Here is a 57,671-nt window from a genome sequence, read left to right as displayed (position 1 = left end):
GCGACATGCGCGCATTGTAGCGGCCACGGCCGGTCGATTACGCTGGGGGATCGACTGCGGCAACGATGCATGGAAGGGAAGCTGTGTTGAAGATTCTGCGCGGACTGGGCTGGGCCCTGGCAGGACTGCTGGTGCTGGCCATCGTGGTGTGGTGCGCCTCGCGCATGTGGCCGGTGCCGGAATCACGGCTGCAGGCCCAGCAGCGGTTGCAGGCCCGCCTGCCCGCTGATGGCCGCAACGGCTTTGCGCTGCTGTGGACACTCGCGTTCGACGATCTCGACCCGGACCAGCGCGATCAGGCGTTGGCCCGGGATGTACAGCGCTGGGAGGCGGATCCGCGCGGCAATGGCGGCGCCCGTCCGCAGCTGGCAGAAGACCACGTCGAGCTGCATTCACGGCCTTCGGCCAGCTGCGGACCGACCGCCAGTGACTGCCTCGGCCAGGTGCGTGCGGACCCGCAGCGCTTCGTCGATGCCCACGCTGGCCACCAGCAGCTGCATGCGCGCCTGGACCAGCTGGCCGATGCGGATCACTTCGTGTCGCCGTTCCGGCCAAAAGGGGAAGGCATCCTGGTGCCGATGCCGGCCTATGGTTTGGTGATCGACGCCACCAGCGCACGCGCGCTGGCGTATGTGCAGGGTGATATCGACGGTGCGCTGCGTGGCAGTTGCCGGGGGCTGCAGCTGGGCCGCCGGCTGGTGACGGGCGGCAGCTACCTGGTGGAGAGCATCATCGGTGCCAGCCTGGTGCAGGCCAATGCCCAGCTGCTGGCCGACATGCTGGTCGAACTGCCGGCCGACCAACCGCTGCCAGCGGAATGCGAGCAGGCGATGAAGCCGATGCGGGCCGCCGAACAGAGCCTGTGCCGTGCGATGCAGGGCGAGTATGCGATGAGCAGGGCTGCGATCGAAACCTCGGCGCAGGAGTTCGGTGGCGTGCTGGTACTCGATCGCAGCAGCACCCTGGCGCGAGTGGCGGGCAACCTGGGCTGGGCCTGTGGCGCGGCGGCGATGACCGCGCTGGAGGCGGATCGCCCGCTGCCGGTGCCGGCACCGCCGCAGCATGACTTCGGCTGCCTGTCGAACGTCATGGGGTGCGTGCTGGCCGATATCGCGGGCCCGGCCTATCCCGCCTATTCGTCACGGCCCCAGGATGCCGCCGCGATGGTGCGGCTGATCGGTGCGCAACGCTGGCTGCGACAGCAGGCCGAGGACCCTGTGGATGCGCTGAAGCGCTTGCCTGCCCAGTTCCGCTCGCAGGTGCGGACACCGCAGTTGTCGGCCGATGGCCGCCGCCTGCAGGTACCGCGGCGCTCAGCGCCGCGCAGCACCGACGAGAGCCCATGGTTGTCGGTATCGCTGGTGGCAGGGGACGCCCCGGCCGCCGCCGCGCGCGACTGAGCAGCGGCGGCCAGTGCGCGCTGTCCTCGTCATCCTCGCGGCTGCCTTCGCTCCGCGTCGCACCGCAGGTGCACGCGCATACGCGCGCATCGGAGCCTCCCTGCCAGGGCAGCAGAGGACAGCGCCCGCGCCGGATCAGCGCGCGTGTGGCTTCAACCGCAGATAGACCTGCTTGCGCACCTGGGCGACCACCTCGCCGCTTTCGTCGACGACGTCGTTGCTGAACCAGCGCAGCACCTTCTCGCCGCCCGCCGCTTCGGCACGCAGTTCGGACAGCAGCGCATCGTCGATGCGGAACGAGGTGCGCACCGTGCCCCGGCCAGGCTTGAGGAAATCGATCGCACCGGCCCGGTCCCACACGTAGTAGTCACGGCCGAGGATGTGCAGCAGGCCCAGCATCCAGAACGGGTCGGTCATCGCGAACAGGCTGCCGCCGAAATGCGTGCCGACGTAGTTGCGGTTCCACGGCCGCAGCCGTAGCTCGACGTCGATCTGCCGGTAATCGGGCGTGATGCGGGTGACATGGATGCCGGTGAACAGGAACGGTGGCCACAGGTTGATGCCGAAGCGGAACAGGCGGGCGTTCATGCGGGTCCGGGGCGCGAGGCGAGGTGCCCAGTCTAACCATTCGCATGCGTATGTTGCACCCCGGGCGTGTGTTCAACGGCGGCGTGCATGTCCTGCCTCATGGGCCGTCGATCATGTACCCGTCGCGGCCGTTGGCCTTGGCCTGATAAAGGGCGGTGTCGGCGCCTTCCACGAAATGGTGGGGCTGCAGTTCGCCGTCGGGCACGCGGGTGAATACGCCGATGGTGAGCGTGACGGTATCGTCGCTGCCATCGCCAGGCGCCGGCAATGCGCGCACGCAGGCAATCAGGTCCTCAATCACCTGGCGTGCGCCCTCGGCCGGTGTATCCGGCAGCACCAGCGCGAATTCGTCGCCACCGTAGCGTGCCGCCATGTCGCGCGGGCGGCGCGCATGGGCGCCGATCAGGCGGGCGACATCACGCAGCACGCGGTCGCCCACCTGGTGCCCGTGGCGATCGTTATGGCGCTTGAAGTGGTCGACGTCGATCAACGCCAGGCTCAATGGCTTGCCGCTGCGCCGTGCTGCATCGCATTCCTGCTGCAGCGACTGCTCGAAGCGGAGGCGGTTGCCCAGGCCGGTAAGGGCGTCGCGGTTGGCCTGGCGGTGCCAGGCCGAGATCCGCCACACCGCCCAGACCAGCAGTGCCAGCGTCACGCCCAGCATCGCGCTGGCCGGCGCCCACCACAGGTCGCTCGTGCGCAGCAGCAGCCAGCTCAGCAGGGCAGGCATCGGCAACGAACACAGCGCGACCAGCCAGGGCAGGCGCAGGCCGAGCAGGATCACGCACAGCGCCACCAGCACACCGCTGATGGCGTGCTGCCAGGCATGCGGTAGAACATCGATCTGCTTGTGCTGCAGCAGCATCGAGGTGATGTTGGCCTGGTACTCGCTGCCGCTCATCCAGAACTCGCGGGTGGTCGGGGTCAGCAGGCGGGGCGCGATGCCGCTGGCCGTCATGCCAACTACGATGCGGCGGCCATGCAGCATCGCCATGTCCACGTGGCCATCGAGAACGTCCGCATAGGACACCTGTGGCAGCCGCTCGGGGGGGCCGGCGTAGCGCACGCGAACGTAATCGTCGCGACGCCATTGATAGGGCGAGCCCAGTTCCGGGTCGGGATCGGGCAGGCCACGTACGGCACCGGCAGGTAGGTCGGCCAGTGCCAGGCCCAGTGCCGGCCAGTGCGGCTGGCCGATACCTGCGTGCAGATAGACGCCACGGGCGACGCCGTCGCCATCCACCTCGACATCGGTGTGGCCAATGGCGGCAGCACTGGCAGCGATCTGTGGGATCGGCAGCATTTCCTCGGCCATGCGGTCGCCGGCCGCCGGTGCGGCCAGCACCGGCAGCACCACCCGGCCATTGCGTCGGATGGCGGCCGCCAGTTCATCATCCTGTCGGCTGTCACGGCGATCCGGTTCGGACAGCATCAGGTCCAGCGCGACGCGTTCGGCGCCGGCATCGGTCAGGCGGTCAAGCAGGCGTGCATGCACCGAGCGTGGCCAGGGCCACTGGCCGATGCGCTGCAGGCTGCCTTCGTCGATGGCGACGATCAGCACGCTGGGATCGGGGTGGTACTCCCAGTTGCCGACCAGCGCATCATAGGCCGCCTCGTCCTGCCGCCACAGCCATTGTCCCTGGCTGGCCACGATGGTCAGCACGCCGGCCAGCAGGGCCAGCAGGATCCGCTTCGACCATGGCAGCGGCGAGCGCCTCACAACAACAACCAGAGCAGCAGGGCACCGCCACCCGCGCCGTAGCACAGGCGGCACGGCAGCGGGACCTGCTGGGCAGGCGAGAACGCGCTGGCGTGGCCGTCATCGTCGATGTACTGCACGCGTACATGCAGGGTGCCGCTCCACGGGCGCTTGAAGCTCACCTGCGGCTGATCCACGGTTTCGTCGACCAGCGGTGCCTTGAAGTCGCCGCGGCGATCCACCTGCACCCGGTAGCGTTGGCCTTCGCTGCCGGCCTGCCAGCGCAGCGTCAGCTCGCCGTGTGCGGCCTCGGGCGGTTGCAGTGCCGGGTCCACTGGTTCATTGCTCAGCTGCAGCGGCAACGCCTGGCCATAGCGGCCCTGTCGGCCTTCGCCATCGCGCGAAGCCACGCGCCAGTAGTACTGGCCGGGCGGCAGCGGTCGCGTCAGGCGCAGGTCGGTCGCATGGGTGGCCTGCTCCTGCAGGGGCTGCAGGAAGCTGGGCTCGGTGGCGATCTGCAGGACGCTGCTGCGCGCACCGGGGGCCTGGCTCCAGCGGAAACGCGGGCGGTCGCTGTTGATCGTCTGCCCATGCAGCGGCGATACGGTCAGCGGCGGCGGTGGCTGGTCACCGAGCTCGAAATCGGCGCTGGCATCCAGGCCTTCGACCCCCTGGGCGTCGACCGCGCGCAACAGGATGCGCAGCTGGCCAGGCGGCAGGTCGCCGATCGCCAGCCGGGTGTCGGCGGTGGTGGCGGCGAACAGGAGGATCTCCGGCGTTGCCGCCTGCACCACTTCCACCCGGTAATGATCGGCGCCATTGACCGGTTCCCAGGCAAGCAGGGTCGGCAGCGGCGCCAGGCGCAGCGCGTCATTGCGCAGCGCCGGCGCCGGCAGCAGTGCAGAGACCGCAGCGGGCGCCGCATCGGCACTGCTGCTGCGGGTGGCCTGGCCCGGCCGGACCAGGCGCTGGCCATGGGAGTTGCCGACCTGCACCTTGCCCTGCAGGACCTCGGTGGCACCGACGTGCCCGTCATCCCCGGCGCTGACCCGGAACACCGTGCCGCGCACGCTGCTGGTCGCGGTGGGCGCATCGATGATGTAACGCGAGGCGGGACCGCGCGCCGGCGTCACCCGGTTGCTGGCTCGCCCCTGCTGCAGACGCAGTCGGGTGTCGACCATGCCGGTGTGGCCGTAACGGCTCAGCTGATCCAGGCGCAGGCGCGAGTACTCGCGCAGCTGCAGGCGCGAGGCATCGGCGAATTCCAGGGTGATGCTGGAGTCGCCTTCGGTCTCCACGGTGTCACCGATATGCAGCTGTTCGCCGGCCTGGAGCGCGCGGGTCGCCGTGCCATCGGCGCCTGCCAGCGCGACCTTGCCGCGCACGGACAGCACCCGGGCCGGCGCCGGTTCGGTGCGCAGCCAGCTGATCGGGAAGCGCAGCAGCTGGCCCGGCGGCAACTGGTAAGGGTTGTCGATGCGGTTGTGCTGCTGCAGCTGCTGCCAGCGTACCGAGGGCTTCAGGTAGAGCCCGCCCAGATCCCACAGGGTATCGCCGGGCCGGACCCGATAGTTCCAGTCCTGGGCGCCGGCAATGGCGGGCATCAGGAAGAGGGCGCAGAGCAGAGCGCCCGTTAAATGCATGGCGAACGACAGAGAGCGGACGACGGTCACAGTTTGCAATCCCGGCAATGCGGGGGTGCAGCTGCAAGACCCCATGGCCCCGACCTCATCCCCCCGAACGGATCGTGGCGACCGCGTGGCCACCAGCGCGGGCATTATTGCCCGCGTTCAGTGCAGGAATTCTGAACGGAGCGGGTTCCCGTTCAGAACAGCAGCGACGCCATCCTGCGGCGGTACTGGCCGACCAGGTCCTCGTCGGAGATCACATTGAAGGCGTCGATCAGGGCCTTGCGCGGCAGGCCTTCCTCGAATCCGCGGTCGATCCGCAGCATTTCCAGGAACTGGGCCAGCGCGGCCTCGTCATGACCGCCGAGCAGCAGTTGCACGCCACGCAGGTGGCGGGCCTTGAGGTCCTTGCCGTCAGCGGCGATGCGTGCCTCCAGCACCTCGGCGGCCGGGGCATCTTTCAGCGCGGCGGCGAAGGCCAGGCGGGCGCGGGCACGCACGGCGCGGTCGTCGGTAGCCAGATTGGCGGGCAAGCCGTCGATCAGGGTGCGTGCCTCGTCCACGCCACCGATCTGCAGCAGGGCCAGGGCCAGGTCGAGCTTCAGTTCATCCTTGTCCGGCTCGGCGGCGATCTGCGCACGCAGCACATCGACCTGCGCCTGCGGATCCAGCGGGGCGTCATCTTCGGGGGCAGCATCGCCCACATCGGCCGGTACGATGCCGTGCTGGGCCAGGAACTCACGCAGCTGGCCTTCCGGAATGGCGCCGGGGAAGCCGTCCACCAGCTGGCCGCCCTTGACCAGGAACACGGTCGGCACCGAGCGGATCTGGAAGGCCGCAGCGATCTGCTGTTCCTTGTCGACATCGACCTTGGCCAGCTCGAACGCACCGTTGTACTCGGCAGCCAGCTTTTCCAGCATCGGGCCCAGGGTCTTGCACGGCCCGCACCAGGTGGCCCAGAAGTCGACCAGCACCGGCGTCTGCAGCGACTTCTGCAGGACTTCGGCCTCGAAGGTCGCAGTGGTGGCGTCGAATACGTAGGTCGTCTCGGTCATGGGGAAAGCATCGCTTGGCATCTGGAGACCGATTCTATGGTGACGATCGATGTCCGTCTCAACCCTGCCGTCACATCGCGCGCGACGGCCTCGGGGGCGTGGCACGCAGCACAGCCCGTGGATCACCCGCTTTCCGGAGCTGACCGGCGTGCTGGCCGAGGTGCGCCGGAAGCACCCGGCCTCGGCCGCGCGCTTGGCGCACTGCGTCACTGCCGCGACAATGCGCTGATCCATTCTTTTCCGGGTGACTGCGCGCAATGTCCATGGTCCGGCTTGATCGTTGGTTGGGACTGCTTGCTGCAGTCGTGTTCGTCCTGGCTGTGTCTGGCTTCGGTGCCGGCCTGGAGGGCTATGCACAGGCCCGCCACCCGGTGGCGCTGCTGGGGGCGCGGGGCGTACCGCATGCGCTGGCCTTCAATCTGCTTGGCTTCGTGCTGCCCGGCGTGCTCGCTGCGGTGGTGGCTGAGCGCCTGCGCCGCAGCCTGCCCGCCACTGCCGGCTGGGCACCGAGGGTCGGCAGCCAGATGCTGCTGCTGGCTGGCCTGGGCTTTGCCGCGATGGGCTTGCTGCCGCTGGACGTGGACGATCTGCATGGGCCCGCCAGCCAGCTGCATGCCAGTGCCTGGATGATCTGGGTGCTGGGCTTCGTCGCCGGAACCCTGTTGCTGGGCACGACACAGCTGCGTCAGGCGCATGGCCGCGCCCTGGGCGCCCTGGCCCTGGGCTGCGGCGTGCTGGCTGCGGTGGCCGCGTTTGCCCTGCAGGGCGTCCTGCCGGCGCCGCTGGCACAACGGCTGGCGTTCGCCTGCTGGGTGGCCTGGCTGGCCGCCGCACTGCCGCTGTCGCGCCAACGCTGAGACGGCTCCCGGGGCATCGCGGCGCCCACCCCCAAGCAGGCAGGATTGGAGACGTTTGCCGCACTGCGGTACGCTGTACCGCTTTGCCGCCGCATCCGCGTGTTCCATGACCAGCGCTGAAACCAACGCCTACGACCCGCAGCAGGTTGAATCCGCCGCCCAGCAGTACTGGGACGCCACCCGTGCCTTCGAGGTCGACGAGACCTCGGACAAGCCGAAGTACTACTGCCTGTCGATGCTTCCGTACCCGTCCGGTGCGCTGCATATGGGCCACGTGCGCAATTACACGATTGGCGACGTGATCAGCCGCTACAAGCGCATGACCGGCCACAACGTGCTGCAGCCGATGGGCTGGGACGCGTTCGGCCTGCCGGCGGAGAACGCCGCGATCAAGAACAAGACCGCGCCGGCAGCGTGGACCTACAAGAACATCGACCACATGCGCAGCCAGCTGAAATCGCTGGGCTATGCCATCGACTGGTCGCGCGAGTTCGCCACCTGCCGTCCGGACTATTACGTCCACGAGCAGCGCATGTTCACCCGCCTGATGCGCAAGGGCCTGGCCTATCGCCGCAACGCGGTGGTGAACTGGGACCCGGTCGACCAGACCGTGCTGGCCAACGAGCAGGTCATCGACGGCCGCGGCTGGCGCTCCGGTGCGCTGGTGGAGAAGCGTGAGATCCCGCAGTGGTTCCTGCGCATCACCGACTACGCCCAGGAACTGCTGGATGGCCTGGACGAGCTGGATGGCTGGCCGGAATCGGTCAAGACCATGCAACGCAACTGGATCGGCCGCTCGGAGGGCCTGGAAATCCAGTTCGACGTGCGCGACGTCGATGGTGGCGTGCTGGATCCGCTGCGCGTGTTCACCACCCGCCCGGACACGGTGATGGGCGTGACCTTCGTGTCGATCGCCGCCGAACACCCGCTGGCGCTGCACGCAGCGAAGAACAACCCGGAACTGGCCGCGATGCTGGCCGACCTGAAGCAGGGCGGTGTATCCGAGGCTGAACTGGAAACCCAGGAAAAGCGCGGCATGGATACCGGCCTGCGCGCGCTGCATCCTGTCACCGGCGAGCCGGTGCCGGTGTGGGTCGCCAACTTCGTGCTGATGGGCTACGGCACCGGCGCGGTGATGGCCGTTCCGGGCCATGACCAGCGCGACAACGAAGTGGCCAACAAGTACGGCCTGCCGATCAAGCAGGTGATCGCGCTGAAGGATGCGCGCACCGACGAAGAGCGCAACTGGGACGGTAGCCGCTGGCAGGACTGGTACAGCGACAAGAGCCGTGCGTTCGAGCTGGTGAACTCGGCCGAGTTCGACGGCCTGGATTTCCAGGGGGCCTTCGAAGCCCTGGCCGAACGTTTCGAGCGCAAGGCCCAGGGCCAGCGCCGCGTCAACTACCGCCTGCGCGACTGGGGCGTGAGCCGCCAGCGCTACTGGGGCTGCCCGATTCCGGTGATCTACTGCGACAAGTGCGGTGCGGTGCCGGTGCCGGAGGAGCAGCTGCCGGTGGTACTGCCGGAGGACGTGGCGTTCTCCGGGACCGGTTCGCCGATCAAGACCGACCCGGAATGGCGCAAGACCACCTGCCCGGAATGCGGTGGCGCCGCCGAGCGCGAGACCGACACCTTCGACACCTTCATGGAGTCGAGCTGGTACTACGCCCGCTACACCTCGCCCGGTGCCCGTGACGCTGTCGACAAGCGCGGCAACTACTGGCTGCCGGTCGATCAGTACATCGGTGGCATCGAGCACGCGATCCTGCACCTGATGTATTTCCGCTTCTACCACAAGCTGCTGCGCGACGCGCGGATGGTGGACAGCAACGAGCCGGCGCGCAACCTGCTGTGCCAGGGCATGGTGATCGCCGAGACCTACTACCGCCCGAATCCGGACGGTTCGAAGGACTGGATCAACCCGGCCGATGTGGAAGTGCAGCGTGACGAGCGCGGCCGCATCACCGGCGCCACCCTGATTGCCGACGGCCAGCCGGTGGTGGTCGGTGGCACCGAGAAGATGTCCAAGTCGAAGAACAACGGCGTGGACCCGCAGGCGATGGTCGGCAAGTACGGCGCCGACACCGTGCGCCTGTTCTCGATGTTCGCCGCGCCGCCGGAGCAGTCGCTGGAGTGGAACGAGGCCGGCGTGGACGGCATGGCGCGCTTCCTGCGCCGCCTGTGGGCCCAGGTGCAGAAGCATGCTGCCGACGGTGCCGCCCCGGCGCTGGACGTTGCAGCACTGGATGCCAACCAGAAGGCGCTGCGCCGCAAGACCCATGAAACCATCGGCAAGGTCGGTGACGACTACGGTCGCCGCCACAGCTTCAATACCGCCATCGCAGCGGTGATGGAGCTGATGAACGCGCTGGCCAGGTTCGAGGACGACAGCGAGCAGGGCCGCGCGGTGCGCCAGGAAGCGCTGCAGGCCGTCGTGCTGCTGCTGAACCCGATCACGCCGCATGCCAGCCACGCCCTCTGGCAGGTGCTGGGCCATGGCGAGACGCTGCTGGAAGACCAGCCGTTCCCGCAGGCCGACAGCAGTGCGCTGGTACGCGATGCCCTGACCCTGGCGGTGCAGGTCAACGGCAAGCTGCGCGGCACCATCGAGGTGGCGGCCGATGCCGCGCGCGAGCAGGTCGAGGCGCTGGCGCTGGCCGAGCCCAACGCGGCCAGGTTCATGGAAGGCCTGACGGTGCGCAAGATCATCATCGTCCCGGGCAAGATCGTGAACATCGTCGCCGCCTGATGTACCTCGCACCGGCCACCCGCGCGGTGGCCGATGCCTTTCCAGAAGCAGGGCCGGGTGCTTGATGGCCCTGCATTCACGCGGCTTCGGGCACGCTGTGTGTTGCCGTGATCGCCCGGCTCCGCCAGACTGTCTCCATGACCCGAATCCTGCTTGCCCTCGTTCTTGTCCTCGGCCTCGCCGGCTGCGGCTTCCATCTGCGCAACAAGCTGATGCTGCCGACCGACACCGCCCCGGTGAAGGTGGTATCCACCGCCCCGTACAGTGAACTGGTCAAGCTGCTCAATCGCAGCCTGCTGGCCTCTGGTGCCAGGCTGGCCGATGAGGACAGCAAGGAACCCAGTACCCAGCTGCAGGTGTTGTCCGAGCGCTGGGGTGACCTCCCGATCGCCATCGACTCGCAGGGTCGTGCGCAGGAGTACAGCCTGCGCTATGCGGTGATCTTCATCTTCCGCCGCGAGGATGGCAGCGAACTGGTGCCGCAGCAGGTGATCGAACTGTCGCGCGACTACGTGTCGCCGCCGACCGACGCCACCGGTACCACCACCGAACGCGAAATCCTGGCCACGGAGCTGCGCCGGGAAATGTCCGCCTCGATCATCCGACGTATCGACAGCGTGGTCCGCGCCGAGATCGAGAAGGGGGGCAGCCTGTCCGCGCCGAAGGCCAAGCCGATCGAGGGCGCGGTGCCGGCAGAGCCTGCCGCCGCCGTCAAGCACTGAGCGGCAGCGACGATGGAACTGCGTCCGGAGCAGCTGGCCAGCCAGGGCGCTGACACCGCGTTGGCGCCGGTGTACCTGATCGCAGGCCCGGAAACACTGCGCGTACTGGAAGCCGCAGATGCCATCCGCGCGCGTGCGCGCGCCTCGGGCATCGGCGAACGCGAAGTGTTCGATGCCGACGGGCGTGATTTCGACTGGAACCAGCTTGACGCCAGCTTCAATGCGCCAAGCCTGTTCAGCGCCCGCCGCCTGGTCGAGGTGCGCCTGCCCAGCGGCAAGCCGGGCAAGGAGGGCGCCGAGGTCATCACTCAGTTCTGCGCCAACCCGGCGCCGGACGTGGTGTTGATGATCACCGCCAATGAATGGAGCAAGGCCCACCAGGGCAAGTGGGCCGAGGCGGTCAGCCGCATCGGCGTGCTGTCGGTGGCATGGGCGATCAAGCCGCACGAACTGCCGGACTGGATCGAGCGCCGCCTGCGCGGCAAGGGCCTGCGTGCCGACCCGGCTGCCGTGCAGCGCCTGGCTGAGCGGGTGGAGGGCAATCTGCTGGCCGCCGCCCAGGAAATCGACAAGCTGGCGCTATTGGCCGACGGCCAGCCGTTGGATGTGGAACGGATGGAGTCGCTGGTGGCTGACGCTGCCCGCTACGACGTGTTCCGGTTGGTGGAGGCGACGTTCTCCGGCCAGCCGCCGGCGGTGCTGCGCATGCTGGCCGGCCTGCGCGGTGAAGGGGAGGCGGTGGCCGCATTGATGCCGATCGTGATCCGCGAACTGCTGGCGGGCGCAGGCCTGGCCCGCGTGCAGGCGCGTGGTGGCAACCTGGCCGCTGAAATGAAATCGCGCGGCATCTGGGAATCGCGGCAGGCGCCTTACAAGCGCGCGCTGCAGCGGCACCCGGAAGGCAAGCGCTGGGAGCGCTTCGTGGCCGAGGCGGGGCTGGTCGACCGCATTGCCAAGGGGCGCGCTGACGGCGACGCCTGGCTGGCGCTGGAACGCCTGCTGGTGGCCGTGGCCGAACCGCGTGCCGTGCGCCTGCTGGCGCGGGCCTGAGTGATGAGCCTGCGGATCTACTACGGGGGCACCTTCGATCCGGTGCACCTCGGGCACCTGGCGATCGCGCGTGCGGCCCGTGATGAACTGCAGGTCGCCGTGCGCATGCTGCCGGCCGCCGATCCGCCGCACCGCGCGGTGCCCGGCGCCACCGCTGAGCAGCGCTGCACGATGTTGTCGCTGGCCATCGGCGACGAGCCGGGGCTGCTGCTGGACCGTCGCGAACTGGATCGTGCCACCCGCTGCCCCGGTCGCCCGTCGTACACCGTCGACACCCTGCGCGAGCTGCGTGGCGAGCTGGGCCCGAGCCGGCCGCTGGCCTGGCTGGTGGGCGCCGACAGCCTGCTGGGGCTGTCCGGCTGGCACGAATGGGAGGCCCTGTTCGATCTGACCCACTTCGTGGTGGCCGAACGGCCGGGCAGTCCGTTGCAGGCGTCGATCGATGGCGAGCTGGGGCGTGCCCTGCAAGGGCGGTGGGCCGACAATGAGCAGGCCCTGTTCGCCAGCCCGGCCGGGCGCATCCTGCGCCTGCACCACCCACTACGCGGGGAATCGGCCAGCGCAGTGCGCTCGCAGATTGCCGCTGGCGGTCCCTGGCGCGCACTGCTGCCCCCGGCCGTGGCCGACTATGTCGCTGCACACGGGCTGTACCGCCCGGCCACGGCGTGAATGGCGCGGCCGCGCCATCCCCGTATAATCGCTCCCACGTTTATCGAGTCGATCCACTTTGAGCAACCAGACCCAGCCCCAGACCATCAAGGTCGATCTGCCCAGCCCGCCGCCGTCCGTGCCGGAACTGCTGGCCAGCGTCCGCCAAGCCACCGAAGACCTGAAGGCCAAGGACCTGGTCGAGATCGACGTGCGCGGCCGGTCCAGCGTTGCCGACTACATGATCGTCGTTTCGGGCACCTCGACCCGCCACGTCAAGTCGATTGCCGATGAAGTCGTGCGCTTCGCCAAGAACATCGACGTGATGCCGCTGGGTGTTGAAGGCGAGCGCGAAGCCGAATGGGTGCTGGTCGATCTGGGCGACGTGATCGTCCACGTGATGCTGCCGCGCGTGCGTGAGTTCTACGCGCTCGAGCGCCTGTGGACCGTCGGCGACCAGCCGCCGTCCAGCGACGACGAAGTGGCCTGAGCCGCACGTTGATGCATCCCTTCGACGGCGCCGATGGCGCCGTCGACGTTTTGGAGGACCATTGATGAAAGCCCGCCTGATCGCCACCGGTGAACGCGCGCCCAGCTGGGTCGCGCAGGGGTTCGCCGAATACCAGAAGCGGCTGTCGCATTGGCTGCCGTTCGAGCTGGTGGAAATCGAACCCGGCCTGCGCGGCAAGGGGCGCGATCCGCGCCGTGCCACCGAGGATGAAGGCAAGCGGGTCATCGCCGCGCTACCGAAGAACGCTTACGTGGTGGCACTGGACGTGCCGGGGCGGCAGTTGAGTTCCGAGCAGCTGGCGCAACGCCTGGAGCATTGGCGCGGGCAGGGCCGGGACCTGGCGTTCCTGATCGGTGGCCCGGAAGGGCATTCGCCAGAGGTCTCTGCGCTGGCCGACGAAAAGTGGTCGATCGGACCGCTGACGCTGCCGCACATGCTGGTGCGTCTGGTGGTGGCCGAGCAGCTGTATCGGGCTGCCGCAATGATTGCCAATCACCCCTACCATCGCGCGTGAAGAGTGGTTATACTAGTCGTCTGCCCGAATAGCTCAGCCGGTTAGAGCACTTGACTGTTAATCAGGGGGTCGTTGGTTCGAGTCCAACTTCGGGCGCCACCTTGAGAAACCTGCATCGCGAGATGCAGGTTTTTTTTTGCCGTGTTGTGGCGGCGAGCCCATGCTCGGCTGCATCCTCCAAGCCGGGCACGCGCTCGCCGCTACAGCGTGATCCGGCCCTTCCAGAACGCTACCAGCGTGGCGATTGCTACTGCCAGGATCGCGCCGAACAGCGCCCACTCCCAGCGCGTGAAAACCGGCTCGCCGCGCTGGCGCCGGGTCTGCGCAAACAGAATAACGCCGGGCACGTACAGCAGCACCGACAGCAGCAGGTTGTTCAGGCCGCCGGCATACACCAGCCACAGCGCGTAGGCGCTGGCCAGCAGCGCGACCACGAAATCGCGCCAGCGCACGCGTGGCTCACCCGCGTAGGACTGTCCGCGCCAGGCCAGTTGCACGCCGAACGCGGTGGACAGGAAGTAGGGCACCAGGCTCATCGATGCGGCCAGCAGCACCAGGCCGGTGTAGCTGCCCGCATTGAACAGCACCAGCAGCAGGAACAGCTGGATCAGCCCGTTGCTCAACCACAACGCATTGGCAGGCACGCCACGCGCATTCTCGCGTCCCAGGAAGGCGGGCATCGTGCCGTCGCCAGCGGCGGCATACAGCACTTCGGCACACAGCAGCACCCAGGCCAGCAGCGCGCCCAGCACCGAAATGATCGAACCGGCGATGATCACCGTCGCGCCCCATTCGCCGACGATGGCGCGCAGCACGTAGGCCATCGACGGGTTGGGCAGCCCGGCCAGTTCGGCCTGCGACAGCACGCCCATCGACAGCAGGCTGACCAGGACCAGCAGCAGCCAGACCCCCAGGAAACCTATCACCGTGGCACGGCCGACGTCGGCACGGCGCACGGCACGCCGCGAATAGATGCTGGCGCCTTCGATGCCGATGAACACCCACACGGTGACCAGCATCATGCCGCGCAGTTGCTGGCCGAGGTCGCCGAGCGCAGGCGTGCCGAAGAAGTCGGCGCGGAACACCTCCATGCGGAACGCACCGGCGGCCAGCACCAGGAACAGTGCGATGGGCAGCAGCTTGGCCACCGTCACCAGGCCGTTGACGATGGCTGCCGTGCGCAGGCCGCGCAGCACCAGCAGGTGGACGGTCCACAACAGTACGGACGAAGCGGCCACGGCGGCTGGCGTGTTGCCTTCGCCGAACACCGGCATGAAATGGCCCAGGCCGCTGAAGATCAGCACGAAGAAGCTGGCATTGCCCAGTACCGAAGCGACCCAGTAGCCCCACGCCGCGGAGAAGCCGATGTAGTTGCCGAAGCCTTCGCGTGCATATGCGTAGATGCCGGTGTCCAGGTCCGGACGGCGGTTGGCCAGGGCCTGGAACACGAAGGCCAGCATCAGCATGCCCGCACCGCTCAGCGCCCAGCCGATCATCGCGGCGGCCGGGCCGGCACTGCGGGCAACGTTCTGCGGCAATGAGAAGATGCCGGCGCCGACCATCGAGCCGACTACCAGTGCAGTCAACGCGGGCAGGCCGAGACGTTGGTTGGACGAGGGCATGCTTTGGTTCCCTTGCGGTCATCCCATCGGCCTTTCGGCCGGGGGTTGCAGCAGTTGCATTCGCGTCATCGATCTTATCCATCTCATCGAGTGCGATGGAAGGTTGGCATAGTGGGCTTCCCTTTATGAGCGCGCACCCCATGACCAAATCGCGGGCCTTTCTCACTCCCGATGGAACCGAGTACGTTACGGCGCAGGCCGTGGGCCACCGTCGCAACAGGGATTATGGTGGAGAACCCACGGGAGATCGCTATTTCTCAACGCATCGTGCAGGTCATCGTCGCCCAGTGAAGCACGTGATGAAGGGGCGGTCGTGGTACTTCGCATATATCGACGGCGTGAAGGGCGGAGCGGCAGCGGGAGGCGAATCGCTGCAGCATCTGTTGTTCAAGGAGGCTTTCAGTCGGCTGGACCATGTGCAGCTGGTTCTTTCGCTTCCTACCGGAAAAGGGCCTCGTCGCTGGCGTGAATCGAGAATCTCGATCTCCCGGGTGGAGCAGGAGTGGCAGGTGCCCGGAAGGGGGGATTATCGGGCAGATCTGTATGTCGAGTTCACCAGCGAGGATGATCTGGGTTCCAAGTGGGACGGGAAGTTCCTGCTTGAGGTCAGGCGATCACATGCTGTGGATGCTGCAAAACAGGATGGCCTCCGGCAACTGGGCATTGCAGTGATCGAAGTGGATATCGGCAGGGTGCCGATCTACGGCTACACCATTCCCGAGGACGAAACCAGTGATGTGGAGGAAGCTCGATACCTCGACAGGATCAAGCGCTTGCTGGAAAGCGAGCGTGGATTCCTGCAGGCGATGGTTCTCAGCAATCCCAGCAGCAACGATTATCTGGAGGCGCTGGTGCGCAGCCAGCAAGAGGAACTGCAGGTGTTGAGCGAGCGGGAAGCCTTGCTGCAGTCCGAGGTGGCAGGGGCGAGTGCACGCAGTCTTGCACTGGAAGAGAGCCACGGCAGGCTAGCTGCCCAGCTGAAGCAGAGCGAGGAGCTGCTTGCCGGCGTACAGAGGGTCGCTGCTGATCTGAGGAAGGAGAAGGTGACGTTGCAGAAGGGGCTGCAGTCCGCTCGTGATGATCTCAATTCGGAGGTCGCCGAACGGCGTCTGTACCAATGTTGCTTCTGGGGCCTCACCGCCGCCGCGGTTTTGCTGATCTGCTGGATGGTCTGGCTTTGGTTGTTCGGCTGACGCTGGCTCCACAATGCCGGGTGGCATTGAAAAAGCAAAGGCCCGGGTGTTGGCCCGGGCCTTTGCAGGTGACGCTGCTGCAGGATTACTTGAACGTGTACTTGGCGCCCACGGTGAAGTAACGGCCCAGTGCACCGGAGAAGTGCATCGGGTTGTAGTTCACGCCGCCGTAGGTGGTCGGATCGAGCGGTGCGATGCGGTCGAACACGTTGGCCACCGAGGCATTGAGTTCGAAGGCGTCGGTGATGTTCCAGCGGCCGGACAGGTCGAAGGTGGTGAACGAAGAGATCTTCGTCACCGGCGTGCCATCCTCGTAGAACGCCTGGTAGTCGCCGCCACGCTTGTCGGTGTTGTCCATCTTGCTGATGTAGTTGGCAACACCGCTCACGCTCCACGCACCCTGCTTCCAGGTGGTGCCGAAGTTGATCTTGTCCTTCGGCGTACCGATGCAGTTGGTCACGTCGCAGTTGCCGTGCGTGCCGGCATAGTCGACGGTCTCATCGCCTTCGGTGCGCTCGAACTTCAGGATGTGGCTCCACTGCAGGTCCAGTTCGAGCTGGCCCGGGCCGATATCGAAGGTCTGGCGGATATCGGTGTCGATACCGCGGACTCGCGACGAACTGGCGTTCACGTAGCCGGTGTTGACGGCCAGGATGCTGCCCGAGTTGGGCACGCCACCGATGTTGTTGGAGTCACGCAGCACGTTGCCGGCCAGAATGGCAGCTGCAGTGTTGCCCTGCACGATCTCGTTGGTGCGCTTGATCTGCCAGGCATCGACGGTCATCGAGGTGGTCGAGGTCGGCTGCAGCACCAGGCCCACCGAGTAGCTCTTGGACTCTTCCGGCTTCAGGTCCTTGTTCGGGCGGGTGATGATCGCGATCGAGCGCGGTGTGCACTCGTCGGCATCGATGGCGCAACGCACCGGATCACGTGCGTTGGAGAAAGCGGCCAGGCCACCGTCACCGTTCTCGGCCGGGTTCGGCGCACGGAAGCCTTCGGCGTAGCTGGCGCGCAGTGCGATCCAGTCGGCCGGGGTCCACTTCACGCCCAGCTTCGGCGTGGCCTTGCCTTCACCGCTTTCGTACTTGTCGTAACGCACGGCGCCGGACAGTTCCAGCTGTTCCAGCACTGGTGCCGACAGTTCGACGTAGCCGGCGTACACGTTCTGGGTGCCGTCGTAGGCCGAATAGCCCAGGCCGATGATGTCACCCTGGTCGGTGTAGGTCTGCGGGGTCAGGCTGTTGCTGGTCTTGCGCCACTCGGTACCGATCGCCAGGCCCAGCGGCCCCCCCTTGAGGTCGGCCAGGCTGCGCGACACGGTGAAGTCGAACATGTCCAGGCTCGACTTGGCACGCGCGCTGATGGTCGGCGAGATGTAGTCGTACAGTGCCTGCGAGTTCAGGTTGGCGTTGTCGCCGATGCGCCAGGTACCACCGGCGCAGTTCGGATTGCCCAGCGCGCACAGCACCGAGCTGTAACGCAGGAAGCCGGTGCGCTTGTTGACCAGGTCGGTGCCCGAATGCAGGTAGGCGGTGTCATAGCTCCAGTCGCCCCAGTTGCCCTTGACGCCGACCAGGAAGCGGTTGAACTCGTTGGTATTGTTGGTCACGCGCGGGCCGACGTCCCACGCGCTGTAGCGCAGGCGCGCCGCATACGGCAGCGGGTTGTCCGGATGGCCGGCATAGAGCATCGTCGCGCCGTCACCGCTGCTGGCGTTCTTCGGGCCGCCGGGGAAGCCCCAGCCGCCGGAAACACCCGACGGGGTATTGCTGAAGATGGTTTCCTTCTTCGAGTAGCCGATCTCGGTGTAGACCTCGCCGCCTTCACCGAAGGCGAAGGTCGCACGGCCGAATACGTTGATGTACTTCTCTTCGGGGGTCAGGTCACGGAACTGCTGGGCCGGATCCCACAGGCAGCCCTGGGCCGCCGAAGAGGCCTCGGTCTGGCCCGGAATGGAGCTCAGGTTGGCGCAGCCCGGCAGGGCGACCAGATGCGGCGACGGCGCATCATTGTTGAACACCGAGCCGTTCGGGCCGACGCCGCCGTTGGTACGGCCGCTGAGGTAGGCGCCGCCGAGGAACTGTGCGTCGGTAGCGTCATAGCCCCACTGGCGCGTGTCGCCGGTACCGATCCACTTGCGGTTCTTGCGGTCGCTGATCTTGATCGCGTCGGACTTGCCGACATCCAGGCTGAAGAATGCGTTCCAGCCATCCTTGGACAGGTCGCCGGTACCGGCGGTCAGGGTGGCCTTCTTGGTATCGCCGTCGCTGTCACCGGACAGGCCGTAGGACGCACGCAGGATCGCACCTTCGAAGTCGCTGCGCAGAATGATGTTCACCACGCCGGCGATGGCATCGGAGCCGTAGATCGCCGATGCGCCGTCCTTGAGCACTTCCACGCGCTCGACGGCATCGAGCGGAATGGTGCTGAGGTCGGTGAACACCTTCTGGCCGTCGTCGGCCAGGCCGTAGGTCGCCATGCGGCGGCCATTCAACAGCACCAGCGTCGAGCCCGCACCGAGGCCGCGCAGCGAGATGCCGGCGCCGCCACCGGCGAAGCCGTTGCCGAAGGTCTTGGGAATGGAGCCGGCGCCATCGGCGGTGATCGTCTGCAGGTACTCGGCCAGCGTGGCCTTGCCACTGCGGTCGATCTCCTGGCGGCTCACCACCTGCACCGGGGACGGCGTCTCGGTGTTGGTGCGGGGGATGTTGGAGCCGGTGACCGTGATGCGGTCGAGGTTGGTGGCTTTTTCCTGCGCGAAGGCGGAGGAGGAAGCGACGGCGCCGGCCAGCAGCAGGGCGCCGCCGGTGAGGATGTGGGTGATGGACGATGCCAGGGTGGTGCGGCGGCGGCTGGCGGGCCGTTGGATCGGGTGTTTCACAGCTTCTCTCCTAACTGGAAAACCGTAGCGTTGAGGGCTGTCGCCGGATCGATACCGGGACGCGCCAATCTAGGTTTCCAGCAGGTGACGAAGTCGTGAATTTTTGCTTAATCAGTAACGCTTGCCCCTGGCATGTCCGCATTTGCCGGGCAGTGGCAGTGGCCGGCCCGGCGCAAGGCCGGGCCGGTGGGACGCTCAGTCCGGCAGCGAGAACTGCACCGGCACCATGCCGATGGCCGGAACCGCCACGCCGTCACGCTGGGCAGGCTCGAAGCGCCAGTGCTTGAGCACCTGCTGGCGGGCGGCCTGGTCCAGGTTGCGCGAGCCGCTGCTGCGCTCGACGCTGACCGCGACCGGCTGGCCACGGGTGTCCACTTCCACCCGCAACAGCACCGTGCCCTGTTCGTGGTTGCGCAGGGACTGGATCGGATAGGTCGGCGGCGGAGCGCTGCGGTACTGCAGCTGGGCGCCGGCCAACGGGGTGGAAGTGTCGATGCTGGGCGCCAGCTGCGGCGGAGCCGGTTCGGCGGCCGGCAATGCGATGCCCTGGGTCTCTTCCACGGTCGCGGTGGGTGCGGGCAGTGGCGGTACCACCGGCTGCGTCCGGGGCTTCGGTACCACCTGGACGATCTCTTTTGGCGGGACCGGAGCCGGCGGCGTCGGCGGTGGCGGGATCTTCTCGATCAGCCGCACCGGAGTCTTTTCACGCGGGGCCTGCACGGCCTGGTAGGTCGCAGGGATGAGCAGCAACAGGAAGGCCAGCAGGTGCAGGGCGATCGCTGCACTCCAGGCGGCGACGCGGGCGGGGTCGAAGTGCGGGGATGCAACGGGATAGGTACGAACCATGATCCACCTCCATGCCAGTGACGAAGTCCTCAACGCACCAGGGTCCGTGGCGGGGTTGCCGCACACGGCTGGCAGTTCATCAGTAGCGCGGCATGGCGGCCACTGCCTAGAGGCAGGGGCATGCGCGTTGGGCTGGCCTTCAGCCAACGCCGCCGGAATAGACGAAAAAGGCGGGCCCCTGCGGGACCCGCCTGGGTCGGCCGTGCCGGGCGCGATCAGCGGCCCAGTTCGAACACCACGTCCAGGTTGACCGAGACGGTCGATTCACCCGGTGCGACCGGGGTGGCCTTGTCCATCGCCGCGCCGGCGGCCATGGTGCGCATCATCGGCATCGGGCGGAAACCGCCGTTGCTGTTCTCGGAAATGCTGACGATGCGGCGCACCTGCAGGCCCAGCGACCTGGCATAGGTCTGGGCGCGGGCCTGGGCCTTCTTCAGCGCGGCCAGGCGGGCTTCGTCATAGACCGGTTCGGGCTGGTCGATCTCAAACTGCGGACCGTTGATCTGGTTGGCACCCTGCGCGGCCAGCGCGTCGAGCACCTTGCCGAGCTTGGCGATGTCGCGGACCTTCAGGCTGACCGTGTTGCTGGCCTGGTAGCCGGTGATCTTCGGTGCTTCATTGTCGGCATAGCGGTACTGCGGGTTGAGGCTGACGCCGCTGGTCTGCACGTCGCGCTCGGCGATGCCGGCGGCCTTGATCGCGGCCAGCACCTTGTCCATCTGCTGGGCGTTCTGGCGCATGGCGCTGTTGCCGTCGGCTGCCTGGGTGACCACACCGGCCGACAGGGTGGCGACGTCCGGCACGCGGGTGGCCTCGGCATTGGCCGAGATGTTCAGCAGGGTGCCTTCGGCCGCGGCGGCGATCGACGGCGACGACGGAGCGGCATGAGCAGTCATCGAGGTTCCAAGGGCGAGGGACAGGGCAAGCAGCAGCGGGGTGGCGGTCAGGCGCATGGGATCTCCTTGTTGTGCCGGTGAGGGTGGTGTCGTAGCGATGAACGCGCTGTGAGCCTGATCGGGGTTGTACGCGTTCCGTAACGGGTTGCCGACGATTCAGGTGGCGGCCTCAGGTTATGCTGTGCCGATGCTCTATCTTGCTTCCCGCTCCCCCCGACGCAACCAGCTGCTGGCCCGACTCGGACGCCCCTTCCAGGCCCTTGACCTGGAGGTCGTCGAGCAGCGCGCGGCCACTGAAAGCGCCGAACAGTATGTATGCCGGGTCGCCGCCGACAAGGCGCGCGCCGGGCTGGCCCGGGTGCTGGCCGACGACCCGCAGGCGCGGGTGCTTGGTTCGGATACCGAGGTCGTGCTGGATGGCGAGGTCTTCGGCAAGCCGGTCGATGCCGCTGACGCGCGGGCGATGCTGGCGCGGCTGGCCGGGCGCACCCACCAGGTGATGACCGCCGTGGTGGTGGTCGGTGCGGGCGGCCTGGACAGCGAGCTGGTCATTTCCGAGGTGACCTTCGCCCCGATCGACGCCGCCGACATCGCCGCCTATGTCGCCACCGGCGAGCCGCTGGACAAGGCCGGTGCCTACGCCATCCAGGGCGGGGCCGAACGCTGGATCGAACATCTTTCCGGCAGCTACTCCGGCGTGATGGGGCTGCCGCTGCTGCATACCGATCGTCTGCTGGCGCGCTGTGGCGTGCCGGTCCCCACTGCCGATGCCGCCAGGGAGGCTGCCGATGTCTGAGGAAATCCTGGTCAATGTGACCCCGCGCGAGACCCGGGTCGCGGTGATCGAAAACGGCATGCTGCAGGAACTGCACATCGAGCGCGGTTGGCGCCGTGGCGTGGTCGGCAACATCTACAAGGGCAAGGTGCAGCGGGTCATGCCCGGCATGCAGGCCGCCTTCGTCGAAGTCGGCCTGGAGCGCGCCGCGTTCCTGCACGCCAACGACGTGGTGCGCCCGGCACCGGTGGCCAGCGCCGACACCGAGAACACCACCCTGCCGCCGCCGGCCAGCGTGCCGATCGTCGAGCTGCTGCGTGACGGCCAGGACATCGTGGTGCAGGTGGTGAAGGACCCGATCGGCACCAAGGGCGCCCGCCTGACCACGCAGATCAGCATTCCCTCGCGCTACATGGTGCTGCTGCCGCAGTCCAAGGTAGTGGGCGTGTCGGCGCGCATCGAGGACGAAACCGAGCGCGCCCGCCTGAAGGCGCTGGTGACCGAACTGTCGGCGCAGCATGGTGGCTACGGTTACATCGTGCGGACCAACGCCGAAGGGCAGCCGGCCGAGGCCATCGCCGAGGACATCGCCTACCTGTCGCGCGTGTGGAACGTGGTCGAGCGCCGCGGCCGCGAAGCGCCGTCGTGCAGCATCATCTATGAAGACCTGAGCCTGCCGCTGCGGTCCGTGCGTGACCTGATCCGCAAGGACGTGGACAAGGTGAAGGTGGACTCGAAGGAGACCTTCGGCCAGCTGCAGGCCTTCGTCGCCAAGTACATGCCGGTGCTGGCCGAAAAGCTGGAGCTGTATTCCGGCGACCGCCCGATCTTCGACATGTTCGGCGTGGAAGACGAGATCGGCCGCGCGCTGGACAAGCAGGTGCCGCTCAAATCCGGTGGCTACCTGGTGATCGACCAGACCGAGGCGATGACCACCATCGACGTCAATACCGGCTCGTTCCTCGGCCAGCGCAACCTGGAAGAGACGGTGTTCCGCACCAACCTGGAAGCGGCGCAGGCAGTGGCGCGTCAGCTGCGGCTGCGCAACCTGGGCGGCATCATCATCATCGACTTCATCGATATGGATGATGCAGAGCATCGCCGTCAGGTGCTGCGCACGCTGGAAAAGGCGCTGGCCCGCGACCATGCCAAGACCACGGTGTACGACTTCTCGCCGCTGGGCCTGGTGGAGATGACCCGCAAGCGCACGGTCGAAAGCCTGGAGCGCCAGCTGTCGGAGACCTGCCCGCAGTGCAGTGGCCGCGGCAGCATCAAGACCACCGAGACGGTGACCTACGAGATCTTCCGCGAGATCACCCGCGCCGTGCGCCAGTTCGATGCCGCGCGCCTGCTGGTGATCGCATCGACCAAGGTGGTCGCGCGCATCACCGATGAGGAATCCTCGGCGGTGGCCGAGCTGGAAGAGTTCCTCGGCAAGAGCATCCGCTTCCAGGCGGACGAGCAGTACCTGCAGGAGCAATTCGATGTCGTTCTGCTCTGATCCTCGCCGGCTGCAGGCCGGCGGTGGCCGATGAGCGCGCCGCCGCGCCTGCGACTGCGAAGGATCCGCCGTCATTTCATTGCCGCCTGTGCGGTGGGCCTGGTCGGGCTTGCACTGCTGGTGGGTACCTTCAGCCAACTGCTGCCGCTGGCCGAGCGTCATCCCGACAGGATCGCCGCCTGGCTGAGCGAGCGGGCCGGCCAGCCAGTGCGTTTTGACCAGCTGCAGACGGCCTGGACCCGTCGTGGCCCACTGCTGCAGCTGAAGGGCCTGCGCATCGGCGCCGGACAGGGCCTGGCGATCGGCGAGGCCGAGGTGCTGGTATCGATGTACAGCGGGCTGCTGCCCGGGCGCTCGCTGACCGAACTGCGCCTGCGTGGCCTGGCGCTGGACCTGCAGCAGGGCGAAGACGGACGCTGGTCGGTGCGCGGGTTGCCGCAATCCGACAACGGGGGGGATCCGCTGGATGCATTGCGCCGGCTCGGCGAGCTGCAGGTGATCGGCGGCCGCCTGGGCGTGCACGCGCCGGGAATCGGCATCGACACCACGCTGCCGCGCATCGACCTGCGCATGCGGGTCAATGGTGATCGCCTGCGCGTGGGTGTACGCGCCTGGGCCGATGCACAAGCGCTGCCGCTGACCGCGGTACTGGACGTGGACCGTGCGCGTGGCAACGGCCAGGCCTGGCTCGGCGCCGACCCGGTCGATTTCCATACCTGGTCGCCCTTGCTGGCGGCCGGCGGCGTGCGCCTGCGCGAGGGCAAGGGCGAGCTGAACCTGTGGCTGACCCTGCGTGATTTCGCGCCGGTCGCGCTGACCACCGATTCGGACCTGCGGGACGTGCGCGTCGACGGTGCACCGATGCCCGGCGTGGCAGCGCCGCAGCTGCAGCTGCAGCGGCTGCAGGCCCGCCTGCGCTGGCAGCGCCAGGCCGATGGCTGGGCGTTGCAGGTGCCGCGCCTGCGCCTGAAGACCGAAGATGGCGCACAGCAGCTCGATGGCCTGCAGCTGCAGATCGGCAAGCAGCTGCGGGTGAACGCCGGTGCGGTGCAGGCCGGTACCGCGCTGCGCGGGCTGGCCCTGAGCAATCTCCTTGAACCGGGTCTGCGGCGCTGGCTGTTCCTGTCCAGGCCGCAGCTGGAGGTGCGCCGATTGCAGCTGGCCGGCGAACGCGATGGCCCGTTGCGGGCACAGGGCGAACTGCAGTCACTGGGCTTTGCCAGCGTCGGTGATTCTCCGGGCCTGCGCGGCCTGGGTGGACATTTCGAAGGCGATGCCGATGGCTTCAGCCTGCAGCTGCAGCCGCAACGGCAGCTGCAGTTCGATTGGCCGACCGGCTTTGGCGTGCGGCATGACCTGCATCTGGCCGGACAGGTCGTGGGGTGGCGCGACGAGGGCGGCGGTTGGCGGATCGGAACGCCGGCGATGCGCGTGGAGGGCACCGACTACGCGGCCGACGTGCGCGGCGGCGTCTGGTTCCAGGGCGACGGCACGCGGCCGTGGCTGCAGCTGGCCGCCAAGCTGGACGACGTGCCGATGACGGCGGCCAAGCGCTTCTGGATCCACTCCAAGATGAGCAAGGGCGCCACCGACTGGCTGGACATGGCACTGGCCGGCGGCCAGGTGCGTGGCGGTGTCGGCCTGGTCACCGGTGACCTGGACGACTGGCCGTTCGACAACAACGATGGCCGCTTCGAGGCCACCGGCCACATCAGCAATGGCGACATCCGCTTCCAGCACGATTGGCCGCTGATGCGCCAGGTCGATGCCGATATCGCCTTCATCGGCCCCGGCTTCGACATGCGTGGACGTGGCGACCTGGCGGGCGTGGCGGTGCAGAAGTTCGAAGCCGGCATTCCGGACTTCGGCCATCAGCCGCTGTACGTGCGCGCCGACGCGCCGAGCGAGGCCGGCAAGCTGCTGGCGATGCTGCGCCAGAGCCCGTTGCACAAGGATTACGGCGATACGCTGGACAACCTGGTCGCCAGTGGTCCGGCGCATGTGACTTTCGATCTGCTGCAGCCGCTGCACCACGATGAAGGCGGTGGTCATCTGCAGGGGACGGTCGACCTGACCGGCGTGAAGCTGGTCGACAAGCGCTTCCAGCTGGCCTTCGACAACATGCGAGGGCAGGCGCGCTACAGCAATGGCGGCTTCGGCGCTGAGGAACTGGCGGTGCGCCACCTCGGCCAGGATGGCCGCCTGAGCCTGCGCGCTGGTGGCTACGTGCACGACAGCACGCGGGCTTTCGAATCGCAGCTGACGGCGCATCTTGATGCGGGCGTACTGATCGACCGCGCACCGGAAATGACCTGGCTCAAGCCCTACATCACCGGCACTTCAGCGTGGACCATCGCGGTCAACCTGCCCAAGGTGGCCCCGGGGGCGCCCGCGCCGCCGAGTGAACTGCGGTTGAGTTCGGACCTGGTCGGCACCCGGCTGGACCTGCCGGCACCGCTGGACAAGCCGGCCGCCGAAGCGCTGGCGACCACGGTGGCCGCGCAGTTGCCGATGGGCGTCGGCCGCATCGATGTGGCCTTCGGCCAGCGCCTGGCCCTGGCCGCACGCAGCCACAACAACCAGACCGGCGTGCAGGTCACGCTGGGCAGTGATCATGTTGATCGTGAGCCGCCGCCGAGCGGGCTGACGGTCAATGGCCGCAGCGCGACGCTGGATGCGCTGGAGTGGATCGGCCTGGCGCGGGGTGGCGGGGACGACGATGCGATGCCGCTGCGAGCGGTGGACGTGCAGGTTGGCCAGTTGAAGCTGATCGGCGGCGTGTTCGAGCAGACCCGGCTGCAGCTGCACCCGGGCTCACAGGCACTGGATGTGCGGCTGGACGGCCCGTCGCTGGCCGGACGCCTGACTGTCCCCAATGCGGACGGTGGCACGATCAGTGGCCAGCTTGACCGCGTGCACTGGCAGTCACTGCCGGCGGCACCGGGCGCGCCGGTTGCACCGGCGCGGGTACAGGCCGGTGCCAACGACATGGACCCGGCCAAGCTGCCGCCGTTCGCGCTGGACATTGCCGACCTGAAGTTCGGCAAGGTGGTGCTGGGCCAGGCGGTGCTGCGCACGCGACCGTTGGCCAATGGCCTGAACGTGGATGCGCTGCGTTTCCGTGCGCCGGACCAGGAGATCGACATCAGCGGTCGCTGGCTGGGCCGGACCGGTGGTGCCCGAACCGAGTTGACCGCACAGGTGCGCAGTGAGGATCTGGGTGGGTTGATGCAGAATCTTGATTACGGCGGCCAGTTGCGCGGCGGTTCCGGCCAGGCGCAGTTGCAGGCCTCGTGGAGCGGAGGCCCGTCGGACTTCCAGCTGGGCAACCTGCAGGGCAGTCTCGACCTGCACGCGCGCAATGGCCAGCTGCTGGAGCTGGAGCCAGGCGCCGGCCGCGTGCTGGGCCTGCTCAGCGTCGCGCAGCTGCCGCGGCGCCTGATGTTCGACTTCCGCGACTTTTTCTCCAAGGGCTTCGCGTTCAACCAGATCGACGGCAGCATGCAGTTCGGCCAGGGCATGGCGCGCACCGACAAGGTGCTGATCGAAGGCCCGGCGGCCAACATCACCATCCGTGGCCAGGCTGACCTGCGCAACCAGCGGTTCGACCAGACCATCGACGTCAACCCGCGTGCGGGCAACCTGCTGACCGTGGTCGGTGCGGTGGCCGGCGGCCCGGTGGGGGCCGCGCTGGGCGCGGCCACCAATGCGGTATTGTCCAAGCCGCTGGGCGAGATTGGCGCCCGAACCTACAAGGTGACCGGTCCATGGAAGGAGCCGAAGGTGGAAGTGATCGAGCGCAGCCGCGACAAGTCCCCATCACCGCCCGAGCCGGCGTCTGCACCGGCCATTCCGCCGACCGTCACCGACCTGCCGCGCTCGCGCTGAGCGCGGTTCCCTGTTCACGGGGCTTGCCTGAGCGCCCCCGCACCCCCAGATCGAAACCATGACTGATATCGCCCTGACGCTTGCCCAAGACCGCCTGCTTCGCCCCGGCGGCCTGGATACCGCTGGCCTGGAGCGCACCTTCGGCCAGTTGCTCGGCCCCGGTGTCGACTTCGGCGACCTTTATTTCCAGCACGCCCGCCGCGAGAGCTGGAGCGTGGAAGACGGCATCGTCAAGGACGGTGCCCATTCCATCGAGCAGGGGGTGGGCGTACGTGCGATTTCCGGCGAGAAGACCGGATTTGCGTACTCCGATGACATCCATGCCGACGCGCTGCTGGCGGCGGCGCAGTCGGCGCGCGCGATCTCGCGTGAGGGCGGTGCGCAGTCCGGGCGATCGCTGCTGCGCGGCAATGCGCGCGCACTGTACCCGGCGCTGGACCCGATCGATGGTATCGGCAACGAAGCCAAGGTCGAGGTGCTCAAGCGCCTGGATGGTTACCTGCGTGCCGCCGACCCGCGCGTGAGGCAGGTGATGGTGAGCCTGTCCGGCGGCGTCGATACAGTGCTGATCGCCCGCAGCGACGGTGTGCTGGCGGCCGATGTGCGTCCGCTGGTACGCCTGAATGTGCAGGTGATCGTCGAGCACAACGGCCGTCGCGAGTCCGGCTATGCCGGTGGCGGTGGCCGTTATGGCTACGAAGACCTGTTTGCCAGCGGCCGCCCCGAAGCCCTCGCCCAGGAAGCGCTGCGCCAGGCGCTGGTGAACCTGGAAGCAGTGCCGGCGCCGGCCGGCATGATGCCGGTGGTGCTCGGCCCGGGTTGGCCGGGCGTGCTGCTGCACGAAGCGGTCGGCCACGGCCTGGAAGGCGACTTCAACCGCAAGGGCACCAGCGTCTACGCCGGCCGCATCGGCGAGCGTGTGGCGGCACCGGGGGTGACCATCGTCGACGACGGCACCCTCGACGGCCGCCGCGGTTCGTTGAACATCGACGATGAAGGCCACCCCAGCCAGTGCACCACGCTGATCGAGGACGGCATCCTGGTCGGCTACATGCAGGACAGCCTCAATGCGCGGCTGATGGGCATGGCCCCGACCGGCAACGGGCGCCGTGAATCGTTCGCGCACCTGACCATGCCACGCATGACCAACACCTACATGCGCGCCGGCGAGCACGATCCGCAGGAGATGATCCGTTCGGTGAAGAAGGGCCTGTACGCGGTCAACTTCGGCGGTGGCCAGGTCGACATCACCAGTGGCAAGTACGTGTTCTCGGCCACCGAGGCCTACCTGATCGAGGACGGCCGCATCACCACGCCGGTGAAGGGCGCGACCCTGATCGGCAACGGCCCGGAAACCATGCAGAAGGTGCGCATGGTCGGCAATGACCTGGCCCTGGACGAGGGCGTGGGCATCTGCGGCAAGGACGGGCAGAGCGTGCCCGTGGGGGTCGGCCAGCCCTCGCTGTTGATCGAGGGCATCACCGTCGGCGGTACCCAGGCCTGAGCGTGGCGATGGCCACAGCAACCGCCCGGGCCGGCGCGGACTCAGTCCTCGTCGGCTTCGCCGGTCCCGATGTGGTCGGCGTCTTCGGCGCCGGCCTTCAGGCCCAGCGCGGCCGGCAGCATCAGGCCGCGCAGCACCTGGAAGATCTCGCGGTAAGCGCGCGGCGGCTTGTTCTTCGCCTTTTCGGCCTGCGCGTTGCGTACCAGCGTGCGCAGCTGCTGGCGGTCCGCCTGCGGATAGTCATCGAGCAGGGCGGCCAGCGCCTTGTCACCGTCGGCCAGCAGGCGGTCGCGCCAGTCTTCCACGCGGTGCATCATCGCCACTTCGCGGCGGCCGGTTTCGCTGTTGGCGTCCAGCGCATCGCGGATCGCATCCAGCGTGGCCTCTTCTTCGCGGCGCATGTGCTTGGCCAGGAACGCCAGTTGGCGCTTGTGGGCGATGTGGGCGGTGATGCGCTTGCACTCGGCGATGTGCGGCAGCAGGTCTTCCGGAATCGGCAGGCGCGCCAGCTGGGCCGGGGTCAGCGACACCAGCTTCTCACCCAGGGCCAGCACGTCGAGTGCATCGCGCCGGTTCTGGCTGCGGCTCTTGTCGTGGAATTCACCGGTTTCTTCGTCGCGTCCGCGCATCGTCCCTACCTGATTTCAAAAAAAGTCGCCCGGCGTGATGCCGGGCCCAACCCGTACAGGATAAAGCATTGAACGTGATCGCCCCTGAAGTGGCCGTCGGCGACGACAGCCTGGCCCGGCTGGAACGGCTGGCCGACCTCTCCCAGCAGCTGCTCGACCGCGCCCGCGCGCTGGGCGCCAGCCAAGCCGAGGTCAGCTGCAGCGAGGACCGGGGCCTGGAGGTCAATGTCCGCCTCGGCGAGGTCGAGACTGTGCAGTCCACGCGTGACCGTGGCATCGCCGTGACCGTCTATTTCGGGCAGCGCAAGGGCAGTGCCAGCACTGGCGACCTGAACGAGGCCAGCCTGGCCGCTACGGTCGAGCAGGCCTGCGCGATTGCCCGGCATACCGAGGATGACCCGGCCGCCGGCCTGGCCGAGGCCGCGCTGATGGCCACCGACTTCCCGGACCTGGATGGCTGGCACCCGTGGGCGCTGCAGGCCGATGAGGCGGTGGACCTGGCCCTGGCCTGCGAGGCCGCTGGCCGCGAGGCCGATGCGCAGATCCGCAATTCCGAGGGCGCTTCCGTATCGAGCATGCAGAGCCTGTCGGTGTACGCCAATTCGCATGGCTTCTTCGGTCGTGAGCGAGGCACCCACCATTCGGTCGGCTGCGCGCTGATCGCCGGGCAGGGCGACGGCATGCAGCGCGATGGCTGGTATACCAGCGCGCTGGCGCAGGGGGACCTGGAAGACGTGGGTCTGGTCGGCCGCCGCGCCGCCGAGCGCACCGTGGCCCGCCTGCAGCCGCGTTCGTTGGCCACTGGCAGCATGCCGGTGCTGTTCGCCCCGGAAGTGGCGCGCAGCCTGGTCGGCCACCTGCTGTCGGCAGTGTCCGGCGGCGCGTTGTACCGCCAGGCCAGTTTCCTGCTGGACAGCGTCGGCCAGCGCCTGTTCCCGGAGTGGATGCAGATTGACGAACTGCCGCACCTGCGCCGCGGCCTGCGCTCGGCCGCCTTCGACGGCGACGGCGTGGCCACCCGTGCTTCGGCGCTGGTCCGTGACGGCGTGCTGCAGCGCTATGTGCTGGGCAGCTATTCGGCGCGCAAGCTGGGCCTGCAGACCACCGCCAATGCTGGCGGTGTGCACAACCTGCAGCTGGCGGCCAATGCCGGCTCGCTCGAAGAGATCGCCCGGCAGATGGGTGACGGCCTGCTGGTGACCGAGCTGATGGGGCAAGGTGTGAACGGGGTGACCGGCGACTATTCGCGCGGCGCCGGCGGCTTCCGTGTCGAGAACGGCGAGATCCAGTACCCGGTGGACGGCGTCACCATCGCCGGCAACCTGCGCGAGATGTTCAGCAGCATCGAGGCGGTCGGCAGCGACGTCGACCCGCGCTCGCACATCCGGACCGGCTCGATCCTGCTGGGGCGGATGACCATTGCCGGTAATGATTGATGGCGTCGATGGCGTAAGCTATGCCCGCCTGACGCAACCAGCTTGGTGCTGGTGGGTCAAGACCACCCAATGAAAAGGAGTTTTGTCGTGAGTGAATTCGATAACGTCCCACCGCCGCCGGCAACCACCAATGCCCCGGCCGACCAGCGCACCATGGCGCTGGCCGCGCACCTGCTGGGCATCTTCACCTGGTTCATCGGCCCGCTGATCATCTGGCTGATCAACAAGGATGACGCCAGCAAGTCCTTCGTGACAGACCAGGCCAAGGAAGCGCTGAACTTCCAGATCACCATCACCATCGCGATGCTGATCTGCATCGTGCTGACCATCGTGATCATCGGCGGCATCCTGGCGCCGATCGTCGGCATCCTGAACCTGGTGTTCTGCATCATCGCCGCCGTGAAGGCCAACAACGGCGAAGCCTACCGCTACCCGTTCGCGCTGCGCCTGATCAAGTAATTCCGGCCGCACGCGCAAACAGGAACGCCCGGCATTGCCGGGCGTTCCTGTTTGGCGGCAGCATCACGCCAGCGATCAGTGATCGCGTTCCACCGCCAGCGTGGCCAGCGCGCGCAGCGCGTCGGCCTCTTCGCCATGGCCGGCCAACGTAGCCTGCATGCGTGCGGCCAGTTCGCGCAGCTGCGCCTTCGCACCGTCCATGCCGAGCAGCGCGGGGAAGGTGCTCTTGTCCTGCGCCTGGTCCTTGCCGGCGGTCTTGCCCAGCTGTTCGGAACTGGCTTCGACATCGAGGATGTCATCGCGGACCTGGAAGGCCAGGCCGAGCGCGTCGGCGAAGCCGTCCAGCTGGGCCAGCTGTGGTTCGTGGGCCTGGCCGCACAGCGCCCCCATGCGCACCGCTGCGCGGATCAGCGCGCCGGTTTTCAGCGCATGCATGCGGGTCAGTGCCGCCAGCGTCTGCTGCTGGCCGGTGGCATCGATGTCCAGCGCCTGGCCGCCGCACATGCCGGAGGCACCGGAGGCGTGGGCCAGGGTCTGCAGGCAGGCCACGCGCAGCGTGGCGGGCAGTGGCGCATCGGCCAGCAGGCCGAAGGCACGGGTCTGCAGGGCGTCGCCGGCCAGGATCGCGGTGGCTTCGTCGAAGGCGATGTGGGTGGTCGGCTTGCCGCGGCGCAGCGCGTCATCGTCCATGGCCGGCAGGTCGTCGTGCACCAGCGAATAGGCGTGGATGAGCTCGACGGCCATCGCCGCTGCGTCAAGGCTTTCAGGCTGCGCGCCGAACAGGTGCCCGCTGGCATACACCAGCAGCGGGCGCATGCGCTTGCCACCGCCCAGCACCGAATAGCGCATGGCCTGGTGCAGGCGCTGCGGTGCTTCGGCAGGCGAGGGCAGGGCAGCGTCGAGCTGGCTTTCGATACGGTCGCGCCAGCGCGCGAACAGAACCTCAGCCGTCATGGCTGGGCGGATCGAAAGGTTCGGATGCTTCCGGCTGCGCCGGATCGCTGAGCAGGCGCACGCGCAGTTCGGCCTGTTCCAGCGCCTGCTGGCACTGGCGGTACAGACCGACGCCACGTTCGTAAGCACTGAGCGACGCTTCCAGGCTCAGCTCGCCGGTTTCCATCTGCTCCACCAGCTGCTCCAGCGATTCGAGCGACTGCTCGAACTGGGCGACCGGGGAGGCGTTTTCGGGGGACTTCTTGGCCATGCGGCAAGTGTGGACGGGCTGCGCGCGGGGGTCAATTCACCAGCCGCCGGGACGCCACTGCAGCTGCGCGTCGTGGGCCTGCAACCAGGCCTGCAGGGGAGCTGCGATGACCACGTCGGCGGCGGCAAGCAGCTGGGGCCCATCGAAGATCAGCGGCAGCTGGGCGCGCCGCCAGGGGGCGAGGTGCTCGCGTTGCAGGCAGTCCTTCAGCGCGTGCGAATGCTGGCGACCCGGCAGCAGGATGCGCTCGCCGCCCACGCGTGCACGGACCTGCAGTGGCTGTTCGAAAGCGCCGGCGCCCAGCAGGCTCAGCTGGCCGCCGTCGGGCAATGGCAGCGGTGCACGGCCGTCCCACACGGCCTGCCAGTCGAGGGGCAGCGAGGGCAGCCGGGCCGGCAGCAGATAGGCGTGGTCGCGCCATTGCTGGATCACGTGCTGCTGCCAGCGCACACGCGCCTGGCGGTCGGTGTCGGCTGGCAACAGCTCCTCCAGCGCCTGCTGCAACACCGAGGCCGGCAACGGTGCCGCATCATGGCCCAGCACCCACGCGCGCAACACGCGTGCCGCGCGGCGCGGCGACATCTGGCGCAGCAGTTCCAGTGACAGCACGCGCGGTGCCACTTCCAGATGCGCGATCAGCTCGGCATCTTCCTCGTCCAGCAGTTCGCGGGTCTGCCGGCAATGCGTCGCGCTGCCCGCCAATGCTGCAGCCGCATGCGGCCAGCGCTGGCGCAGCAACGGCAACACCTGCAGGCGCAGGAAGTTGCGATCGGCGTGGTCTTCCGCGTTGCTGGGGTCTTCGATCCAGCGCAGCGCGTGCTGGCGCGCGTAGTCGAGCAGTGCACTGCGTGGTACCGCCAGCAGCGGGCGCCACAAGGGATGTTCGCCAAGGCGGCTGTGCGTGGACATCGCCGCCAGGCCATCGACGCCAGAAGCGCGCAGGGCGCGCAACAGGAAGGTCTCGGCCTGGTCGTCCTGGTGCTGCGCCAGTGCCAGCGTTTCGCCTTCGCGCAGCTCAGCCGCGAACGCGGCACGTCGTGCCTGTCGCGCGGCACCTTCGGTGCCCAGGCCTGTGCCATTCTCGACCTGCACGCGGTGCACGGCCAGCTCAATGCCCCAGGCGTCGCATTGCTGCCGGCAGTGCAGCACCCAGTCATCCGCATCGGGTTGCAGGCCGTGATGCACGTGCACCGCGCGCAGGGCGCTGCCGGAGGTCTGCGCGCAGCGCCACAGCCAGTGCAGCAGCACGGTGGAGTCGACGCCACCGCTGTAGCCCACCAGCAGCGGCGCATCCAGCGGAACGAGGGCAGGGAAGGCAGTCACGGTGGCAAGTATAGGGTGGGGTTTACTTGGCAGGGCTGCGCCCTGCACCCGCTACGAGCCAGAGCAACAGCAACAGCAACAGCTGGTCTGCTGAGGGATGGCGGGGTGGGTCCGGTTGCGGGGGACGCTGCAACCGGACCCACCCCGCCTTCGACAGTTTCCTGCGAACTGTCGGATTGCTCATGGGGTCAGATCCGTTTTCCTGCGGAAAACGGATCTGACCCCCGGATTCAATTCGATATCTGACAGATCTGATCCATGCATGGCGTGGACGGTCCAACCGTCACCGGAAATCTGTCGGGGGTGGGGCGGTGTGGGTGGGCAGGACCGTTGGCGCCATGGATGGCGCCATCGAGCCCCCATGGACGGGTTTACGGCGTGTCCTGACCAGCCACACCGCCCCGCCCAACTCACAGAAAACCAGAGCCGCTTTTGATCTTGATTTGGCTTCGGCTTCGGCTTCGGCAGGTGCAGGGCGCAGCCCTGCCGAAACCCTACTTCACCCGGCGGCCCGAGCGGTCGATGCGGAACCGCTCTCCGCCTTCCATCGGCGTGTGGCCGTCGGCATCCGGCGTGCCGCGGCGGCAGCCATTGCAGACCTCGGCCACGCCATCCTGGAACGGCCAGGCGAAATCGAAGGTGCCCGGCACCACCTGGCGGAATTCCAGATCGAAGTAGCTCACGCGATTGCCGACGCGGCCGCGCAGCAGGCCTTCCTGCGGCGTTTCCGGGCCGTTGTCCCAGGTAAGCACCGGCAGACTGTGGCCCGTGCGGTCGACGTAGTGGAAGCCCTGGTCGGCATACACCACGGCCAGGCCGTGGTCGTCGTAGTTCAGGTCCTTCAGCGTATCGGCGCTGATCTTCAGCCGGTGATCGACCACCTCGCAGTTGGGGAGCGGCCACAACCCGTGTTCGTCGGTCAGCAGCTTGCATGCCGGCGCCTGTGCCTGTGCATTGGCACTGACCAGCACGCCAAGCATTGCCAGCGACCGCGCAAAGCGGCCGCTGGCAGGGGCAGGGCGGGCCTGCCGCGCGATCACTTGGCCTCGGCCTTGCGTTCGAAGGCCGTCGGTGCCGGCAACTGCACAGGGACGCCCTTGTCATCGCAGGTGCCGGCCTGGCACAGGCGCTCGCGCAGGGCCGGGGTGGCCTGCACGATCATGTGGTAGATCGCGTTCTGTTCCAGCGTGCCGCGGATCGCCTTGCTGCCTGGGCCACGTGCCCAGATGCCGACGTCCTCACCACCATGCGATTCGGACTTCATCGGCACCAGCGCTTCCTGCATGTAGTCCGGATGCTCGGTGTCGACCTCGCGCAGGTTCGGGCGACCGTTGGCCGGTTCGAAGCTGCTTGGGTTGTGCGGGTAGCGCTTCGGCCCGGCCGGCTGCTGGTTGCTGCTGCCGGTGTGGCCTGGGCCGTTGGCGTAGCTCAGCGTGGTGTACGGCTGGCCGGTGCCGTCCAGGGCGTAGTCCAGCTTGCCGGCGCCGTCTTCACCGCCCTTGTCCTTCACCTTGCCCAGGATCGGGTTGCCGCGTGCCGGGTAGCCGACGAAGTTCAGCGTGTGCGAGTGGTCGGCCGTGACGATGATCAGGGTGTCGTCGGCCGAGGTCAGCTCGTTGGCCACGCGCACCGCATCGGACAGCGCCACGGTCTCGGTCAGTGCACGGTAGGCATTGCCGCTGTGGTTGGCGTGGTCGATGCGCGCGCCTTCGATCATCAGCACGTAGCCTTCCGGGTGCCTGGAAAGGTTCTTGATCGCTGCAGCCGTCAGTTCGGCCAGGCTCGGCTCACCGCCCGGATCCTGCGGGCGCTCGTACTCGTAGCGCATGTGGTCCGGTTCGAACAGGCCAAGGATGGCCGGCGCATTGGCGGCCGCGGCCAGCTGCTTGCTGTTCCAGACATAGGCACCCTGCGGATGCGCCTGCTGCCATTCCTGGACCAGGCTGCGGCCGTCCAGGCGCTGGCCGACCTTGTCGTCGTATTCCGGGTCGCGCTCTTCCACGGTGGTGAACTCACCACGGCCGCCACCAAGGGCGACAAGCGGGCCGCGCCCATAGCGCGAGGTCGACAGCAGTTGCTGGGCGATGTCCTTGCAGCCGGCCGCCTTGGCCGCTTCAGTCAGGTCGGTGTCGTTTTCCCAGTTGCGCTCGGGCGAGTGCGCGTAGGTGGCAGCCGGGGTGGCATGGGTCAGGCGTGCGGTGGAGACCACGCCGGTGGCCAGGCCGGCGCTGTCGGCCAGCTGCAGCCAGGTCAGCAGGCCCTTGGACAGGCTGTCGGCACAGTCGGTGCGGCTTCCGGCACTGACGCCGATCGCGCCCATGTGGGTCTTCACGCCGGTGGTGATGGCGGTCATGGTGCCGGCCGAATCAGGCGTCTGCGAATCGGTGTTGTAGGTCTTGCTGAACGCCGTGGCCGGGAAGCGTTCCCAGGACAGCAGGTTCTCCTCGCCGGAGCCGCCCTTGCGCTGGCCCTCGTAGATGCGCGAGGCGGCCACAGTGGTCAGGCTCATGCCGTCACCGAGGAACAGGATGACGTTCTTGGCCTTGCCGGACATCGCACCATTGGCCGCAGCCTGGGCGGCCCCGCTGCGGTACCACCACTGCGGGGTCTCGCCGGCCGGATGGGCGACGGGATCGACGGCGACCTTCAGGCCGGCCGGGGCGGACGCGGGGGCGGAGCTGGCGCAGGCGCCCAGCAGAAGGGTGGTGGCGCAGGCGGCCAACAGGGAGACGGAACGACGCATGGACGCTGGGATCTCACAAACTGTAACGGGACATTCATTATGCCCGCCCCAGCAAGGCACGCCGATGACACACTGATTTGCCGGCCGGGCGGTCGTTCTGCGGGCTGCCTTGGGCTATCGTGCCAGCATCCCTTCCTTCCCCTCTGGATTGCCTATGAAGCTGGTCTCTGCCTGGCTGCGGATTCCGTTCTGGCAGCGCGTGGTCGGTGGCTTCGTGCTCGGCGCGCTGGCCGGCTGGGCGCTCGGCCCGGCCGCGGAAACGTGGTTTGGCCCGCTCGGTGAGCTGTACGTCACCCTGATCAAGATGATCGCCGTGCCGCTGGTGTTCTTCGCGGTCATCAACGCGATCTCGTCGCTGCACGGGCAGAAGTCCGTGGCCGCGCTCAGTGGGCGCACCTTCCTGTGGTTCGTGATTACCGCTGCGCTGGCAGTGTGTGTCGGCCTGGCCGTGGGTACGGTGCTGCAGCCCGGCGCGGGTGGCCTGCAGTTGTCGATGGCCAGCAACTACGTGCCGCGCGAAGTGCCCAGCGTGGTGCAGGTGCTGCTGGACGTGGTGCCTGCCAATGTCTTCTATGCACTGTCCGGCATCGGCACCAAGGTCAACGCGGCCGGTGAGACCGTGCTGGCTGCGGGTCGCGGCTCGATCCTGCCGGTGATCTTCTTCGCCGGCCTGGTGGGCTTTGCCATCGTCAAGCTGGGCGAGAAGGTGACCGAGGCGCGCAAGCTGGTTGGCCAGATGAGCGACATCATGATCCAGGTGACCCGCTTCGTGCTGGAAGTCACCCCGATCGGCACCTTCGGCCTGATCGCAGGCCTGGTCGGCAGCTATGGGTTCGAGAAGCTGCTGCCGCTGGGCCATTTCGTGCTGGCGTTGTACGTGGCCTGTGCGCTGCACATCGTGGTGGTCTACAGCGCGCTGCTGCTGGCGCACGGCCTGAACCCGCTGAAGTTCTTCCGTGGCGCCGCACCGGGCATGCAGGTTGCGTTCGTCAGCTCGTCCAGCTTCGCTGCGATGCCGGTGGCGCTGCGTTCGATCACCCACAACCTGGGCGTGAACAAGGACTACGGTTCGTTCGCGGTGCCGCTGGGCGCCAGCATCAAGATGGACGGCTGCGGCGCGATCTATCCGGCGCTGTGCGCGGTGTTCATTTCGCAGTACAGCGGCGTGCCGCTGACCCCGGAGCAGTACGTGGTGGTGCTGATCGCCTCGGTGCTGGGCAGCTTCGGCACCGCCGGCGTGCCGGGTACTGCGGTGATCATGGCCACGGTGGTGCTGAGCGCAGCCAATCTGCCGCTGGAGACCATCGGGTACCTGTATGCCATCGACCGCATCCTGGACATGATGCGCACGATGACGAATGTGACCGGCCAGATGCTGGTGCCGGTGCTCGTGGCCAAGGAGACCGGGTTGCTCGACCAGGCGGTGTATGACAATCCGTCCAGCAATGTGGGCGTGGACGATCCTGACCCGACCCCGCCACGCAGCTGAGGTTGCGTGGAGATGAAAGGCCCGCCTGACCGGCGGGCCTTTTGCTTGGGAGCTGGTTGGCGCGGTGGCGGCCAAGGCGGGTCCTGGTAGATCCACGCCATGCGTGGATGGAGGCAGTGCCGACCAACGGTCGGCACCCACCAGGGCAGGCGGCGCGATGCCGACCAAGGTCGGCACCTACTGGGGGCGCAAACAAAAAAGCCGCTGCGGGGCAGCGGCTTCTCGCATCAGGCGGCGCCGTAGCGCCAGCGGGTCAGAGGTCGACCCGGCGGGCCTGCATGAACTTGTTGCCCCAGTAGCCACTGAGCAGGGTGTCCACGCGGACGTCCTTGCCGGAGCTCGGTGCGTGCAGGAAGCGGCCGTCGCCGACATAGATGCCGACGTGGTCGACGCGGCCCTTGCGGCCGAAGAACACCAGGTCACCTGCGGCCAGCGCGGTGCGGTCGTTGATCAGTTCGGCGTTGTCATCGTGGGCCATCTCGCGCGAGACGCGCGGCAGCTCGATGCCCAGGGCCGAACGGAACACATAACCGACCAGGCCGCTGCAGTCGAAACCGCTGTCCGGGTTGCTGCCACCCCAACGGTACGGGGTGCCCAGCAGGGTCATCGCGCGGCGCAGCAGCGACTGCACCTTGCCGTTGTCGGCGGCGGCACCGACAACGCTGCCATTGGCGGCGCTGCTGGTGTCGTAATTGGCGAGCAGGCGGCTGAGGTCGCCGGCCACCACGGCCGAGCGGTCCATCAGCGGAATGGTGTCGTTGGCGGCCAGGTGCGGCAGCAGGGCGGCCAGCGTGGCGCTGGCGGCGGCATCGACGCGGCTGCGCTGCGGAGCGGCAGCCTCGGCCTTGGCGGCCGGTCGGGCGGCGCTCTCGGCCACCGGGGCCGGGGGCACATCGGAACGGTTCGGAGCGGTCTGCGACCAGGCCGGAAGGCTGGTCAGGCACAGTGCCAGGCCAAGCAACAACGGGCGGGCACTGCGTGAAGATACGGAAGTCTGGCCTTCGCTTTTCAGGTCGTCAGTCGTCACGCGTCGGTCACAGGAAAAAAACGATGGGGCATCATGCCCTGTAAAAGCGCCGATAAGTTAAAAATTCCGTTAGTAAAACGTTATTGCGGTAGTGATTTTCGTCACAGTTTTGAACATATCGCCTGTTCATTTTAGCGAAGGACGCGTTTCGCCCCCGTGTAGTGGTCTTTCCAGTAGGGGCCGCTGAGCGAGTCGAGGCGTACCGTTCCGCCGGTACTCGGCGCGTGCACGAAACGCCCCTCACCTACATAGATGCCGACATGGGTGACGCTGCCGCGGCTGCCGAAGAACACCAGATCGCCGGTGGCCAGGCGCTGCGGATCGATCTTCGGGCCCTGTACCGCGGCCAGGTCGCGCGAGGTGCGCGGCAGTCGCAGGTCCAGCATTTCCCGATAGACATAGGCGACCAGGCCGCTGCAGTCGAAGCCCGAATCCGGGGTATTGCCGCCATAGCGGTAGGGCGTGCCGACCAGGCTGATGGCCCGCATCAGCACCGAGTTGGCGGCCTCGGGGTTGTCCGGCACGGTCTTCGGCCAGTTCGCCGTCGGCGGCGGCGGCGCCGGGCGGGTGGCCTTGCCGCCTCCACAGGCGGTCATCAACACGGGCAGGGCCAGCAACAGGGCCGGGGCGAGAAACCGGCGCGGGCCGGACGAAACTGGCGTGATGTGCATGATCTCCGGATAATGCGCCACCTTGGATTGGCCGTCATGATGGCGGCGTCCCCGCCGGGCGACAACCCGCCCCAACCCGCCTGCCTCCGGCAGATCCAGACAGAGTTGCGCATGAAGATCGAAAAAGACCGCGTTGTCCGCTTCCACTACACCGTTTCCGAAGTCGGCCAGGAGCCGATCGAGTCGTCCAAGGACCGCGGCGAGCCGCTGGCGATCCTGATCGGCCACGGCAACATCATCCCGGGCCTGGAAAACGCCATGATGGACAAGGAAGCCGGCGCGACCTTCAACGTCGACGTCAAGGCGGCCGATGCCTACGGCGAGCGTCGTGAAGGTCTGTCCCAGCGCGTGCCGAAGAAGCACTTCGGCAACACCAAGCTGGCCCCGGGCCAGCAGGTCGTGCTGCAGACCAACTTCGGCCCGCGTGCGGTGACCGTGCAGAAGGTCGGCATGAGCGTCGTCGACGTCGACCTGAACCACCCGATGGCTGGCAAGGACCTGCACTTCGACGTCGAGATCGTCGACGTGCGCGAAGCCGGCAAGGAAGAGATCGACCACGGCCACGTCCACGGCGACGGTGGTCACCAGCACTGATCGCAGCGCGATCGTGATGGATGCAGCGGCCCGCTTCGGCGGGCCGTTGCGTTTCTGGAACACGGCGCGGCCATCCATGGCGTACGGGCCGGCGGCATAATGGCGGACCTGCCTGACGGACGCCCCGTGAACGCCGCTTCTCCTTCCCTGCAGCCGGTCGCTTCCGGCGAACGCATCGCCGTGCTGGACGTGCTGCGCGGTGCCGCGCTGCTGGGCATCCTGCTGATGAACATCGAGGCCTTCAGCGGACCGCTGGACCTGGCCTTCACCGGCATCGACGTGCATTGGCAGGGCATCGACTACTGGGCCGATGCCTTTGTGTACGTGTTCGTGCAGGGCAAGTTCTTCACCCTGTTCTCGCTGCTGTTCGGCGCCGGCTTCGCGGTGATGGCGCAGCGCGCTGAGGCCGCCGGGCGCGACTTCACCCCGTTCTATCTGCGCCGCAGCGCTGGCTTGCTGCTGATCGGCCTGTGCCACGCGCTGCTGGTCTGGTCCGGCGACATCCTGGTGATGTACGCGCTGGTCTCGTTGCCGTTGCTGGCCTGCCGGGAGGCGCCGCGCAGCTGGCTGCCGTGGATGGGCGTGACCGTCTATCTGGGCGGCGTTGCGCTGATGCTGCTGGTGGGCGCGATGGTGTCGATGGCTTCGACCGAAGAGGTGCGGGGCATGCTTGCCGAGGCGCAGCAGAGCATCGACCTGCAGCGGCAGGTGTACGGGCAGGGCAGCTGGGCGCAGGCCACTGTGCAGCGCCTGAGCGAGTTCGGCACCTCGATGGGCGCGCTGCTTATCACCGGCCCGGAAGTGCTGGGCATGTTCCTGATCGGCAGCTGGTTCGCCGGCAGCGGCGCGTTGGCGACGCCGGAGCGCTTTCCGCGGCTGTACGCGGTGCTGCGTTGGGGGGCACTGCCGCTGGGCCTCGTGGTCACGCTGCTGGGTATTGCCTGGAAGCCCTACCTGGCGCCGGGTGCCTACGGCCTGCCGGTGACAGCGGCGATGGCGCTGGTGACGATCGGTGGCCTGCCGATGTGCCTGGGTTACCTCGCGTGGATCGTGCATTGGCGTGCGCGGTTGGCCTGGCTGGCACCGGTCGGGCGCATGGCGCTGACCCACTATCTTGGTCAGTCGCTGCTGTGTACCTGGACCTTCTACCACTATGGCCTGGGCAGGTTCGAGACGATGCCGCGCAGCGTGCAGCTGTTGTTCGCGCTGCTGCTGTTTGCCGCGCAGGTGGTCTTCTCGCACCTGTGGCTGCGCCATTTCCGCTTCGGCCCGATCGAGTGGGTATGGCGTGCGATGACCTATCGGCAGTGGCCACCGATGCGGCGCAGGACGGAGCAGGGGTGAGCGATGGGCGCGCATGCGCTGTGCCGATCGGCCGCGCGCCCGCGCATCCTCACGTCTGGCTTGCAGCGGGGCATGGCATGCTCGGCATCAGCATGAGCGCCGGCACCGGCCAGCTGATCGCCGATCTCGTCTGCGGCCGCACGCCAGCGATCGATCCTGCCCCTTACCGACCCGAGCGATTCCGATGAGCACTGCACCTTATGATTACGACCTGATCGTCCTTGGCGGCGGCTCCGCCGGCCTGGCCGGCGCCATCCGCGCAGCACAGCATGGCAAGCGCGTGGCGATGCTGGAACCGGGCGAACTGGGCGGAACCTGTGTCAACGTTGGTTGCGTGCCGAAGAAGGCGATGTGGCTGGCGGCCGACCTGCACGAGCGCATCGGCCTGGCCAATGCGATGGGCTTCGATGTCGAGGCACGCCCGGCGCTGTCGTGGAAGGAGCTGGTGATCCATCGCCAGGCCTACATCACCAACATCCACACCAGCTACCGCAAGCGCCTGGATGAAACCGGCGTGGTGCGCATCCCTGCGCGCGGCCGTCTGCTCGATGCGCATACCGTGGCCTGCAGTGACGGCGTGCATTACAGCGCCGAGCACATCCTGATCGCCACCGGCGCGCATCCGCTGCGCCCGGATATTCCCGGCGCTGAACTGGGCCTGGTTTCCGATGACTTCTTCGATCTGCGTGCGGCACCGGCCGAGGTGGCGATCATCGGTGGCGGTTACATCGCGGTGGAGCTGGCCGGCCTGCTGCAGGCACTGGGCAGCAAGGTCAGCCTGCTGGTGCGCGGCCAGCGGCTGCTGGATCGCTTCGATTACGAGCTGACCGATCAGCTGGCCGAGAACCTGAAGCAGCAGGGCGTGCGCATCCATTTCGGCTATCGCCTGCGCGAACTGCAGCGCGATGGCGAACGCGTACGTGCGTTCGGTCATGATGGCCCGCTCGACAGCGTGTTCGATGCAGTGTTCTTCGCCACCGGCCGGCGCGGCAACAGTCGCGACCTGGGCCTGGAAGCGCTCGGCATCGGCATCGGCGAGCACCAGCAGGTGGAGGTGGACGAATGGCAGACCACCTCTGTGCCGAGCGTGCACGCGGTGGGCGACATCGCTGGCAAGGTCGGCCTGACGCCGGTGGCGGTGGCCGCTTCACGGCGGCTGATGGACCGCCTGTTCGGTGGACGTCCGCAATCGAAGATGGATTACGAGAACGTGGCCAGCGTGGTGTTCTCGCACCCGCCGCTGGGTGCAGTGGGCATGAGCGAAGAAGAAGCGCGCGCGCGTTTTGACCAGGTGAGCGTTTACCACAGCCGTTTCCGCCCGATGCTGCAGGCGCTGGCCAACGGCACCCAGCGCAGCCTGTTCAAGATGGTGTGCGCGGGCCCGGAAGAACGGGTTGTTGGCATCCATCTGCTGGGTGAAGCGGCCGACGAGATCCTGCAGGGCTTCGCGGTGGCGGTGAAGATGGGCGCGACCAAGGCCCAGTTCGACGACACCGTGGCGATCCACCCGACCTCGGCCGAGGAAGTGGTGCTGATGCGCTGACCTCTGGGCGGTTGTAGCGCCGAGCCTATGCTCGGCTGCTTTTCGCCCCGCCTTGGCGGAGTCGGGCGCGGGCTCGACGCTACAGGACAGCAGGCGCCCCCATGCGACAATGGACGCCCCCACGTCTTACCGGGCCGCTCTGCGCGGCCCGCCGTCGTCCTGATGTCCACTCCCGCTTCCCGCATCGCTACGGCTTCCCCCCGCATCGCGCTGGGGGGTATCGGCCTGGCCGCGATCGGCGCCATCGCCGCCTCCGGCAAGGCCATCATCGTCAAGCTCGGCCTGCGTCATGGCGTCGATGCCACCTCGCTGCTCGCCCTGCGCATGCTGATGGCGCTGCCGCTGTTCGTGCTGATGGCACTGTGGGCTGCGCGCCGGGCAGAGCCGCTTTCCTGGGCCGACCGCGCCCGCGTGCTGTGGCTGGGCTTCACCGGCTACTACCTGTCCAGCCTGCTCGATTTCCAGGGCCTGCAGTACATCAGCGTGACGCTGGAACGGCTGATCCTGTACTTGAACCCGACCCTGGTGCTGCTGATCAACGTGCTGCTGGCACGGCAGCGGCCGGGCCGCTGGCAGATCGGCGCGCTGGTGCTGAGCTATCTGGGCGTGCTGCTGGCCTTTGGCCACGATCTGCAGCGCGAAGGTGGGCAGATCATCGTCGGCAGCCTGCTGGTGCTGGGCAGTGCGCTCAGCTACGCGCTGTACCTGTTCGGCAGCGGGCAGGTGGTGGCACGCATCGGCGCGGTGCGGTTGACCGCCTACGCCAGCTGCGTGGCCAGCGTGCTGGTGCTGCTGCACTTCGCGGTGACCCATCCGCTGCCACTGCTGTGGCAGGCACCGGCACCGGTACAGTGGTTGTCGCTGGTCAACGCCACCGTGTGCACGGTGCTGCCGGTGCTGGCGATCATGCTGGCGGTGCAGCGCGTGGGTTCGTCGCTGGCCGCGCAGGTCGGTATGCTGGGCCCTGTTTCCACCATCGTGATGAGCCTATGGCTGCTCGACGAACCGATGGGGCCGGCACAGATCGCCGGCACCGCGCTGGTGCTGATCGGCGTTCTGCTGGTGACCCGCCTGCGGCGCTGACGCCGGAGCAGGCGCGTGCGCGCATCCTGGCGGTGATCCGCGCGATCCCGGCGGGGCAGGTGATGGGCTACGGCCAGGTGGCGATGCGCGCGGGCCTGCCCGGGCGTGCGCGCCTGACCGCGCGCATCCTGGGCCAGAACGACGACCCGGACCTGCCCTGGCACCGCGTGCTGCGCTCGGATGGGCGCATCGCCATGGAAGAAGGGTCGGCGGGCTGGCGCGAGCAGTCGCAGCGGCTGCGTGCCGAGGGCGTGGTGGTTGAGAACGGCCGGGTGCGGATGCCCACGACCGATCTGGCGGTTGTGCTGGATGTTGCCGTTTGGGGCCCGGGCTGAGCATCGCTGGCGACTGAACAGGCCGGACCTGCCGGTCGCCAACAAGGCGCGGTGCTGCGGCTATGATGGAGGCCGTTCCATGCCGGTGCTCCCATGTTCCCGCGTCTGCCAACCGTCACCAAGGCCCTGCTGATCGCCAACGCGATCCTGTTCCTGCTGCAGCAGCCGTTCCTGCTTGGCATGCAGACCTTCGAGCCGTTCATGCTGCAACCGCTGCAGCAAGGCTTCGATGCGTTCTCGCCGGGCGGCAACTTCCAGCCTTGGCAGCTGCTGACTTACGGTTTCCTGCATGGCAGCTTCATGCATCTGTTCTTCAACATGCTGGCGGTCTTCATGTTCGGCGCGCCGCTGGAGCAGACCTGGGGCGAAAAGCGCTTCCTGCTGTATTACCTGGTCTGCGTGGCCGGTGCCGGTGTCTGCCAGCTGCTGGTGGGTACGCTGCTGGAGAACCCGGCCACGGTGCTGGGGGCCTCTGGCGGCGTGTTCGGCCTGCTGCTGGCCTACGGCATGCTGTTCCCGAACCAGCGGGTGATGCTGCTGTTCCCACCGATCCCGATGAAGGCGCGTACCTTCGTGATCCTGTTCGGCGTGGGCGAACTGGTGCTGGGCATGACCGGCTGGCAGCCGGGAGTGGCCCACTTCGCGCACCTCGGCGGCATGCTGTTCGGCTGGTTGCTGATCCGCTACTGGCGAGGGCAGCCGCCGTTCAACAAGCGCCGACCGCCCGGCCCACCGAAGCGCCCGAACCATCTGCGCAGCGTCAAATGATCCGAAGGATCATTTGACGCTGTAGGTGCCGACCGTTGGTCGGCACGCCTTCTCCCACGCGGGGTAGGTGCCAACCTTGGGTGGCACGCCTTCAGAGATCCTGCAACACCACCTGCGCCGCATTGTGACCTGGCGCGCCGGTCACGCCGCCCCCGGGATGTGTTCCCGACCCGCACAGATACAGGCCGGGCAGGGCACCACGATAGCCAGCCTGGCCAACCATCGGCCGTGCCGAGAACAACTGGTTGGCACTGAGCGCTCCGTGGAAGATGTCGCCGCCGATCAAGCCGAAGGTGCGCTCCAGATCCAGCGGTGACAGCACCTGGCGGCCCAGTACGCTGCCAGCGAAACCCGGCGCATACCGTTCAACGGTGGCGATCATCAGATCGGCCACCGTTTCACGATGATCATCCCAGTGACGCCCACCGGGAAGCACGGGCGCCACGTGCTGGCAGAACAGGCTGGCCACATGCTGCCCGGGCGGCGCCAGCGAATCGTCCAGCGTGCTGGGAATGAGCATTTCCACGATCGGTTCGCGTGACCAGCCATTGCGACGCGCATCCAGCCAGGCACGGTCCATGTAATCCAGGCTGGGGGCCATGATGATCCCGGCGCTGAGGTGATCGCCGGGACCGGGCAGAGCGCGGAAGTCCGGCAGCTGCGACAGCGCGACATTCATCCGGAACGTGCCCGAACCGCAGCGCCAGTTCGCCATGCGTTCGCGCGTTGCGTCCGGTACCTGCTCCGGTGCCAGCATCTGCTCGTACAGCAGCTTTGGATTGACGTTGGCGATCATCGCGCGTGCGCGCAGGATTTCGCCGTTGGCCAGCGCCACGCCCACGACACGACCCTGCTCGATCAGCAGGCGTTGCACACCGGCATCCACGCGCAGCTCAGCCCCGGCCTCCCGCGCGGCAGTGGCGATGGCCTGGCTGATCGCGCCCATGCCACCGATCGCATGGCCCCACGCACCTTTCATGCCATTGCACTGGCCGAACACGTGGTGCAGCAGTACGTAGGCACTGCCCGGTGTATAGGGGCTTGCGTAGTTGCCGACGATGCCATCGAAGCCGAACAGCGCCTTGATCGGCTCGCTTTCGAACCAGCGGTCCAGGTACTCGGCGGCCGACAGCGTGAACAGGTCCAGCAGTTCCTGCCGCAGCGAGGCATCCAGCGTGGCCAGTTCACGACCAAGACGACCCATCTGCCACAGCGCAGGCAACGCGCGCCAACCACCCGCAACGCCGGCATCCGGTGGCGTGCGCAGGGCCCACGCGCGCAGCACATCGGCGAAGATATCCAGGCGCGCTTCGTATTCGGGTAGCCGCTGCGCATCCCGCTCGGAGAACTTCGCGACCTCGGCCTGGGTGCGGCCCGGTGCGGACAGCAGGTAGCGGCCGTCCGGCAATGGCAGGAAGTTGTTGGCCGGGCGATTGACGATGCGCAGCCCATGCGCATGCAGCTGCAGGTCGTCGATCACCTTCGGCTGCAGCAATGACACCGTGTAGGACGCCACCGAGTTGCGGAACCCGGGGTGGAATTCCTCGGTGACTGCCGCGCCGCCGAGAACGCCACGACGTTCCAGCACCAGCACCTTCTTGCCAGCGCGTGCGAGATAGGCCGCGCAGACCAGGCCGTTGTGGCCGCCACCGATGATGATCGCATCCCAGGACATCAGCACCTCGGAAAAAGGGGACGGAGGGAATTAAGTCGCAATCCGCATCTGCGCACAGGGGGGAAGAAACGACTTAATCCCCTCCGTCCCCTTTTTGGATTGCCGCTTCGATGGTGGCGATGTCGATCTTCTTCATCGGCATCATCGCATTGAAGGCGCGCTTGGCCAGTGCCTTGTCCTGGCTGGTCACCGCTTCGATCAACATGCGTGGGCTGATCTGCCAGGAAATGCCCCATCGGTCCTTGCACCAACCGCACTGGCTCTCCTGTCCGCCGTTGCTGACGATGGCGTCCCACAAGCGGTCAGTCTCGGCCTGGTCCTCGGTCTGGATCTGGAAGGAGAAGGCTTCGCTGTGCTTGAACGCGGTGCCGCCGTTGAGGCCGACGCAGGGGATGCCGCAGACCGTGAATTCGACCGTCAGTACGTTGCCTTCCTTGCCGTCGGGGTAGTCGCCGGGTGCGTGATGCACCGCAGTCACCGCACTGTCGGGCAGGAGGCTGGCATAGAAGGTGGCGGCCTCGAGCGCGCCGTTGTCGTACCAGATACAGATCGTGTTCTTGTGTGCCATGTCCGGCTCCACGTTGGACGAAGCCGCAGCGATAGCACGCCCGGTGTTAACCCCGGATCGTGCTGCACCCGCAAAAAAAGGGCGCCCGAAGGCGCCCTTTGCACTACCAGTGCGGCAGCGGGCTCAGCGCCAGACCTTGATCTGGTCGGCTTCGCTGCGCTGCATCGGCTGCCCGGCCTTGCAACTGAAGGTGGCACCGAACGCCGGCAGGTTGGCCAGCGTGCCGTTGCTGCGCCACAGGCCCGGTGCGCGGATGTCGGCGGTCAGGCGGCGTGCGGCCTCGTTCGGCGACAGCTGCTGTGCCCACAGCGTCGACCAGGCGCGGAAGAAGCCCTGCTGCTGTGCCTGCTTGGCCTTGGGCTCCTGCGCGGCATACGCCGCCCATGCCAGTTCCAGGCCGGCGATGTCGGCCAGGTTTTCTTCCTGGGTGAGCGTGCCGTTGACCTTGGCACCCTTTACGCCCGGGAAGTCGTAGGCACTGTACTGCGCGGCCACGCGATTGCCGAGCAGGGTCCAGGCGGTCTTGTCGGCCGGTGTCCACCAGCTGCGCAGCTCACCCTTGGCATCGACCAGCGCGCCCTTGGCATCGATCGCACGGGTCAGCTCATGGCCGACCAGGCCACCGAAGCTGCCGAACTTGTCGGCGGCGTCGGCCTTGGCGTTGAACACCGGGCCCTGCAGGATCGCGGCGGTGACGATCAGGCGGTTCTGCGCCAGGTCGTAGGCCAGCGACGGCTGCTGCGGCAGCACGTCCCAGCGGCGGTCGGCATTGCCCTTGCCGATGCGCTTCATTTCCTCGCGGTGGCGCCAGGTCGAAGCAATCAGCATGTTGCCACCAAACGAGCCGCGCCCCATCGGCTGCACGCTGTAGTCCAGGTCGCGCAGCGGCGTGCCGATCTCGATCTTCAGCGCAGCCAGCTTGGCTTGCGCTTCAGCCTTGGCTTCGGCGCTCATCCAGCTGTTGTTCTTGACCGCTTCGATCTGCACTTCGCGCAGCTTGTCGACGATCCACGCCGCCTGGCGACGATCTTCGGCGGACAGGTAGCGCGCGGCATATTCGCGGCCGACCATCGGGCCGGCGGCCACGTTGATCGCATCGAGCACGCTTTCCCAGCGCTGCGGTGGCAGGGTTTCGCCGCGCAGCACGCGGCCACGGAATTCGAACTCGGCGTCGCGGTAGGCCTTGGACAGGTACGGCGCCATCGAGTCGCCCACGCGCCAGCGCAGGTAGGCTTTCCACTGGTCCGGCTTGAGCTTGGTGACCATGCCATCGAGCTGCTTGAACAGCCCCGGATCGGCCAGCGAGACCAGGTCGTCATCCACGCCCTGTGCCTTCAGGAAAGCGTCCAGCTGCAGATTGCGGTAGCGGCTGTTGAGCTCCTTGGTGGAGATCGGCGCGTAGTTGTTGAACGGGTTGTTGATGCCGGCCAGCGACTGCGCGTTGCGCGCCAGCTCGGTCTCCAGCGCGATTACCGCCTGCGATTCGGCATCCAGCTTGGCCGCCGGGGTGCCGGTCAGCGCCAGGATCTGCTTGACGTAGTTGCGGTAGCGGCCCATCAGCGCCACGGTGTCGGCGTCGGTGCGGGTATAGAACGCAGGATCCGGCAGGCCCATGCCGCCCTGCATGAAGTAACCGATGTGGCGGTCCAGTGCCTTCAGGTCGACGTCGGGGCCGAAGTTGAAGGCGACCGGGATGCCCACCTGGTGCAGCGCGGCGATCGACGCCGGCACATCCTTGGCCTTCTTGATGGCGTTGATGCGGGTCAGCAGCGGGGCGATCGGATTGGAACCGTCCGCCTCCACGGCGGCTTCGTCAAGGCCACTGGCCCAGAAGTCACCCAGCAGCTTCTGCACATTGCCCTGCGGCGACTTCATCGCGGCGTCGAGCAGGTCGCGCTGCTGCTGGCGGCTGCGGTCGACCAGCTGGCCGAGCGCGGTAGTGGCACCGGTCTGCGGCACCGGGTTGGCCTTCAGCCAGCCTGCATTGGTGGCGTCGTAGAAGTCGCTGCACTGGGCGCTGACGGCCGGGGCGCGTGCGGCCTTCTTCTTGGCGGCGGCAAACGCATCGTGGGTCGGGACCAGAGTCGCCAGGCTGATGCCCAGGGCGATGGCAAGCGGACGGAAGTTGGGCATGTGGAACGAATCCGTGATGGATTGAGGGCGCGCGCACTATAGCAAGCCGGGCATGGGCGCGGGATGCACGCGTCGCGGTGCATTCGCCGACCAAGGTCGGCAGCTACCGGGGAGCGCCGGGATCAGTAGATCCACGCCATGCGTGGATGAAAGACACCCGGAAAACAAAGGTCCGGGAATTCCCGGGCCTTTGCAGGTCTGCAACAGCGTCAGCCAGGACTTACCAGATCACCACCTGCTGCTCGCCGGTGCGGGCCATCGGCGAACCGGCCTTGCACTGGAACGCGGCGGCGAAGGTCGGCAGGTTCGACGGCGCACCCATGGCACGGAACTGCGCCGGGGCGTGCGGGTCGGTGGCCAGGCGGACCTTGGCGTTTTCCGGGGTGTACTTGGTGCGCCACACGGTGGCCCAGTTGAAGAAGAAGCGCTGGTCTCGGGTGAAGCCATCGACCTTCGCATCTTCCTTGCCGGCGGTGGCCTTCTGCAGCGCGTCGTAGGCGGTGGCCAGGCCACCCAGGTCGGCGATGTTCTCGCCCAGGGTCAGGTGGCCGTTCACCGCCTGGCCGTCGACCTTGTACTGGTCGAACTGCTTGACCAGCTTGCCGGTCAGGCCTTCGAAGTTCTTCTTGTCGGCCGGGGTCCACCAGTCTTCCATGTTGCCGGTCGGCCCGAAGCGTGCACCCTGGTCGTCGTAACCGTGGGTCATTTCATGGCCGATCACCGCACCGATGCCGCCGTAGTTCAGCGCATCGTCGGCCTTCGGATCGAAGAACGGCGGCTGCAGGATGGCGGCCGGGAACACGATCTCGTTCTGCAGCGGGTTGTAGTAGGCGTTGACGGTCTGCGGGGTCATGCCCCACTCGGTCTTGTCCACCGGCTTGCCGATCTTGGACAGGTTGAACTTGTAGTTGAACTCGTTGGCCGCGCGCACGTTGCCCAGGAAGCTGTCGCGCTGGGTCTGCAGGCCCGACCAGTCGCGCCACTTGTCCGGGTAACCGATCTTCGGGGTGAAGGTCTCCCACTTGGCGATGGCCTTGGCCTTGGTTTCCTCGCTCATCCAGCTCAGGCCCTGGATGCGGTCCTTCAGCGCGGCGGCCAGGTTCTTCACCAGCTCTTCCATCTTCGCCTTGGCTTCCGGCGAGAAGGCAACCTTCACGTACAGCTGGCCGAAGGCTTCACCGGCATCGTTCTCGATGGTGCCCAGCACGCGCTTCCAGCGCGGCTTCTGTTCCTTCTGGCCGTTGAGGGTCTTGCCGTAGAACTCGTAGTTCTCCTGCACGAAGGCGTCAGCCAGGTACGGCGAGGCGCTGTCCACGGTGTGGAAGCGCAGGTAGGCGCGCCACACCGACGGGTCGGTATCACCCAGTGCCTTGCTCACTTCTTCATGGAACGCCGGCATGGCCAGCGAGAACTTCTCCGGCGCGGCAACGCCCTGCGACTTGAAGAACTCGGTCCAGCTGAAGTTCGGGGTCAGCTTGTCGGCGTCGGCCAGGGTGACCGGGTTGTAGTACAGCTCGACGTTGCGCGACAGTTCGACGCGCGACTTGGAGGCCTTGGCCAGCCGGGTTTCGAACTTGACCACGTCCTCGGCCTGCTTGGCCGCGTCGGCCGCGGCGACGCCGGACAGCTCCAGCACCTTGGCCACGTGCGCCTGGTAGGCCTTCAGCTTGTCGGCGTTCTTGGCATCGGTGTAATAGGTGGTATCCGGCAGGCCCAGGCCGCCCTGGCTGGCGTAGGCCATGTTCATGGCCGAGTTCTTGAAGTCCGCTTCGGCACCGAAGCCGAACAGGACGTTGTCACCCTTGGCGGCGCTGGTGCGCAGGTAGTTGGCGATCGCCGCCTTGTCCTGCAGGGCGTCGATCGCCGCCAGGTCGGCCTTCAGCGGCTCGATGCCCTGTGCGTTGATCTTGGCTTCGTCCATGCCGGTGGCCCACAGGTCGCCGACGATCTTCTCGATGTGGTTCGGATTCTTGACCTGCGCGACCTGTTCGGCCAGCTGGTGCTGCACGGCCACCGAACGCTCGTCGAGGATGGTGAACGCGCCCCAGCTGGTGCGGTCGCCCGGGATTTCGTTGGCGGCCAGCCACTTGCTGTTGACGTAGTCGCCAAAGGCGGTGCAGGCGTCCTTGGTAGTGTCCAGGTCGCTCGGCTGGAAGGCGTTGTAGGCCGGCAGCTTGCTCTCGTCCAGCTTATAGGTGGTGGCTTCGGCGGTGGCCGGGGCGGAGGCGGCGGCGTCCTTGGCCGGGGTTTCAGTCTTGCCGCAGCCGACCAGCGCGGCCGAAACGGCCAGGGTCAGCAGCACGATCTTGGGAGTACGGGTCACTTGAATGGCCTCCAGGCCGAGTGAGTCAGGGAGTGGCCGCAGGTGCGACCGTGGGCCGAACGATACGCCGCTGGCCAGACCTGCAAGGGTGTCGAAGGTCATGTCCCTGCGCAAGGGCCAGAACGTGCAAGGGCGCCCGCCGGGCGCCCCTGCTGTAGGCCGGTAACGCTTACAGGCCGCCGCCGCCGCAGCCTTTGCCCAGGTAGTCGTCTATCAGCTGCAACTGGTCGGCCATGATGCGGCGCGTCCAGGCCGGCCCGTGGGCGTAGTCGGCGATGGCGTGGAACTCGACCGGCTGGCCGGAACCTTTCGCCTTGTTCACGAACCACTCCGACTGTTCGATCGGCACCGTGCGGTCGCGATCGCCGTGGTAGACCATCAACGGGATCTTCATCTCGCCGGCCTTGTCCACCGGGTTCAGGCCGGCCACCGTGGGGGCCTGGGCCTGGCGGAAGAATGGGTTGGTATAGAAGCGCGACCAGATCTTCTTGATATCCGAGACGCCGGCGCCGGCAATGGCGCATTTGTACAGTCCGTTGGGGCGGACCGAGGCCGCAAACGCCGAATAGCCGCCATAGGAGAAGCCGAACATGGCGATGTGGCCGGGGCGGGCGATCTTCTGGTCGATCATCCACTGCGCGCCGTCGTCCTTGTCATCCTGCATCTTCTGGCCCCACTCGGCGTCACCGGCCATCCACAGCTTGCGGCCCCAGTCGGCCGAGCCACGGAACTGCGGGCGCAGCACCGCCATGCAGCGCGATGCCATCAGCGGGACCCACATCGAGCCATCGAAGTCCATGCCATCGCGCGCCCAGGGCCCGCCGTGCGGATGCACGACCGCCTTCCAGGGGCCGGCGCCGCACAGCTCGGTGCTGGGCGTGGTGAGGAATGCAGGAATGTCCAGCCCGTCGCGTGCCTTGTAGTAGACCAGCCGGGTCTGGCCCAGCGCGGCAGGCTGGATCTGCGGGTAGGTCTTCGCCAGCAGGGTCAGCTTGCCGTTGTGCAGCAGGTGGTATTCGGGCGGATTGGAAGGCCCGGAGGTAACGACCAGCACGTTGGAAAGGTCCGCCGTGTAGTCGACGATGCGCAGGCTCACGCCGGTATCGTAGTTGGCGGTGAAGCGCTGGCCGTTGGCGGTATCGACCATCGCCAGCGGTTCCTGGGTGATGCCCAGGGCCTGGCGCAGGCCCTGGTCCAGCGCCTTCATGCGCGGCGAGGTCCACTGCATGTCGTCACCGCGCGGACCGGCGTAGCCGATGCCCATGATCTCGCCGAACGGCACCGCACCCTTGCGGAAGCGGTTGATCAGCATCGAACCGGCGTTGAACAGCTTGTGCTCGAACAGCACTTCCTTCTGCTTGCGCGCGCTGATGTCGTACTCATACACGATCGCCTTGTCGCGGCCGACATTGCTGAGCACGAAGGCGATGTTCGGGTCGTCGGCAAAGCCGATCACCTGGTTGACGTCGCGGTTCTTCACATAGGAGCGAAAGTGCTCTTCCCAGGTACCGGTGGCGGGCGACCGGAACTCGGTGGCGACGTAGGCACCGGTGCCGTCGACATCCTGGCGCAGGCGTGCGCGCAGCTCGCTGTCGAGGTCGGTGATGTAGCCGGCCACGCGCTCTTCGGTCTTCTGGATGCGCTGCGAGGTGAAGTTGCGCAGGTCGACCTTGTAGACGTCACCGGAGCTGCTGCCACTGCCGTTGACCACCAGGATGTGGTCCGGATCGTTGGGCAGGGTGTCCAGTACCGTGGCGTTGGCCAGGGCCTGCTCGAGCTCCTCGCTGCGGCTGCTGGCACGTGGAGGCGTGATCGGCTCCTTCCATTGCTTGCCTTCGATGTCGGTGATGAAGAACTTGCTGACGAAGGTCTTGGTCACCCGGTCCGCGCGCAGGTCGTAGGGCTGCCACAGCACCACCGCCAGCTGCCCGTTCTTGATGAACGATACGCTCTGGAACTTCATGCGGTTGGCGCCGATCACCGTTGGCGGCTTGTCCAGTGCATCGGTGCGCCACACCACGATCACGCGCTCTTCGCCATTGGCGCGCAGGCCGGCGATGTGCTGGCCATCCGGCGATAGCGACAGGCTGGAGATGGCGGGGAAGGCCGCCATCTGCTCAATGGTCGGAGCTTCGGGCTTGGCGTGCAGGGACGGGGAAACACTGGCCAGGGCCGCCAGCAACAGGGTTCGCTTCATTGCAACCTCGGAATGCAGTGGCAGCTGCCTGTGGAAAAGGCAGTGCCTGAAATGGAACCGCCGCCCCGAAGGGCGGCGGTTGCAGGGAGCAGGATCAGAACGAACGCGTGATGTTCAGGAAGTAGCTGCGACCGAAGTAGTCAAAGCCGCTGTACAACAGCGCGTTGCCGACGGTGCTGTAGACACCCTGGGAGATGGTCGGCGGCTTGCGGTCGGCGAAGTTGCGCACGCCACCGGTGACCGACCACTTATCCGCTTCATACTTCACCGAGATGGCCTGCAGGAAGTAGTTCGGGGTGTACAGCTTGTACGCCGAGGTAGCCGGATCGAAGTCACCCGGGTTGCGCTCCTCGTAGTACGCGTAGCTGTCCATCTTGTCGATCCAGTCCAGGCCATAACGCACCTGCCAGTTCTTCCACTTGTAGCTCAGGTCCAGCGAGGCGGTGTTTTCCGGACGCGACAGCATGCCGTTGTAGTCCACCAGCGGATCGTCGGAGAAGACCTTGCTGGCCTGTTCCAGGTAGTGGGTGAACTGCAGCGTGGTGCGCAGGGTGCCCGGGCCGATTTCGCGGACATAGCGGGTGGTGAAGTCCAGGCCACGGACCTTGTCGGTGGACAGGTTGATGAAGCCGTTGGTCACCACCAGCTGGTTGTTGACCGGGTTGCGGGCCACCAGGCGGCACAGACCCGAACCGGAGGAGAAGTCGGCACTGCCGCTGTCATAGCAGCGCGACAGGATGTTCGCGCCGCCCGCGCTGTCGACGCCGTTCTTCACTTCGATGTCGAAGTAGTCGGCGGCGAAGGACAGGTCACCGAAGCCGCTGCCGAATTCTGGCTGGATCACCACGCCCAGGGTCTTGGCCTTGGAGGTTTCGGCTTCCAGGCCGGCCTCGGCACCACCCTGGGTGACCACGGTCACGCCCTGGGTGGCTAGGTAGTCCGGTGCCAGGCCCAGCGATGCGCAGTTCTGGTAGCGCGGCGAGCTCGGGTTGCGATCACCATACTCGTTGCAGGGGTCGGCACTGCTGCTCAGGAAGCCGGTGGTGCCGCCCAGGAACTGTTCGAACAGCGCCGGTGCGCGGTAGGAGGTGCCGTACGAAGCACGGAACGACAGCCACTTCACCGGCGTCCACAGCGCGCCGATCTTGTAGGTCTCATCCGAGCCGTAGGACTTGTAGTCGGTGTAGCGGCCGGACAGGTTGACCGTCAGTTCCTCGGCAGCGGTGACGCCGGACAGCAGCGGCAGTTCCAGTTCGCCGTAGGCCTCGAGCACCGAGTCCGAACCGCGGGTCGGGGTGGCGTTGGTCAGGTTGTACAGGTCGGCATTGATCGAGTACGGCGACGGGGTGTCGTCGATCCGTGCCTTGCGGTACTCGACGCCGAACGCGCCGCCGGCCGAGCCGTAGGGCATGTCGAACAGCGGGCCGTTGACGTTGAAGTTGACCGTGGTTTCCTTGTACAGCGTGTTGCCGGTGACCGGCACGAACACCCAGTCCTTCCAGTCTTGCGGCAGCTTGCCGCCGATGGTGTTGGTGTTCAGCGCCGGCGCGGCGATGCAGCCGTTGGAAGCGTCGCGGCAGACATAGCCACCGGCACCGTTGGAGACCACGTCCAGGCTCTGGCGCAGGCGGCTGGTCAGGAAGCTTTCAAAGGTGTAGTCGGCGTCGCTGCGGGCGTGCATGACGTTGAAGTCATAGTTCCACTCCGAGCTCAGGTGGCCACGCAGGCCGGCATTGAAGCGCAGGAAGTCGACGTTCTGCTTGTTGGTGTCGTTGCCGAAGCCGATGAACGCACGCACGCCCAGGTTCCTGCCGCTGGTCTGGTCGGTCGGGGCGCCGGCTACGCTGTCACGCAGGTTGGCCGGGATCAGCGGGCTGCCCACGGCGTAGTCCAGGGTCAGCTGGCGGTAACCGGTCTGGGTCGACTTGCGCTTGTTGCCCAGGAACTCGTAGTACAGCTCGGCATCACCCAGTGCATTGAGGTCGAAGCCGCCCTGGAAGTACAGGGTGTGGGTCTTGGTCGGCGAGATCAGCGACTCGTTGCGCATCGCCGGGTCGAAGGTGTCGCGGGTGTTCAGGTCCACGCCTTCGTAGCCGACCAGGCCGGTGGTGATCGCCGCGTTCGGGCGCCAGCGGTTGAAGCGGGTGCCGACGCCGCCCGGAGCGGCCACACCGGTACGGGTGTTGGTGCCGATGGTGTTCAGGGTGGTGCCGCCGGCATCGAGCGACCAGCACTTGGGCTTGCCGGTCAGCGGATCGATGAAGTCACCGCTGCCCCAGGAGTCGCCGGCCTCGATGTCACGGTACATGTCGGTCGGGCAGCCGCCTGCCCAACTGCGGTCGGCCAGGGTCAGTTCGTTGCGGGTGTAGTACTCATACGAACCGGAGAAGTGCGAGCGCTCGCCGGTGGAACCGAACATGATCGAGTAACGGCGCTCTTCACCGCCGCCACCGTCGGTGGCGTTGTGCTGCGCTTCGAAGGTGACACCGTCGACCTTGGTCTTGGTGATGATGTTGATCACGCCGGCCACGGCGTCGGAGCCGTAGATGGACGAGGCGCCGTCCTTCAGGATCTCGACGCGGTCGACGATCGAGTTCGGCAGCACGTTCAGGTCGGTCGAGCCGACCGAGCCGCGGGTACCGGCCGGCGATACGCGGCGGCCGTTGAGCAGGATCAGGGTGCGGGTCGGGCCGAGGCCGCGCAGGCCCAGGGTGTTGGCGCCCGGGCCGCCGTCGGTGACGTAGCCGCCGTAGGCGTTGTTGATCTGTGCCGCACCGGCGGTGACCGCCGTGCTCTGCAGGGCGGCGGTGGTCGAGTTGAAGCCGGCCAGGGTGGTTTCTTCACGGGTGACGACCTGCACCGGCGAAACCGAGTTGAACACGTCGCGGCTGATGCGCGAACCGGTGACGGTCACCGTGTCCAGGTTGGTGGCCTTCGACTTGGGCGCTTCCTCAGTCTGCGTCGTGCTGGAGGCGTCCTGGGCGATCGCCGGGGCGGCTGCGGCGAGCAGCACGGCAGAGGCGAGGGCGAAGCTCAGCGGATGCTTGCTGAGCGACTTGCGATTGATCATCTGAAATCCCCTTGAATCGAATGATTGCGTCGTACACCGGGACTGGTCCTTGTCGACGTCTCCGTGTGTCCCTTGCCCAGTGTCGGCAGCGTGCCGCCGCCCGGCGCTGGTACCGGCTTCACGTGCCGATGACTCGAGATTAACATCACATTAACCAAGGCTGTCAAGCATTCATGATGCAGTCATGGAGGTGTGATTCGTCAGCGGCGCTGACTGCGAGAACGCGCGTCGAAATCAACGTATCTGTTTGATCTGTATCGCATTGTCACCATTCCGTTAGAAAGTGACTTTTTCCTGAATGGGACGGTTCGGCCTGATCGTAGGAAAAAAAAAGGCCCCGCCGAAGCGGGGCCTGGTCCAGACACGCGGTCCGGAATACGACGGGATTAGAAGTCGTACTTGACCTGGGCCGAGATCTGACGGCCGTAGACGCTGTAGAAGCCGTCGTTGAACGGGGTCGATTCGTTGCCCGGGTAGTTGTAGCGCTGGCCTTCCGGCAGCTTGTTGAACACGTTGTTGACCATCAGCGA

47 protein-coding genes, 1 tRNA gene and 1 pseudogene (2 of these 49 running past the window's edge) are annotated in these 57,671 nt (G+C 67.1%); 25 read left to right on the top strand and 24 right to left on the bottom strand.

All coding sequences use genetic code 11. The features are described from left to right. Nucleotides 1-7 carry the beginning of a DUF502 domain-containing protein gene (locus AC5P7S_RS10935; protein WP_005418129.1) on the bottom strand. It extends 677 nt beyond the left edge of the window, so only the first 7 of its 684 coding nucleotides appear in the window; the start codon lies at nt 5-7; its stop codon lies off the left edge, out of view. Nucleotides 8-83: 76 nt separating this feature from the next. On the opposite strand from AC5P7S_RS10935, the gene AC5P7S_RS10930 reads away from it, so the two are divergent. Beyond that, nucleotides 84-1,400: a hypothetical protein gene (locus tag AC5P7S_RS10930; protein ID WP_032954375.1), complete on the top strand. Its 1,317-nt coding sequence runs from the start codon at nt 84-86 to the stop codon at nt 1,398-1,400. A 135-nt stretch (nt 1,401-1,535) separates the two neighbouring features. Here AC5P7S_RS10930 and AC5P7S_RS10925 read toward each other — a convergent pair whose 3' ends face one another. The 4 genes from AC5P7S_RS10925 to trxA form a co-directional block, all read right to left on the bottom strand. Then, complete coding sequence (locus AC5P7S_RS10925) at nt 1,536-1,988, bottom strand: DUF4442 domain-containing protein (RefSeq protein ID WP_005418128.1); 453 nt, start codon at nt 1,986-1,988, stop codon at nt 1,536-1,538. A gap of 97 nt (nt 1,989-2,085) precedes the next feature. After that, on the bottom strand, nt 2,086-3,708 hold the full coding sequence (locus AC5P7S_RS10920; protein ID WP_095377651.1) for a CHASE2 domain-containing protein: 1,623 nt from the start codon (nt 3,706-3,708) through the stop codon (nt 2,086-2,088). Further along, the gene (locus tag AC5P7S_RS10915) at nt 3,705-5,405 is read right to left on the bottom strand and encodes a FecR family protein (RefSeq protein ID WP_032954374.1); all 1,701 of its coding nucleotides are present in this window, start codon (nt 5,403-5,405) and stop codon (nt 3,705-3,707) included. The genes AC5P7S_RS10920 and AC5P7S_RS10915 overlap by 4 nt, the downstream gene beginning before the upstream one ends. A gap of 107 nt (nt 5,406-5,512) precedes the next feature. After that, on the bottom strand, nt 5,513-6,370 hold the full coding sequence (gene trxA, locus AC5P7S_RS10910; RefSeq protein WP_095377650.1) for a thioredoxin: 858 nt from the start codon (nt 6,368-6,370) through the stop codon (nt 5,513-5,515). A 49-nt stretch (nt 6,371-6,419) separates the two neighbouring features. Between trxA and AC5P7S_RS10905 the strand changes: the two genes are divergently transcribed. From AC5P7S_RS10905 to AC5P7S_RS10865, 9 genes are all read left to right on the top strand, one after another. Beyond that, nucleotides 6,420-6,599, top strand: coding sequence for a hypothetical protein (locus AC5P7S_RS10905; RefSeq protein ID WP_134956368.1), 180 nt, complete (start codon nt 6,420-6,422; stop codon nt 6,597-6,599). A 28-nt stretch (nt 6,600-6,627) separates the two neighbouring features. Continuing rightward, complete coding sequence (locus tag AC5P7S_RS10900; protein WP_049459673.1) at nt 6,628-7,227, top strand: DUF998 domain-containing protein; 600 nt, start codon at nt 6,628-6,630, stop codon at nt 7,225-7,227. A 106-nt stretch (nt 7,228-7,333) separates the two neighbouring features. Beyond that, nucleotides 7,334-9,976 (top strand): leucine--tRNA ligase, encoded by a 2,643-nt coding sequence (gene leuS / locus AC5P7S_RS10895; protein ID WP_005418117.1) that lies wholly within the window; start codon nt 7,334-7,336, stop codon nt 9,974-9,976. 137 nt (nt 9,977-10,113) lie between these two features. Continuing rightward, on the top strand, nt 10,114-10,698 hold the full coding sequence (locus AC5P7S_RS10890) for an LPS-assembly lipoprotein LptE (protein WP_005418114.1): 585 nt from the start codon (nt 10,114-10,116) through the stop codon (nt 10,696-10,698). Between the two features lie 12 nt (nt 10,699-10,710). Next, nucleotides 10,711-11,748 carry a DNA polymerase III subunit delta gene (gene holA, locus AC5P7S_RS10885; protein ID WP_005418112.1) on the top strand — a complete coding sequence of 346 codons (1,038 nt, stop codon included), beginning with the start codon at nt 10,711-10,713 and terminating at the stop codon, nt 11,746-11,748. Between the two features lie 3 nt (nt 11,749-11,751). After that, a complete protein-coding gene (nadD, locus tag AC5P7S_RS10880; protein WP_095377649.1) occupies nt 11,752-12,417 on the top strand; it encodes a nicotinate-nucleotide adenylyltransferase in 666 nt (221 codons plus the stop codon). Between the two features lie 58 nt (nt 12,418-12,475). Further along, nucleotides 12,476-12,886, top strand: a complete 411-nt coding sequence (gene rsfS / locus AC5P7S_RS10875; RefSeq protein WP_005418109.1) for a ribosome silencing factor — start codon at nt 12,476-12,478, stop codon at nt 12,884-12,886. 64 nt (nt 12,887-12,950) lie between these two features. Continuing rightward, complete coding sequence (gene rlmH, locus AC5P7S_RS10870) at nt 12,951-13,421, top strand: 23S rRNA (pseudouridine(1915)-N(3))-methyltransferase RlmH (protein ID WP_005418108.1); 471 nt, start codon at nt 12,951-12,953, stop codon at nt 13,419-13,421. A 22-nt stretch (nt 13,422-13,443) separates the two neighbouring features. After that, nucleotides 13,444-13,520 (top strand) — tRNA-Asn (locus AC5P7S_RS10865). Between the two features lie 101 nt (nt 13,521-13,621). Here AC5P7S_RS10865 and AC5P7S_RS10860 read toward each other — a convergent pair. Further along, the gene (locus AC5P7S_RS10860) at nt 13,622-15,043 is read right to left on the bottom strand and encodes a basic amino acid/polyamine antiporter (protein WP_095377648.1); all 1,422 of its coding nucleotides are present in this window, start codon (nt 15,041-15,043) and stop codon (nt 13,622-13,624) included. A gap of 125 nt (nt 15,044-15,168) precedes the next feature. Between AC5P7S_RS10860 and AC5P7S_RS10855 the strand changes: the two genes are divergently transcribed. Beyond that, a complete protein-coding gene (locus tag AC5P7S_RS10855) occupies nt 15,169-16,236 on the top strand; it encodes a hypothetical protein (RefSeq protein WP_141239348.1) in 1,068 nt (355 codons plus the stop codon). A gap of 85 nt (nt 16,237-16,321) precedes the next feature. On the opposite strand, the gene AC5P7S_RS10850 is transcribed toward AC5P7S_RS10855, so the two are convergent. From AC5P7S_RS10850 to AC5P7S_RS10840, 3 genes are all read right to left on the bottom strand, one after another. Next, nucleotides 16,322-19,117: a TonB-dependent receptor gene (locus tag AC5P7S_RS10850; RefSeq protein WP_065185490.1), complete on the bottom strand. Its 2,796-nt coding sequence runs from the start codon at nt 19,115-19,117 to the stop codon at nt 16,322-16,324. 195 nt (nt 19,118-19,312) lie between these two features. Then, nucleotides 19,313-19,963, bottom strand: coding sequence for an energy transducer TonB (locus tag AC5P7S_RS10845; RefSeq protein WP_005418094.1), 651 nt, complete (start codon nt 19,961-19,963; stop codon nt 19,313-19,315). A 215-nt stretch (nt 19,964-20,178) separates the two neighbouring features. Then, nucleotides 20,179-20,916, bottom strand: coding sequence for an SIMPL domain-containing protein (locus AC5P7S_RS10840; RefSeq protein WP_005418081.1), 738 nt, complete (start codon nt 20,914-20,916; stop codon nt 20,179-20,181). 130 nt (nt 20,917-21,046) lie between these two features. On the opposite strand from AC5P7S_RS10840, the gene AC5P7S_RS10835 reads away from it, so the two are divergent. From AC5P7S_RS10835 to tldD, 4 genes are read left to right on the top strand one after another with little or no spacing between them, the layout of a single operon-like run. After that, on the top strand, nt 21,047-21,655 hold the full coding sequence (locus tag AC5P7S_RS10835; RefSeq protein ID WP_065179231.1) for a Maf family nucleotide pyrophosphatase: 609 nt from the start codon (nt 21,047-21,049) through the stop codon (nt 21,653-21,655). After that, nucleotides 21,648-23,135 (top strand): ribonuclease G, encoded by a 1,488-nt coding sequence (rng, locus tag AC5P7S_RS10830; RefSeq protein WP_005418079.1) that lies wholly within the window; start codon nt 21,648-21,650, stop codon nt 23,133-23,135. The genes AC5P7S_RS10835 and rng overlap by 8 nt, the downstream gene beginning before the upstream one ends. A 30-nt stretch (nt 23,136-23,165) precedes the next feature. Beyond that, the gene (locus tag AC5P7S_RS10825; RefSeq protein WP_095377646.1) at nt 23,166-27,023 is read left to right on the top strand and encodes a YhdP family protein; all 3,858 of its coding nucleotides are present in this window, start codon (nt 23,166-23,168) and stop codon (nt 27,021-27,023) included. Between the two features lie 58 nt (nt 27,024-27,081). Further along, a complete protein-coding gene (tldD, locus tag AC5P7S_RS10820) occupies nt 27,082-28,527 on the top strand; it encodes a metalloprotease TldD (RefSeq protein ID WP_005418077.1) in 1,446 nt (481 codons plus the stop codon). A gap of 41 nt (nt 28,528-28,568) precedes the next feature. On the opposite strand, the gene yjgA is transcribed toward tldD, so the two are convergent. Continuing rightward, a complete protein-coding gene (gene yjgA / locus AC5P7S_RS10815; protein WP_095377645.1) occupies nt 28,569-29,156 on the bottom strand; it encodes a ribosome biogenesis factor YjgA in 588 nt (195 codons plus the stop codon). A gap of 68 nt (nt 29,157-29,224) precedes the next feature. Here yjgA and pmbA point away from each other — a divergent pair, with 68 nt between their 5' ends. After that, the gene (pmbA, locus tag AC5P7S_RS10810; RefSeq protein WP_095377644.1) at nt 29,225-30,592 is read left to right on the top strand and encodes a metalloprotease PmbA; all 1,368 of its coding nucleotides are present in this window, start codon (nt 29,225-29,227) and stop codon (nt 30,590-30,592) included. Between the two features lie 87 nt (nt 30,593-30,679). Further along, nucleotides 30,680-31,051: a DUF4870 domain-containing protein gene (locus AC5P7S_RS10805; protein WP_065179227.1), complete on the top strand. Its 372-nt coding sequence runs from the start codon at nt 30,680-30,682 to the stop codon at nt 31,049-31,051. A gap of 75 nt (nt 31,052-31,126) precedes the next feature. On the opposite strand, the gene AC5P7S_RS10800 is transcribed toward AC5P7S_RS10805, so the two are convergent. The 5 genes from AC5P7S_RS10800 to AC5P7S_RS10780 form a co-directional block, all read right to left on the bottom strand. Beyond that, on the bottom strand, nt 31,127-32,005 hold the full coding sequence (locus AC5P7S_RS10800; protein ID WP_053498934.1) for a polyprenyl synthetase family protein: 879 nt from the start codon (nt 32,003-32,005) through the stop codon (nt 31,127-31,129). After that, a complete protein-coding gene (locus AC5P7S_RS10795) occupies nt 31,995-32,255 on the bottom strand; it encodes an exodeoxyribonuclease VII small subunit (RefSeq protein ID WP_005410522.1) in 261 nt (86 codons plus the stop codon). Before AC5P7S_RS10795 ends, AC5P7S_RS10800 begins: the two co-directional genes overlap by 11 nt. A 36-nt stretch (nt 32,256-32,291) precedes the next feature. Next, a complete protein-coding gene (tilS, locus tag AC5P7S_RS10790) occupies nt 32,292-33,578 on the bottom strand; it encodes a tRNA lysidine(34) synthetase TilS (protein WP_170944906.1) in 1,287 nt (428 codons plus the stop codon). 494 nt (nt 33,579-34,072) lie between these two features. Next, nucleotides 34,073-34,618 (bottom strand): WG repeat-containing protein, encoded by a 546-nt coding sequence (locus AC5P7S_RS10785; protein WP_095377642.1) that lies wholly within the window; start codon nt 34,616-34,618, stop codon nt 34,073-34,075. Further along, nucleotides 34,615-36,321: an alkaline phosphatase gene (locus AC5P7S_RS10780; RefSeq protein WP_053497129.1), complete on the bottom strand. Its 1,707-nt coding sequence runs from the start codon at nt 36,319-36,321 to the stop codon at nt 34,615-34,617. The genes AC5P7S_RS10785 and AC5P7S_RS10780 overlap by 4 nt, the downstream gene beginning before the upstream one ends. A gap of 154 nt (nt 36,322-36,475) precedes the next feature. Here AC5P7S_RS10780 and AC5P7S_RS10775 point away from each other — a divergent pair, with 154 nt between their 5' ends. Beyond that, nucleotides 36,476-37,810, top strand: a complete 1,335-nt coding sequence (locus AC5P7S_RS10775; RefSeq protein WP_065179181.1) for a dicarboxylate/amino acid:cation symporter — start codon at nt 36,476-36,478, stop codon at nt 37,808-37,810. A gap of 253 nt (nt 37,811-38,063) precedes the next feature. On the opposite strand, the gene AC5P7S_RS10770 is transcribed toward AC5P7S_RS10775, so the two are convergent. Together AC5P7S_RS10770 and AC5P7S_RS10765 are read right to left on the bottom strand one after the other, a co-directional pair. Further along, nucleotides 38,064-38,822, bottom strand: coding sequence for a C40 family peptidase (locus AC5P7S_RS10770; protein WP_428993463.1), 759 nt, complete (start codon nt 38,820-38,822; stop codon nt 38,064-38,066). A 146-nt stretch (nt 38,823-38,968) separates the two neighbouring features. Then, nucleotides 38,969-39,508, bottom strand: coding sequence for a C40 family peptidase (locus AC5P7S_RS10765; RefSeq protein ID WP_005418044.1), 540 nt, complete (start codon nt 39,506-39,508; stop codon nt 38,969-38,971). Nucleotides 39,509-39,619: 111 nt separating this feature from the next. Between AC5P7S_RS10765 and AC5P7S_RS10760 the strand changes: the two genes are divergently transcribed. The 7 genes and pseudogenes from AC5P7S_RS10760 to AC5P7S_RS10730 all read left to right on the top strand — a co-directional run bounded on the left by AC5P7S_RS10760 (nt 39,620) and on the right by AC5P7S_RS10730 (nt 45,175). After that, nucleotides 39,620-40,102: an FKBP-type peptidyl-prolyl cis-trans isomerase gene (locus tag AC5P7S_RS10760; protein ID WP_005418041.1), complete on the top strand. Its 483-nt coding sequence runs from the start codon at nt 39,620-39,622 to the stop codon at nt 40,100-40,102. 99 nt (nt 40,103-40,201) lie between these two features. Beyond that, a complete protein-coding gene (locus AC5P7S_RS10755; protein ID WP_095377640.1) occupies nt 40,202-41,446 on the top strand; it encodes a DUF418 domain-containing protein in 1,245 nt (414 codons plus the stop codon). A 26-nt stretch (nt 41,447-41,472) separates the two neighbouring features. Next, a pseudogene (locus tag AC5P7S_RS10750) lies at nt 41,473-41,634 on the top strand (amino acid dehydrogenase); the annotation flags it as partial. Beyond that, on the top strand, nt 41,631-42,989 hold the full coding sequence (gorA, locus tag AC5P7S_RS10745; RefSeq protein WP_005418027.1) for a glutathione-disulfide reductase: 1,359 nt from the start codon (nt 41,631-41,633) through the stop codon (nt 42,987-42,989). The pseudogene AC5P7S_RS10750 and the gene gorA, both read left to right, overlap by 4 nt. 162 nt (nt 42,990-43,151) lie before the next feature. Then, nucleotides 43,152-44,072, top strand: coding sequence for a DMT family transporter (locus AC5P7S_RS10740; RefSeq protein WP_095377639.1), 921 nt, complete (start codon nt 43,152-43,154; stop codon nt 44,070-44,072). Next, nucleotides 43,979-44,407 carry an MGMT family protein gene (locus tag AC5P7S_RS10735; RefSeq protein WP_425604979.1) on the top strand — a complete coding sequence of 143 codons (429 nt, stop codon included), beginning with the start codon at nt 43,979-43,981 and terminating at the stop codon, nt 44,405-44,407. Before AC5P7S_RS10740 ends, AC5P7S_RS10735 begins: the two co-directional genes overlap by 94 nt. Nucleotides 44,408-44,500: 93 nt before the next feature. Then, on the top strand, nt 44,501-45,175 hold the full coding sequence (locus tag AC5P7S_RS10730; protein ID WP_095377638.1) for a rhomboid family intramembrane serine protease: 675 nt from the start codon (nt 44,501-44,503) through the stop codon (nt 45,173-45,175). A gap of 91 nt (nt 45,176-45,266) precedes the next feature. Here AC5P7S_RS10730 and AC5P7S_RS10725 read toward each other — a convergent pair whose 3' ends face one another. The 7 genes from AC5P7S_RS10725 to AC5P7S_RS10695 form a co-directional block, all read right to left on the bottom strand. Next, the gene (locus tag AC5P7S_RS10725) at nt 45,267-46,850 is read right to left on the bottom strand and encodes a phytoene desaturase family protein (RefSeq protein ID WP_095377669.1); all 1,584 of its coding nucleotides are present in this window, start codon (nt 46,848-46,850) and stop codon (nt 45,267-45,269) included. Nucleotides 46,851-46,923: 73 nt separating this feature from the next. Next, the gene (locus tag AC5P7S_RS10720; RefSeq protein ID WP_069139599.1) at nt 46,924-47,418 is read right to left on the bottom strand and encodes a VOC family protein; all 495 of its coding nucleotides are present in this window, start codon (nt 47,416-47,418) and stop codon (nt 46,924-46,926) included. A gap of 123 nt (nt 47,419-47,541) precedes the next feature. Further along, on the bottom strand, nt 47,542-49,551 hold the full coding sequence (locus tag AC5P7S_RS10715; protein ID WP_005418018.1) for a M13 family metallopeptidase: 2,010 nt from the start codon (nt 49,549-49,551) through the stop codon (nt 47,542-47,544). Between the two features lie 220 nt (nt 49,552-49,771). Next, nucleotides 49,772-51,874: a M13 family metallopeptidase gene (locus AC5P7S_RS10710; RefSeq protein WP_095377668.1), complete on the bottom strand. Its 2,103-nt coding sequence runs from the start codon at nt 51,872-51,874 to the stop codon at nt 49,772-49,774. 169 nt (nt 51,875-52,043) lie between these two features. Continuing rightward, the gene (locus AC5P7S_RS10705) at nt 52,044-54,071 is read right to left on the bottom strand and encodes an alpha/beta hydrolase family protein (RefSeq protein WP_057495920.1); all 2,028 of its coding nucleotides are present in this window, start codon (nt 54,069-54,071) and stop codon (nt 52,044-52,046) included. A gap of 94 nt (nt 54,072-54,165) precedes the next feature. Then, entirely contained in the window at nt 54,166-57,141 is a 2,976-nt protein-coding gene (locus tag AC5P7S_RS10700; RefSeq protein WP_005418015.1) for a TonB-dependent receptor plug domain-containing protein, read from the bottom strand. A 386-nt stretch (nt 57,142-57,527) separates the two neighbouring features. Continuing rightward, nucleotides 57,528-57,671 carry the 3' end of a TonB-dependent receptor plug domain-containing protein gene (locus AC5P7S_RS10695; RefSeq protein WP_095377637.1) on the bottom strand. It continues 2,646 nt past the right edge of the window, so only the last 144 of its 2,790 coding nucleotides appear in the window; the start codon falls outside the window, past its right edge; it ends in the stop codon at nt 57,528-57,530.

This window comes from Stenotrophomonas sp. YJH_SMC_32 (assembly GCF_059369975.1).
Note: the sequence above shows the minus strand (reverse complement) of the source record. Positions and strands in the feature narration are given on the sequence as shown.

Excerpts from the sequence above, each read along its gene's own strand:
- AC5P7S_RS10925 (WP_005418128.1), bottom strand. The coding sequence starts at position 1,988 with ATGAACGCCCGCCTGTTCCGCTTCGGCATCAACCTGTGGCCACCGTTC.
- AC5P7S_RS10915 (WP_032954374.1), bottom strand. The coding sequence starts at position 5,405 with ATGGGGTCTTGCAGCTGCACCCCCGCATTGCCGGGATTGCAAACTGTG.
- trxA (WP_095377650.1), bottom strand. The coding sequence starts at position 6,370 with ATGACCGAGACGACCTACGTATTCGACGCCACCACTGCGACCTTCGAG.
- AC5P7S_RS10905 (WP_134956368.1), top strand. The coding sequence starts at position 6,420 with ATGTCCGTCTCAACCCTGCCGTCACATCGCGCGCGACGGCCTCGGGGG.
- AC5P7S_RS10900 (WP_049459673.1), top strand. The coding sequence starts at position 6,628 with ATGTCCATGGTCCGGCTTGATCGTTGGTTGGGACTGCTTGCTGCAGTC.
- leuS (WP_005418117.1), top strand. The coding sequence starts at position 7,334 with ATGACCAGCGCTGAAACCAACGCCTACGACCCGCAGCAGGTTGAATCC.
- AC5P7S_RS10890 (WP_005418114.1), top strand. The coding sequence starts at position 10,114 with ATGACCCGAATCCTGCTTGCCCTCGTTCTTGTCCTCGGCCTCGCCGGC.
- holA (WP_005418112.1), top strand. The coding sequence starts at position 10,711 with ATGGAACTGCGTCCGGAGCAGCTGGCCAGCCAGGGCGCTGACACCGCG.
- nadD (WP_095377649.1), top strand. The coding sequence starts at position 11,752 with ATGAGCCTGCGGATCTACTACGGGGGCACCTTCGATCCGGTGCACCTC.
- rlmH (WP_005418108.1), top strand. The coding sequence starts at position 12,951 with ATGAAAGCCCGCCTGATCGCCACCGGTGAACGCGCGCCCAGCTGGGTC.
- AC5P7S_RS10860 (WP_095377648.1), bottom strand. The coding sequence starts at position 15,043 with ATGCCCTCGTCCAACCAACGTCTCGGCCTGCCCGCGTTGACTGCACTG.
- AC5P7S_RS10855 (WP_141239348.1), top strand. The coding sequence starts at position 15,169 with ATGAGCGCGCACCCCATGACCAAATCGCGGGCCTTTCTCACTCCCGAT.
- AC5P7S_RS10845 (WP_005418094.1), bottom strand. The coding sequence starts at position 19,963 with ATGGTTCGTACCTATCCCGTTGCATCCCCGCACTTCGACCCCGCCCGC.
- AC5P7S_RS10840 (WP_005418081.1), bottom strand. The coding sequence starts at position 20,916 with ATGCGCCTGACCGCCACCCCGCTGCTGCTTGCCCTGTCCCTCGCCCTT.
- AC5P7S_RS10835 (WP_065179231.1), top strand. The coding sequence starts at position 21,047 with ATGCTCTATCTTGCTTCCCGCTCCCCCCGACGCAACCAGCTGCTGGCC.
- rng (WP_005418079.1), top strand. The coding sequence starts at position 21,648 with ATGTCTGAGGAAATCCTGGTCAATGTGACCCCGCGCGAGACCCGGGTC.
- AC5P7S_RS10825 (WP_095377646.1), top strand. The coding sequence starts at position 23,166 with ATGAGCGCGCCGCCGCGCCTGCGACTGCGAAGGATCCGCCGTCATTTC.
- tldD (WP_005418077.1), top strand. The coding sequence starts at position 27,082 with ATGACTGATATCGCCCTGACGCTTGCCCAAGACCGCCTGCTTCGCCCC.
- yjgA (WP_095377645.1), bottom strand. The coding sequence starts at position 29,156 with ATGCGCGGACGCGACGAAGAAACCGGTGAATTCCACGACAAGAGCCGC.
- AC5P7S_RS10800 (WP_053498934.1), bottom strand. The coding sequence starts at position 32,005 with ATGACGGCTGAGGTTCTGTTCGCGCGCTGGCGCGACCGTATCGAAAGC.
- AC5P7S_RS10795 (WP_005410522.1), bottom strand. The coding sequence starts at position 32,255 with ATGGCCAAGAAGTCCCCCGAAAACGCCTCCCCGGTCGCCCAGTTCGAG.
- AC5P7S_RS10780 (WP_053497129.1), bottom strand. The coding sequence starts at position 36,321 with ATGCGTCGTTCCGTCTCCCTGTTGGCCGCCTGCGCCACCACCCTTCTG.
- AC5P7S_RS10775 (WP_065179181.1), top strand. The coding sequence starts at position 36,476 with ATGAAGCTGGTCTCTGCCTGGCTGCGGATTCCGTTCTGGCAGCGCGTG.
- AC5P7S_RS10765 (WP_005418044.1), bottom strand. The coding sequence starts at position 39,508 with ATGCACATCACGCCAGTTTCGTCCGGCCCGCGCCGGTTTCTCGCCCCG.
- AC5P7S_RS10760 (WP_005418041.1), top strand. The coding sequence starts at position 39,620 with ATGAAGATCGAAAAAGACCGCGTTGTCCGCTTCCACTACACCGTTTCC.
- AC5P7S_RS10755 (WP_095377640.1), top strand. The coding sequence starts at position 40,202 with ATGGCGGACCTGCCTGACGGACGCCCCGTGAACGCCGCTTCTCCTTCC.
- gorA (WP_005418027.1), top strand. The coding sequence starts at position 41,631 with ATGAGCACTGCACCTTATGATTACGACCTGATCGTCCTTGGCGGCGGC.
- AC5P7S_RS10740 (WP_095377639.1), top strand. The coding sequence starts at position 43,152 with ATGTCCACTCCCGCTTCCCGCATCGCTACGGCTTCCCCCCGCATCGCG.
- AC5P7S_RS10735 (WP_425604979.1), top strand. The coding sequence starts at position 43,979 with ATGGCTGCTCGACGAACCGATGGGGCCGGCACAGATCGCCGGCACCGC.
- AC5P7S_RS10730 (WP_095377638.1), top strand. The coding sequence starts at position 44,501 with ATGTTCCCGCGTCTGCCAACCGTCACCAAGGCCCTGCTGATCGCCAAC.
- AC5P7S_RS10725 (WP_095377669.1), bottom strand. The coding sequence starts at position 46,850 with ATGTCCTGGGATGCGATCATCATCGGTGGCGGCCACAACGGCCTGGTC.
- AC5P7S_RS10720 (WP_069139599.1), bottom strand. The coding sequence starts at position 47,418 with ATGGCACACAAGAACACGATCTGTATCTGGTACGACAACGGCGCGCTC.
- AC5P7S_RS10715 (WP_005418018.1), bottom strand. The coding sequence starts at position 49,551 with ATGCCCAACTTCCGTCCGCTTGCCATCGCCCTGGGCATCAGCCTGGCG.
- AC5P7S_RS10705 (WP_057495920.1), bottom strand. The coding sequence starts at position 54,071 with ATGAAGCGAACCCTGTTGCTGGCGGCCCTGGCCAGTGTTTCCCCGTCC.
- AC5P7S_RS10700 (WP_005418015.1), bottom strand. The coding sequence starts at position 57,141 with ATGATCAATCGCAAGTCGCTCAGCAAGCATCCGCTGAGCTTCGCCCTC.